Source organism: uncultured Methanobrevibacter sp., from assembly GCF_900314615.1.
Classification (GTDB): Archaea; Methanobacteriota; Methanobacteria; order Methanobacteriales; family Methanobacteriaceae; genus Methanocatella.
On record NZ_OMWA01000028.1, the window covers coordinates 1 to 56995 of the forward strand.

Here is a 56995-nt window from a genome sequence, read left to right on the forward strand (position 1 = left end):
ATGGCACAAGGACAACCAATTTTTATTTTACCTGAAGGTACTAACAGGTCTGTCGGTAGAGATGCACAAAGAAATAACATTTTAGCTGGTAAAGTATTAGCTGAAACTGTAAGAACTACTTTAGGTCCAAAAGGAATGGACAAAATGTTAGTTGACGGACTTGGTGACATTGTAGTAACCAACGACGGTGTTACAATCTTAAAAGAAATGGATATTGAACATCCTGCAGCAAAAATGCTCGTAGAAGTAGCAAAAACCCAAGAAGACGAAGTTGGAGATGGAACTACTACTGCAGTAATCATTGCTGGAGAATTATTAAAAAAATCCGAAGCTTTACTTGACTCTGACATTCACCCAACTATCATAGCTATGGGATACAGAAAAGCAGCAGAAAAAGCACAAGAAATCTTAGATGACATCGCAATCGACGATGTAGATTCTGAAACTTTATTAAAAGTAGCTATGACTGCTATGACTGGTAAAGGAACTGAAGCAGCACGTGAACCATTAGCAAAATTAATCGTAAATGCTGTTGAAGCTGTAGCAGACGAAGACGGTGTTGACATTGACAACATTAAAATCGAGAAAAAAGATGGAGCTGTTGTTGAAGAATCCAACTTAGTTGAAGGTGTAATTGTAGACAAAGAAAGAGTACACCCAGGCATGCCTTCTGAAATCAAAGGCGCAAAAATTGCATTAGTCAATGCACCATTAGAAGTTAAAGAAACTGAAATGGACGCTGAAATCACAATCACTGACCCTGCTCAAATGCAAGCATTCATCGAACAAGAAGAAAAAATGGTCAAAGACATGGTTGACAAAGTTGTTGAAGCAGGCGCAAACGTATTATTCGCACAAAAAGGTATCGATGACTTAGCACAACACTACTTATCCAAAGCAGGCGTTTTAGCTGTAAGAAGAGTTAAAAAATCTGACATTGAAAAATTATCCAGAGCTACTGGTGCAAATGTCATTACCAACTTAGATGACTTAACTCCTGAAGACTTAGGTGATGCAGGAATCGTTGAAGAAAGAAAAATCTCCGGCGAAGACATGATCTTTGTAGAAGAATGCAGTGGTGCAAAATCCGTAACATTATTCGTAAGAGGAAGTACCAAACACATCGTTGATGAAATCGTAAGAGCAATCGAAGATGCAATTGGTGTAGTAGCAGCTACCGTAGAAGATGACAAAGTTGTTGCTGGTGGAGGAGCTCCTGAAATCGCAATGGCTAAAAAACTCAAAGACTACGCAGAATCCATTTCTGGAAGAGAACAATTAGCTGTAAACGCATTCGCAGAAGCTTTAGAAATCGTACCAAAAACCTTAGCTGAAAACGCAGGTTTAGACAGCATTGACTCATTAGTAGATTTAAGAGCTGCACAAGAAGACTCCTACTACATGGGATTAGATGTATTTACTGGTGAAGTAGCAGACATGAAAGAAGCTGGCGTAATTGAACCAAAACGTGTCAAAAAACAAGCAATTCAATCTGCATCTGAAGCAGCTGAAATGATTTTAAGAATCGATGACGTAATCGCATCCACCAAAGGCCCTGAAGACATGGGTATGGACCCATCCATGGCTGGCGGAATGCCACCAATGATGTAAATTCAAAGAAATTTTTATAATTTCTTTCTCTTTTTATTTTTTTTATGAAACACAGACTTATTTTTCAATCATCAGTTAATGATGAAGTATTTTATCTAAAAGATATTGTTTTTGTAAAGTTCAATGTCAGACGTAACGGAATTTCCACATCAAAACTCAACGGAGGATATTCCAATAATTTTGAAAGTGTTTTCAATCACCATTTGTCTCAGCAAAACATTGATTATCTTGAAGGCCATGACGTTGAGGATTATCTCATACAGCAGTGCTGGACTTTAAATATTGATTCCAGCCGTACAACAGCTTTAATAACATTGGCCAGAATGAAAAGTACAAGCATTGTGTATAAAACATTTAAAAATATTGAAGTCATAGCGATTACTACTGCCGGAGTTCGAACAAACGCCTCCAGAGCAGGGGATCCCTCATCATACTATGAGGAAAACGGCAAGTTCGGAACTATCAATACTATTATTTTAATTAATGTCCGTTTGGATGAACCGACACTTCTTGAAGCATTTATGACTGCAACTGAAGCTAAAACAGTAGCTATGAATGATTTAAAAATACCTTCCCAGTATTCAAATCATTATGCAACAGGAACCGGAACCGATGGTCTTGCAATATTTTCCAATACTGAATCTGATATTGAAGTGACCAATGCCGGAAAACACTCCAAATTGGGTGAAATGATTGGACAATGCGTCATAGAATCCGTCAAAAAGGCAGTTAAAAAGCAGGTATGGATTTCTCCAAAATCACAGTCAAACGTACTGGTCAGACTAAACAGATATCAGCTGGACATTAATGAGTTCTATGATTCTCTTGACTGTGATAAAAAAGAATTCATTCGCCATCTTCAAAAGGAAATGAAAAAACAGGATAATGTAGCTGTCACTACATCTGTATTAAATTTAATAGATGAGGCTAATTTGGGGCTTGTTAAAAAAGAGGATGCCTTTAATCTGGCAGTTGAAATAAAAGAAAAATGTAATAGTTATCCAATAAAAACATTACTGGAGTATTGGATAAACTATTTTATTCGCTGATTTTGAAATCTTCTATTTGTCCGTTGTCCTGGACTATTTTAGCAATTGACTCTTCTGCAGCAGAGAGTTTATTTTCACAGATTTTAACTAACTGCATTGCATTGTTAAATTCATCAATAGCATCATCGAGAGGCACCTCTCCGTTTTCCAGTTTGTTTACAATTTCTTCCAGTTTCTTTAGACTTTCTTCAAAACTTAAATTTTCCATTATATCACTCTTGTATTTATTGTTCCATCATCAAATTCAACATCAAGCTTATCTCCTGATTTAACATCTTTTGCAGAAGATATGACTTTGCCGTCCACTTTTGTCAGGGTGTATCCTCTTTTCAATGTTAAAAGAGGATTTAGTATAGTTAGCTTATCAACATTTCTCAAATAAGGTTCTCTTTTCATTCTGATTATTTCATCAGGATTTTTCAAAACATTTTTGTTTTCAAGTTCGTTTAGTTTGTTTCTGTTTTTTGTTATGATGCTTTTGGATGTGAGTTCCAGCCGGGTAACCAAATTGTCCAGTGTCATTGCCTTAATTTCATAGATTGATTCGGGATTTTTCAGAATCTGCTTTTGTGAAAGATTATTCAGGAGGGTTCTGTTGTGATGTATCATGTCATTCATGCTCTTGTTCAATCTTCCTGACAGCTGACTGATTTTGTATTTGACTTCATTAATGTCTGGAACTGCAATCATTGCCGCTCCTGTCGGTGTCGGTGCCCTTTCATCTGCAACAAAATCGGAAATGGTAAAGTCGACTTCGTGACCTACCGCACTTATAACCGGAATTTCACATCCATATATGGCTCTTGCAACAATTTCCTCATTAAAAGGCCATAAGTCTTCAATGCTTCCTCCTCCACGTCCGACAATCAATGTATCAATGTCAAAGTTCTGTGCATTTTTTATCTGGCGTACTATTTGAGGGCCGGCCTGGTCTCCCTGAACTAAAGTTGAAAAGACCAGTATTTCACAATAAGGGTATCTTTTTTTAATTGTAGTGATAATGTCTCTTATTGCCGCACCGGTTTGCGCTGTAACGACTCCTATTCTTTTAGGATATTTCGGTATCTCTTTTTTATGATCATCATCAAACAGACCTTCAGCTTCAAGTTTCTTTTTAAGCTGCTCAAAAGCTACATGCAGATTTCCAACGCCGTCTTCAGTCATGGTTGTGGCATACAGCTGATATTTGCCGTCTCTTTCATAGACTTCAATTTTACCTTTAATTATTACTTTCATACCGTTTTCCGGTGTGAATTTGAGAGAACTTTTCCTGCCTTTAAACATTACTGCAGGAATTTGTGATTTTTCATCTTTTAAGGTAAAATAACTGTGTCCACTTCTGTGAGCATTGTAATTGGATATTTCTCCTCTGATGTAAATGTTTTTCAGCTTGCGGTCGAATTTCAGCTTTTTGTTGATGTATGCATTAATCTGAGATACTGTATAACAATCTTCTTCCATACATTCACCTTAAATTCAATGTTGTTATTATGATGTATCAAATAAATACAATTTGCTATTTTCAGACCAATTTTTCTTTAAATTTAGGCAATCTATTTAAAATTGATTGTACAATATAATCGTAGGTGACATTTATGAGAATTAAAGATGAATTAATTGGTAAAGAAGTTTTGGATTCCGAAATTCAAATAGCCGGTAAAGTTTTTGATGTTGTGATGGATAAGGATACTTATGAAGTTACTGATTTGGTAGTTAAAAAAACAGGATTTTCCGAACAGCTTAAATCAAGTGAAGATGTTGTTCCTATTGAGCTTGTTAAAGTAATCGGGGATAAAATAATACTTAAAGGCGTAGATGATTTATAATGGTTTCTAAAGAACAATTAATTGATTTATTAAAAGAAAATGAGGTTTTTCTTGAAGGAGATTTTACTTTATCTTCCGGAAAGAAAAGCAATTATTACATTAACATGAAAAAGGCAATCACAGAGCCTAAAATCCTTTCAACTATTTCTAAATTAATCACTGAAAAAATTAATGATGATGAAATCGATAAAGTTGCAGGTCCTGCTTTAGGTGCTGTTCCGATTGCAACAGCTGTTTCACTCGAATCAGAATTGCCTTTATTAATGATTAGAAAAGAAAAAAAGGGATACGGCACTTCAAAACTCATTGAAGGTGAGTTGAATGAAGGTGACAGTGTTATTGTTGTTGAAGATGTTTCCACTACTGGAGGATCTTTGTTAAAAGCAATCAAAGCTATTCAGGAAAATGGAGGAAATGTAAAAAGAGCTTTTGTAGTTGTTGACAGACAGGAAGGTGCTATTGAAGAATTTGAAAAAGCAGGAATAACATTAGAACCTTTAATAACTGTTAATGAATTTTTTGATTAAAAAAAGAAAAATTGAGAGTTTTTACTCTCAAAAATATAATTTTATTTTTTTACATGATGAACGAAATGTGGAAGTTCGTCGATGATAATTCCCAAAGCTGTTTTCACAGCGTTTGGGGAACCGGGCATTGAAAAAATGAGAGTCTGTTTATAAACCCCGGCTGTTGCTCTTGAAAGCAGTGCAGCTGACCCTATTTCTTCATACGATACGGCTCTAAAAATTTCACCGAAGCCATCCAATTTTTTTTCGAAAAGTGATTCAACTGTTTCAACTGTAATATCTCTGGAGTCTAGTCCGGTTCCTCCATTTGTTATAATAACATCAATGCCATCAATAATCATAGTTTCAATCGATTTAATTAGTTCATCTTTTTCATCAGGAATTAAACTCCTTGATTTTAAAGTATATCTGGATTCTAATTCTTCAGCCAGATATTTACCTGACAAATCTAATTTTTCGGATTTTCTACTATCGCTAAGAGTAATTATTCCGCAGGTAATGTCTGCGGAAGCTTCTTTTTGATGTTGTTTTGATGTTTCACTTTTCATAGTATAACCAACTTACTGATTTTTTTGTTCTTTGATATAGTTATATTCATCTAGCAATTTAATTAATTTATCGCTAGGGTAGTAATAGGTGTATTTCTCGAATTTTTCCTTTACCGCAAATTGATGATTACAAAGTATTCTCATATGATATCTAATAGTTTTGTAATCGAGATGTAACTGTTTTGCAAGCTGGTGTGCATTTTGTGGTCTTATTAGTATTTCATCAAGTATTCTTATTGTAGTTTGTCCTCCTGGTCTTCCGATAAGTAAACTGGACAATTCTTTGTTATGAATGTTATGGCCGGTTGTCATTATTTCTTTCACCTGAGTAGAATTCCCATAAAGATATGGCCCATTTTTTAGCATTTTCATCGTGTGCAATCAAAATCTGTGAATCGTCGTAGTGTCCATCTTTGAAAAACAGTGTCAAAGACATAAATTCTTTGGACTGAGTTAAAAAGATAGTTACGGGTTTGTTGATAATTATTACATTGACTTTTTTGCTATTGAGTAATTCTTTTCTGAATGTCTCATTAGTTTCTATGGACCTATAAATTTCAGTAGTAATAATTATTTCAATTTTTTTTAATTTATCTTCGTTTAATAAAGAAATAATGTGTTTAAAGTGATTTTCAGAGTATATTGGCAGTATCATCTGTAATTCTGTAGAGTTTGAAATCAGGTTAATGTATTTGTTGAATGCAATTGAAAGATCGCTTGTTGTTGAGTTAATGTATTCCGCATCTTTTAGAAGATAAATATTTTTTATGATCTCTTCCGGGATATCAGACAAATCGTGATTGTCCCAAAAGATCTCATTTTTGCTCAAAGCGTACCAGTTCTCGATTAATTTTACCATGTTGGTAGTTAATAAATACCCATTTGATGTTAGTTCATAACATTTTTGGGCTTTTTTAACTAGGTTTATCGTCTCCAGCTCTTTGAGCCCATGTAATATTGTTGCGGAAGGTTTTGTTAATTCTTTTCTTAATTCATCCAGATTTTTCGGAATTTCGTATAATGCCAGGAGTAGTTTAGCACGCATGTTTGATGTTAATATGTATTTAATGTCCCTGTATTCCCTGGTCAGTTCCTGTTTTGTTTCAAGATTAGTCATTTTATCACCCTGTGTTTCACATGTTCAAATAGTTCTTCAGCCCATTTGCAAGATTTGTTGTCATCTGAAATCAGTATTCTATTCTGGTCAAAACTGTCGTCATTTTTAAATAGGCCAAGACTCATCTTATCATCGCAAATGGTTAAATACAAATACAGATCACTTTTAACAGAATGTATTTGCAGTTTTCCATTTCTTATTGATTCGTTTTTTAGATTCTCATTTATAGGAGTAATTAATGCTTGAACTATACTTTTCGGTACAATGAGTTCTATTGATCCACCTTTTACTAAAATTTTCTCAATCAGCTCCGGATATTCTGGATGAAGATATGGGAAAATTGCTTTAACGTTTTTAGATTCAATTAACTGTTCTTTTATGGTATTGTGAGTTTTATAAATGTCTAATGGTGTAGTTTCAATTAATTCACAATCCTTTAAAGCAGTAAGGTTTCTCATTGAATCAATGCTTAACTGGTTCAGGTTATGCTTGTACCAGATTGAGTTGAAGTCATTAATTATATCGACACTATTTTTAAACTCCATCAGTGTTTTGAAATAGATTTTAGCCATAGGATTGATGTAATATTTATTCCTGACTTTTCTGATGAAGTTATTTTCTTCTAACTTATTTACGTTGCTTGAAACAGAACTGTAGGTAATTGCTGTTCTTTTGACAAGTCCTCGAACATTATCTGGACAATCATATAATTCACTGAGAATTTTTAGTCTGATTTCGGATTTTGCAAGAAATCTTATATCACTATTTATTTCATTGTGACTGTACATTTTTTTATATCCTCCATTTTTTCAATCATAAAAATTCTTGAAATCTGCCGAGAATTTTTCGGTAATAAGTCATTTTGTTATTGGAATTTAAATAAATTATTCCAAACTTGTCCAAAGCTTATTCCAAAGTTTTTCCAAGCTTTTTCCAAACTTATCCCAAACTTTTCCCAAACTTATTCCAAACTTGTCCCAACCTTTTTTCAAAGTAGGTTGCATAGATAATTCAACTTGTCTTATAAAAATAACAATTATATTTATATTTTGTGTATATTAATTTTTTTTCCATTTGATTTTACAATAGCTAAAATTTATAACTTCATAAAATTAAAATATCACCATGAAAATATGTTATGTTTTAGATGCATCTGCTTTTATAAATGGTTTTCAAATGTCATCTAATAATAATTTCACAGTTCCGGAGATTACTGCTGAAATAAAAGATTTTGAGTCACGTTTAAAGTTTGATTCTACCATAAATGAAGGATTGGTAACAATAGAAGATGTGGAAACTGATTACCTCAATAAAATCAATGAAATCATTTCTCAAAGCGGTGATGTTTTAAGACTTTCAGGACCTGATAAAAAATTAATCGCTTTAGCTTACAAGTTATCTGATATGGGAGAAAACGTGAAGGTCATAACTGATGATTACACTATCCAGAACACTTTAAAAATAATTGGCATTTCCTATTCAGGCATTATAACTGAAGGTATCAAGGAAGTTTATAACTGGAAGAAAGTGTGTGAAGGATGCAAAAAGGAATTTGATGAGGATTATCCTTTTGATGACTGTGAAATATGTGGATCAAAAATATTTAAAAAGAGAATTAAGGTGAATAAATGAGGATTGGAGTAGTAGTTCACGGTCCGAATATTATAGATTCAGGTTATGCATTAAAATTGATGGAATTCCTAAAGCAGTATGGGGATGTTTCAGCAAGGCTGGGAGGAACTATGGGCAGAACTGCAGTTATTGACGCAAGTCTTGAGAATATGATTGACATTTCCCGAAAACTTGTTCCCAGCGATTCTTTAAAATTATTTTATGAAGATAATGTGGATGTGATTTTTTTATTGAACTACGGAAAATCCGATGTGACTGGCCAGGTATTCGGATATAAGGTTTATAATCATTTTGCCGGAAAAATCAGTGAAAATAATATTCCTGTTATTCAAATTGAAAGGCCTGGTGAAGATGATGGAAGCATCATACCCTGGAACAATAATCTGGATTTGGTGGATGAACTTTCAGAGAAATTAAATCTGAGTGTTGTTCTTCCTCGGGAAGTCTATGAAAATCATATTAAACAGGATAATGCAGGTTTTAATCAGAGAATTGTGCATGGGGTGAGTTCAGGTGAAAATATTATGGTTAACAGTGTCATCATAGGAAAGACTACTTCCGATAGTCTCACACTGATTGCACGCGATAATCACATTGTTGATATAATAGGCGGTGAGCTGAAAAGCCACGGTGTTGAAAAACTCGGAGAAGTGGATTTGGACAGCGCCATAATAAAAACCGGTCTTTTAAGACATGCAAAGGTTACTCCCAGGGTCATATCTCATGACAAACCTGATAAATTTAAAGTAACTTTTTTGGACCATGCGGGTGAAGACGTATATAAATTCAGAGATTCTTCTCTGGTTATCACTGTCGGTGATGATACAACTTTGATATCTTCTGACATTTTGTACCGATTTGATATACCTATAATTGGAATAACTGATGGGGATTTGGACAAGGTTGTAGAAGATGGATTCAAGGTTAAAGATTCTGTCATCTTTGAACTTCAAAGTGGTTTTGATGACATCTGCGGTCAAGATATTAAAACGAAAATGTTCGGCGGTAAACAGGTCACTTATGATTTCTCAAGCATTGAAGAAGTAAAGGACAGAATAGTTGAAATAATAAATAATATTAATTGCGAATATAAAATTAATTATATCAGTTAAAAGGAAGTGTAATCATTGGATTTTAAAAATCTTGTTAAGGAAATTCAGGAGTTTAAGGGAGTCTCACGTAAAAGCTCCATTGATAATGTTATTTCTCTTTTAAATGAAGCTTACAACGTTTCCGGTGATGTTGTTATAGACATAGGAGATGACGCTTCAGCTATTGACATTGGAAATAATCAGGTAATGCTTATTGCTGCAGACGGAATCTGGGGAGATATAATGAATGTAAATCCATACTGGGCCGGATACTGTTCTGTTCTAGTAAACGTCAACGATATTGCTGCTATGGGCGGAAAACCTTTGGCAATGGTAAACATAATGTCAATAAGCAATGATGATATTTATGAAGATTTGCTTAACGGAATCAAGGACGGATGTCTGAAATTCGGAGTTCCTATGGTTGGAGGACACCTCCATCCTGACGGGGAAGTTGATTCATTGGGCGTTGCAATAGTTGGAATAGCTCAAAAAGACAAAATCATAACAAGTTTCGGCGCTGAAGCCGGAGACAAGGTCATTGTTGCAATCGATCTGGACGGCAAACCTCATGAAATGTTTAGCCTTAACTGGGATACAACATACGATAAGGATGCAAAGCTCGTTCAGGACCAGATTACAGCTGTTCAGTACCTAGCTGAAAATGATTACATAAAATCCGGAAAGGACATTTCAAATCCTGGAATTTTAGGAACTCTGGAAATGCTTCTGGAAACTTCCGGCAAGGGTGCTGTCGTCAATCTTGAAGACATTCCAAGAAATGAAAGTGTGGAATGGGTTGACTGGCTCAGGTCATATCCGGGCTCAGGCTTTGTATTTACTGCAAGTGAAGATAAATGCGACTATATCAAGCAGTATCTTGCAAAATATTCTATTGAAGCGGAAGTTGTCGGTGATGTAACAGACACAAATTCCCTTTATCTGAACTACGGTGATGAACAGGCAGAAGTCTTCAATCAGGATAAAAACCCGGTATTTATTTTTAAATGATGTGATAATATGGAAATAGGCAAAATAGTGACAAATTCATTAAAGTATCCTTTTAGAAATATCAAGAAATTACCTATTCTGTTTATTCTGTTTATTTTAGTTGCCTTTGTTCCGATTGGCATAATATCTGATAACCGTTATGTTTTAATTTTAGGGTTCATTGCATTTTTTGCATTTATTCTGATTGTGCCGGGCTATCTCTTTTCAATGGTTAGGATAGGATTAAACGAATCCGCCATGTTTCCCTCAATGGATTTTGGAAATACAATAATGGATTCCATTCGTATGATTGCTCTTAGAATGGTATATATGATTGTTCCGGCTATAGTATTTTTCATTGCTTTTTCTGCAGTGGGCATGTCTGCTGTTGATATGATAAGGGACTTTAAACTGCCTTCTTTAATATTTTCCGTGATTGTAATTATCCTTTTTGTCCTGTTTGTCTACATTGTATTTGAAGTGCTTCTCTTTTTTGCTAAAGCAAGACTGGCTTACCTGAATAGCCTAAGTGAAGCCGTAAAAGTTCATAAGGTAATGAGTGATATTAAAAATTTAGGGATTATCAATATACTCAAATGGCTGATACTAATGGCTGTAGTGATGATTGCAGCTTCTTTTATATCATCATGGGTTATGTCAATTCCGTATGTCGGACTTTTAATTTATATTGGAATTGTAATTCCGATACTGGAAAGTATAGGCAATTATTCCCTGGGACTTCTGTATTCAAATATTGCTTTAAACAGTAATGATATGTCCAGAGTTGCATTGGATTATAAAAAATATTAAAAAAAGAAAATATTAAGGATTGCACAACTTGCAGGGTACATATCCTTGATCTACAGCTTGATTTCTTGATGAGAAAAATACTTTGTTTCCTTCTGACATTTTACTGACACTGCTGCAGCTTGCCTTATGGAATTTTCCGGTATTTGCATTTCCCACATAACTTCCTGATCCTGATGATGCGGAAGATGATGAATCGCCGGAATCATATGAGGAGCTTGAAGATGAAGATGTGCTGTGAGTATCAGCTACATGGGTGTCTGCGTTTGCCCAGTTGTAAGGATAAAATTCACTTGGGGGCATGTACATTATCTCAGCAAGTCCTTCTTTTAAAAGCATTTCATTGACATTTTTACCGTCAACAATAACGACTCCCAATGTTCTGCCGTATTTGTCTGAGTGCTTTGAATCGTCAATATCGATACCTACTGTTTTTCCGAGACATAATTTCTGCACGAAGTTTTTGGATGTAATGTATCCTTCAACACCTCTTTCGGGAGTATTGACTCCTACGAAACGTATCTTATCTCCATTGTCCAGATAGATTGTATCTCCGTCAACAACCTGTGTGCACACTGCACTTTCTTCAACATGGCATTCTGTATCGCTGTATTTGCTCAGTATGTCTGATGCTGACATGTCTGAATATTTGGTACTTGGAATGTTATGTGAAAATCCGGTACCTGTGTATGCGCTAGCAATGGAAAGCGCTGATATAGCTATCAGTAAAATCACAAGTAGTGAAACGATGTGTTTTTTGTTAAATGACATCATTTTTCCTCCTTGAATATATTTGTTATCACTTTGTGTAAATATAGTTTTTGCAATTATGATAAGTAATTTTAATATATAAAAAGATTATAAATATATAATATTAAAAATTCTTATTAGGAGATTGTATGTTAATTAAAATTAATGGAGAAGAAATAGATGTGGCAGAAGCTTCAACAATTCAGGATGTAATTGCTGAAACTAATGCTCCATATACTCCTGGTAGTATTGTTTGTTTGATTAAAGGAAAAAAGGAACTTGAGAAGAACATAAGCAAATATAAAATTAAAACAAATCAAGGTTCCATAATCATTCAATTGGACGAATCCGAAGAAGCAAAACCTTTAGTTGATGTATGGAAAAATCAATATGAGGAATTTGTTGATTTGGATATAAGATGGTCCACTCCGACAGAAGTGGCAATCGGTCCTATTGTAACTGATCTGGAACCGACTTCAGATGAATACAAATATTATGAAGGGGATGTTGTTTTAAGTTTATCTAGTTTTAGTAATGAATCTACTCATTTAATTATGCTTAAAGAGAATACAACCAACGTTTATAGTGTACCTCCGTACAACAAGGGAATATTTGCCCGTGTCATAGGTGGTAAAAAAACTTTGGAAAATCTCACAGATGATGACAGGGTAACCGGTATCGAACCTATCATAGAGAGAAGTACAAGCACTGACATGATTTCAGTAACTGATTTAAGCACACAACTGGAAGAAGGAAATGAGCTGTATACTTATATCTCTTTTGATATTGATGAAGAGTCTCCTGTCAGTGTTGAGCATCTGTTCTCATTAATTAAGGACGGTAGAATCAAGGTTTCTTATGACAGTGAATCTTTCATAGGTTTTTATGAACTTCAAGGTATCGAAAAACCGAAAGAACATACTACTCAAAGAGTCAGAGGAACAATCACCGTCAGAAATGATGGTGTAGGTGTTGGAAAACTATTCGTTTATCGTGAAAACAGAGTATTAACTCCAAATCATACTACTGTTGGAAAAATCATTAACGGTATGGAAATTATCGATATTGCTAAGGAAAATGATTTCATTACTGTAAAATCTGAAAGACAAAGATTGATGTTGCTGAATAAAACTCAAAAAGAGGCTACAGAGCTGTTGTCTGCTGCAGGAGTTGAACATCTAATCGATGGACTTGTTGACGAGAATGCAGTTATTGTTGAGCAAAATCCTAAACATACAATTGATATCTTAAAAGAAGGCCAAGTGATTACTAAATCCGTTAATAAAGAGGATTTATGCAAAATCAAATTTACAGATAATGCGCCAAGGTCTGTCAGATACTTCAAACGTCTGTCCGGTCTTTTAGAAAACCCTATCGGTAAAATAAAAGTCCACTTTTCTGTACCTGGAATGCACATTGTTATTTTTGAAGGAGATAAAAAAGCTGCGAAAGGTTTGGTTCCTGAAAATAACCCTGTAGATAAAGTTATAAGAGGTCAAATCGGTATTACAAATATGGCTTCAAAAAGTGCAGGTCTGATCGGTATCAGATTTGAAGACAATTCTGAATTCGGACCGACTGCTGAAAGCTTTGAAGCGACTAACATTATTGGTGATATTGTTTCAGATTATGATGCTCTTGAAGAATTAAAAGAAGGAGTTGTAGTATATGTCACAGAATCTAACAATGAGTCCTGATTTAGGTAAAGAAGATTGGGACCCTGATGTAATTACCCGTATGATTTTTATTGGACCGGGAGCTCATGTAAGCGAACAAGAAATTGTAAGCGAATTTCATATGCTTGGTTTACCTCTTACAATAAAAAATACCTGTTATGGGTCTATGATTAGTGGAAAAAGTGAAGATGTTTACAAAGCTATTGAAGAGATAAGAAAACTTGATCCAAACCACATTTTCACAAAGGAAAGAGGTTTCGCTCCAGGTGATCCTAGAAGATGCAGAGGTCACAGATTTGGACCTAGGGAAGGATTCCACCAAATGGAAAAAGAATATAGAATACTTGGTTTTGTCTCCAAAGCTTTAGAAAATCCGAAAGAAGTTGAACTGGAAGAGAAAAAACCAGTTGAAGTTGACGAATTTAAAAAGATTATGGACGAATGTCTTGAAAACAAATAATGTGGTGAAAACATGGTTAAAATTGCGGTTTATCCTCCAAACTCATTAATTTTGGCAGATTTACTTGAAAGGAAAGGTCATACTCCTTTAGTTTTACAAAAACAAATTAGACAAAAAATTAAAGATCCGGAGATTGATTCTCCACCAATGAATATTACTGAAGAAGATCCGATTAAAGGACTTAAATATGCGGCTATTGAAGTTCCGTCTGGTGTTCGTGGAAGAATGGCTATTATAGGACCTCTTATAGATGAGGCTGAAGCGGCAATTGTTGTCGACGGCGCTCCTTACGGATTCGGTTGTATTGGATGTGCAAGAACCAATGAATTGTCCATTTTCTTACTCAGAAACAAGGGCATTCCTGTATTGGAACTCACATATCCTACTAATCAGGATGAAACTTATGTTATGGTAAATAAAATTAATGAATTTGTAGATTCACTAGAAGAAACTGTCGGGGAGGAATAAGAATGGTTAAAATTGCTTTAGTTTCATGTGGAACAGAATACAGTGGAATTCAAAAGGAAATTGAAAAAGCGGCAAACAAGTTCGGTGCTGAAATTATCCTTCCTGAAATCGATTTAGATTATATTGACGAATCCTATGAAAAATTCGGATTTTCAGCTCAAAGTTCAAGTTTAAAATTAATGATTGCAAGAGCTATGGCTATTGTTGAAGGCAGATGCAAACCTGATGCAGTATTTATCGCAACCTGTTTCAGATGTGCAGAAGCGGCTCTGGTCAGAAATGAAGTCAGACGTTTCATACAAAACAATACTCGTATTCCAGTAGTTACCTATTCATTTACTGAAAGGACAAAAGCTGACGAATTGTTTATCCGTATGGAGGCATTGGCTACAACTGTAACTCGTAGAAGTATCCTTGCTCGTGAAAAACAAGAAGGACTCACTCTTGGACTTGATTCAGGTTCAACAACTACAAAAGCAGTGCTCATGGAAAACAACAAGGTTATCGGAACCGGATGGACATCCACCAAAGACATTATTGAATCTGCTAAAACTGCAGCTGCAGAAGCATTCGAACAGACTGATTACGGATGGGATGATTTAGACGGTATCGGAACTACCGGTTACGGTAGGTTTACCATGGGTCAGGAATTTGGAGCAGAACTCATTCAGGAAGAACTGTCCGTTAACGCAAAAGGTGCAGTATATCTTGCAGACTGTCAGAAAGGAGAAGCTACTGTACTGGACATCGGTGGTATGGACAACAAGGTAATTACCGTAAACAACGGTATTCCGGACAACTTTACCATGGGTGGTATCTGTGCAGGTGCATCAGGAAGATTCCTTGATATGACTTCCAGAAGACTGGACGTTGATATTACCGAATTAGGTCCTCTCGCAGTTCAGGGTGACTGGAGAAAAGCAATGCTTAACTCTTACTGTATTGTATTCGGTATTCAGGACCTTGTTACTACACTTGCTGCAGGAGGTTCCAAAGCGGATGTTGCAGCAGCTGCCTGTCACTCCGTATCAGAACAGGTATACGAACAGCAACTTCAGGAAATTGATATTCGTGAACCTTTAATTCAAGTAGGCGGAACAAGTTTGATTTCAGGTCTTGTTGAAGCGGTAAGTGAAACTTTAGGTGGAATTGAAGTTATTGTTCCTGAATATTCTCAGCACATCGGTGCTGTAGGATCAGCTCTTTTAGTATCCGGAATGGGACACAGACAAGATAACAAATAAATTTAAGGACTGGTTTACATGTTAGTAGAATGCTACGATGAAAGAGGTGCAGAAGTTTATGAAATCATCATTAAGCAGATTTTCCAGGATCTGGTTCTTGGAGCTGCTGTAGATGATTTAAGAGCTTATGTAAATCCGGATGATCCTGTATTTATCTTAGCTATCAAAATGAAAAAAACTTCAAGTGTAGTTAAATTTGAGGATGTTGCTAACCTCACTTACGTTAAAGATGATGACGTTACCCGTATACTTGTAGATAATGAAAATTATCTTCCTAATATTCTCAAACAGTTATGGAAAAGGTTTTCCAGAGAGGAAATCTATCAGCCTAACAGATATCAGCTTGAAATTGCAGGCGACAACACAGATTTGAAAACTTTGGTTATAGATGACCCTCATTCCAATCTCCAAAGGAGAATCTATGATGCAATATTCAGGATATTGCCTGAAGGTTTTAAAATCATCAAGGACATGTCCACTGATAATATCGTTACTGTGGTAGCTACAGATGAGTTAATTGCTGATGCATGGATTGAAAAAGCTAATGAATATATATCTGAGTTGGAAAATTAAATAGAAAAATTTATATATTTGTTCGTAACAATACAAAATAACAGGAGTTATATAATCGGAGAAGTGATAATATGGCTGAACACAAAGGTTCAAGATTTGCACATATAACAAAAGCACATCCATGTTTCAATGAAAAAATGCATGATAAAGTCGGTAGAGCACATGTACCTGTTGCACCAAAATGTAATATCTTTTGTAACTTCTGTACAAGAGATATCAACAATGAGGAAGACAGACCTGGTGTTGCAAGCTGTGTCATGGATGCTGATGCTGCAATAAATCATGTTAATGAAGTAACTGCAGAAGGTCCAATTTCTGTTGTTGGAGTAGCAGGACCTGGAGATTCACTTGCTAATGAGGAAACTTTCAAGTTCTTTGAAAAATTAGCATCTGAACAGCCGGATTTAATAAAATGTATGAGTACAAACGGTCTTTTACTTCCTAAATATGCAGACAGACTTGCAGAACTTGGAGTAAATTCCGTTACTGTAACAATCAATGCAATTGATCCTGACATTGCAGTTGATATCTATTCATTTATCAAATATGAAGGAAAAGTCTATAAAGGATACGATGCTGTTAAAATTTTAATCAAAAACCAGTTGGATGGTGTTGAAAAGGCGGCTGCCAATGGTATGGTTGTTAAAGTCAATTCAGTATTGATTCCTGGATTAAATGATGAACATATTGTTGAAATAGCTAAAGAAGTTAAAAAAAGAGGAGCTTCTCTTATGAATATCCTGCCTTTGATTCCTTTAGCAAAAATGAAACATTATTCACGTCCTGACTGTTCCATGATGGAAAGCGTAAGGGAACAGGTTGAAGAAATCATACCTGTATTCAGAGCATGTACTCAATGCAGAGCCGATGCATACGGAATACCTGGTAAGAAAAGTGAAGACCATCATTTGGGAATGACTCCGCAAAGTCATTATTAGATGCTCATCTGAGTATCTTTTACTTTTATTTTTAATTATATTTTTTTCTAATTGAAAACTCTATTTTTTAATATTAATCATCATATTTAAATTGCGCATGTCTTCAATAGCAATATTAATTATTGATGAAATAGATAATTATTATCTGATATTTACATCAATTTTATATTATTATAATAAAGGAAAAAGATAATATGGCAGAAACTTATGTTTTCGGACACAAAAGTCCAGATAGTGATACAATAACATCTAGTATTGTAATGGCAAACTTGGAAAATGAATTAGGAAACAAGGATGCTAAAGCTTACAGATTAGGAAATATAAACAAAGAAACTGAATTCATTTTAAACTATTTAGATATGGAAGCACCTGAACTTTTAGAGAGCATTGACGACGGTGCAGATGTAATTTTGGTCGACCACAACTCTCCTGCTGAGTCAGTAGACAATCTCGAAAATGCAAACATTTTAAAAGTAGTTGACCACCACAAGTTAGCATTGGAAACTTCATATCCTTTATTTTTAAGATTTGAACCTGTTGGTTGTACTGAAACTATCTTATGCAAATTATATGAAGAAAATGGCATTGAAATCACAAAAGAAATAGCTACATTAATGCTTTCAGCTATTATTTCAGATACTTTGCTTTTAAAATCCCCTACAACCACAGACGACGATAAGGCAGCTGTAGAAAAACTTGCCAAAATCGCTGATATAGATGCTGAAGAATACGGTTTGGAAATGCTTAAGGCAGGTACAGACCTAAGCAGTTTCACTATTGAAGAGATTTTGTCTTTGGATGCAAAACAGATTGACTTTAAAGATGTCAAATCAATAGTTAATCAGGTTAATACTGCTGATATTTCTGATGTTATGGCTATGAAAGATGATTTGGAAGTAGGAATCAATAAAATAATCGAAGATGAAGGTTTAGATTTATTTATGCTTTTAATAACTGATATTGTCAACAGCAATTCTCAGGTAATTGTTTTAGGTAAAGATGCAGCTCTTGTTGAAAAGGCATACGGTGTAAAACTGGAAGATAACACTGCCCTTTTGGAAGGTGTTGTATCCCGTAAAAAACAGGTTGTACCTATCATGACTGATAATGCTTAGTTTAACTATTGTCAAAAAGGTTAGATTTATAAAGTATTAATAGATAAGTTATTAATAGATGTATTTTAAATACGTCTCTAATCAATCCGTGAGGATATTTATAAAAAAAGCATGATTATAAATAAATGCTCATGCATTAAAAAAATTAGAAACTAACACTTAATTATGCTTTTTTTTCTTATTTTATTTTTTTTATAAGGTGTTAACATGAAAACACTTGAATGGGAAGATAACAAATTAAAACTTATTGATCAAAGAAAACTTCCTGATGAGTTGACTTACGTTTACTGTGATAACTATCAGGATGCTATCGTAGCAATTAAAAATATGACTGTACGTGGCGCTCCGGCAATTGGGGTATCAGCAGGTTTTGCAATGGCTTTAGCAGAACTTGAAGGTGCCGATTTGCAAAAAGCAGCAGAAGAAATTAAAGCTGCAAGACCAACAGCCGTAAACCTTTTCTGGGCAGTAGACAGGGTATTGAACAGCAGTGATGATGCACTGACAGAAGCCCTGAAGATGTATGAAGAGGATATGGCAACAAACAGAGCTATCGGTAAATACGGCTCACAAATCATTGATGATGGGGATACTGTTTTAACACATTGCAATGCAGGAGCTCTTGCATGTGTCGATTATGGAACTGCACTTGGAGTATTCCGGGCAGCCCGTGATGCAGGCAAAAACATCAATGTAATCTGTGATGAAACCCGTCCTAGAGGACAGGGGGCAAGTCTGAGCGTATGGGAAATGCAACAGGAAAACATTCCGGTCAAGCTGATTCCTGATGTGGCTTCAGGATATCTAATGTCACAGGGCAAAATTGATAAGGTTGTAATCGGTGCTGACAGAATTGCAAAAGGAGGTGTTGTAAATAAGGTCGGATCATTTATGGTAGCTCTTGCAGCCAGTTATCATGACATACCGTTTTATGTAGCAGCTCCATATTCCACATTTGACAATGAAATCTCCATCTTTGATACGGTTATTGAAGAAAGGGATGGTGATGAAGTAAGATATTATGGTGGAGCAAGAATATGTCCTGAAGGAACAGATGTCATAAATCCTGCATTTGATATCACTCCAAAAGAGCTGATTACTGGAATCATTACTGAAAAGGGAATAATTGACCCGATTTAAGGATACTTTACCATATTTGATTTTAAATTTAATTTTCATGACAAGTCAGGATAAATAGGGTAATATATTTTGCCAAAAAACTGACTTGTATTATATTTCAATGTTATTGTAAACTATTTATGCAATAAGATTTAAATTAAAATATAACATTCCCACTAAAATGTCCATCAGATTTTATTTTGATGAAAATACGCAATCGCAGAAATTTTTTTGAGAATTATTGTATTATTTGAGGAGATAATATGGAGATAAAAAGTAGAAAAGGTGCAGATTACCCTCTTTTGATAAAAGATTTAGTAAAAGAACTGTTAAAAGATGATTTTGTACATTTTAAAGTATTATGTGGAAACGAAGTTCATCACTTTAACAAAGAAGATGACTCCATCATTGAGTTTGAAGAAACCTATATAAAAGAAACTAGTGAAAACGGGGACATGTTATACATACCTTACCCTGATATCTTCAGAGTTAAACTATATAGGGATATGGAACAATATCTTGAAGATGAAAAGAAATTCAATGCTTTCAATGATGATGATGACTGGACCGGAAACAGAATCCAGTTCTAAGTGAAAGAATTATTTCTTTCCTTTTTTTATTTTTACTTTAACATTTGACTTTTTCAATACTGATTTTACATTTTTCTAGCATCCGATATATATCCCTGCTTATTTTTACTTTCGGATTTTTAAATGCTTGATGTTAATGTAAATTCCTATTAAAAATTTTGACAGTTTCGCTTTTCAAACTATTTTTTCATGTGGACTTTTCCATCTATTGCAACATGCCATTCGCCGGGAGATGTTGATTTGACTTTGCGTGTATTTATGATTTCAACTTCCATTCCTCTACTTTCCACTGCATCGGTCAGTCTTTTTATTCCCTGTTCATATGAATCAGAAAATTCATAGTAGTTGATTGTTCCTCCGTCTTCAATTAAATCAGCTGCAACATCTAGGAAAGTATATGCAAGTCCCGGAAGGTTCATAATAATCCTGTCGAACTTGTGGTTAAATGATTTTGAAACTTCTCTGACATCACCGCAGTATGCCTTGACGTTACCTTTCAGTTTGTTGATGCGTATATTTTCATTCAGATATTTGATTGCATCCTCGTTAATGTCAACCGCAGCAATATCCACATCATGGTTTTTTGCTATCAGAACTGGGAACGGCCCTATTCCGCAGAACATATCAAGAATTCTTTCGCCGTCACATACACTGTCATTAACCCTCAACCTTTCGGTAGCAAGCCGTGGTGAGAAATATACCTGGCGCACATCAAGCTTTAGGCGAACTCCGTGTTCCTTGTGGATTGTAACGGAATCGTCTGTCCCTGCCAGAAATTCCAAATCACGAATGCGTATTGTTCCTTTAATTGCACTCTTTTTCATATATATTGCCTGTTTTTTGGTAAATTTAAGAGCAGCATCACCGATAATTTGTTTTTTTGAGACTAAATCGTCAGGAATTTCAAGGATTACTATGTCTCCGATGGTGTCAAATGATGTTCTCAGATTTTCTATTTCATCTTCTGTTAGCTCATCTTTAAGTATTTCAGAAAAGTTATGGGGAACCTTTTTCATGGCTTCCAGATGCATGCACACTATTTCATAGCCTTCGACATTCTCATTGACAGGAATGTATCCGAATTCATCTTCAGCCTTGATTCGATAGTCCATATTCATCAGCCCATCTTCCATCAGTTTCAGGCGAGTGTCGTTTAATTGTTTCAATGGAACTTTTACGCATTTCATAAAATTTATTATGTTTAAATTATTATATAATTTATATGTTTTATTTAGTCGGTTTAGGATTATTTGATGAGAAGGACATATCTCTTAAAGGATTGGAATGTTTAAAAAATGTAGATAAGATTTATGCTGAATTTTTCACCTCAAGGCTTTTCGGGTCCAGCTTTGAAGCTATTGAAGGGCTGATAGGCAAAAAAATTGAAGTTCTTGTGAGAGACGAAGTTGAAGAGGAACACAAATTCATAGAAGAGGCTAAAACATCTGATGTTGCATTAATAACAGGTGGAGATCCTCTGATTGCAACAACACACAGTGATTTTCTTGTGCAGTGCTCCAAAAAAGGAATTGATTTTGAAGTGATTCATGGATCTTCAATTTTATCCTCAGCACCTGCAATCTCAGGACTTCAGGGATACAAATTCGGTAAAGTAACAACAATTCCGTTTCCGGATTATAACTTCTATCCGAAATCCCCATATGAAGCCATTGAAGAAAATCTTAAAATGGACTTGCACACATTGGTTCTGCTTGATATTCAGGCTCACAAGGACCGTTACATGACTGTAAATCAGGGTTTGGAATATCTTTTAAATATCAAAAATGACCTTGACCGTGAGGGTTTGATAGATGAAGAAACCCTTGCAATGGGTATTGCTCGTGTTGGGTCTAAAAATGTCTGTGTAAAGGCTGGAAAAATTAGTGAACTGATTGATTTTGATTTTGGAGGCCCTCTGCACTGTATCATCATACCTTCAAAACTTCACATTGTGGAAGCTGAATATCTGGTAGAAATTGCTGGAGCGGATAAAAGTATTTTAGATGATGTTTAGTGTAAAAGGGGGAGTTTAGGAAGTAGTGTTTTTCTACTTCCCTTGTTTTAATCTGTTTTTAACATTTTGGAGATTAAAAAATGAATGACTGATTAGTTTTTTAGATATGTAATTTACTTCATATCGTTTATTAGTTATAGTTTAATATTATATAAATATTTTGATTTTAACTATAAAATTTGGAGTTTTATTTTCTGTTTAGCAAATACTTAATTAAAAATCGTTGGAATTTTTAAAATAATGATTAATATTTTTTGATTCTATAATAAAAAGAGGGGGGGGAGTTAAGGAAGTAGTTGTGAGTTCCTACTTCCTGAATGAAACATATTCTAATCATTTTGGAGATTATAAAATGGTTGAATGTGTCATGAATAAATATGAAATTAAATTCATATCGTATAATACTTATATTTTACTATTATATAAATGTTTTTATTTGATTTTTTTTTAAGTCATTGGTTTTCGGGAGAACTGGTGGGTTAGGCAATATCTTGGGAAATTTTGTTTAATTGAATTTTCAGGACTTCATTTTTGAAATGATTATATTTGTTTTGCATTGATTGAAATTTTGTGATTATATTGAATTAAAATTAGTAAATTATATGAGAATATAATGAAAGATTAAACATATGGAAACTTTAATTAAATTTAAAGATTTGACGGTGGAAAGTTTAAAGAATCACAAAAAATTGATAATCGGATTATATGTGTTATTTATAATCTGTTTTATTGGAGGCTGGATTTTATCTGCTGATGTGGTGAATTCTGCTTTAAACAGTACTGTACCATCAAACGGAACACAGTTGAATTCTGAAATTAATGCATTGGATCTGTTCATTCACAATGAAGCCGGAGGAATCTTAACATATGTAGCTTCACTATTCTTTGCAATTCCTGCCGTTGTAATGATAATATTCAATGGGGCTAATCTGGGGGCTGCTGGAGCATTATTCAATTCATTAATGCCACATGGCGGTCTTAGATATGTAATTTATTTAATACCTCATGGCATATTTGAGATTACAGCAACTGTTATTCAATCTGCTGCAGGAATATTGCTGTTCCTCTTTATTTTGGGATTTGTTCGATCAGCGATAAGCAAGGATACTGACGGGGTTTCACAAGCATTTGACAAAAACAAAAAAGTTTTGATTCATAGCATAATTCTGATGATTTTTTCAACAATTCTTCTGCTTATTGCAGCGCCTATTGAAGCATATTTTTCAGTTCCTTTTTCAGATTTCATAATGAATCTTCTCTAAGATGGAGTAATATGTTTGAAAATTCTTAGTAACTTAAATGGTGTTAAATATGGACAAAAAATGGTTTATTCTCATTATTATACTTCTGGTTGCATTGTCTGTGATGATATATCTAAATAATAACAGTTCACAGGTAATTGACAAGTCAGGTGAAAAATTGTCATTCAATGTTTCATCAGGTTCTTCCGTGTTAAGTCGATTTGTTAATGATACAAAGACCAAACCGGATTATGTTGGCTATGACAGGGATACTGTAAAATGGATGGAATCTCTAGGTGATAAAAGAGTTTTCTTTGGAAATGAAAGCGTTATTATAATGGATATTGGCAATGCCGAAAAAATTCCGGACGATCATGACATAACTGATGTTTTTGTTTTTGACCATTTCAAGGCAGATGTGGTTGAAAATCACAGGTTGTGCGATAAAATTCCGGAAGTATATTATGTGGAAAATGTTACTTTCCTAAATCAGGAGATAGTAGATGCTGGACTGGCATGATTTGAAAAGAAAGGATTAAATCCTTTCTAATCATAAGTATAAAATCCTTTTCCTGCATTGATACCGGTTTCACCAGCATCAATTTTTTCTTTAAGCATTTTAGCTATTTTTCCAGGGATGCTTTCAGGGGCCTGTGCTTCAGGATTCATAATAACGATATTGTATGCGGTTTCCAAACCAACAATATCTAATATGTGGAATGGTCCGGCAGGTGCGCCTGTAGCTAAAATCCATGTTTTGTCAATTGTTTCATGGTCTGATACATCATTTGCAAGCAATGCTTCTGCAGCGCTTAAAAATGGAACAAGCAATGAATTCAATATGTAACCAGGTTGTTCTTTTTTAAGTTTCAACGGAATCATATTGATGGCTTCAGCAAACTCGACTACCTGATCATAATATTCCTGTTCGGTTCCAGGATGTCCCATTACTTCTGCAGTATTATTTTTCCAGATTGTGTTTGCAAAGTGAAGTGAGAGATACTTTTCAGGTCTTCCTGTATATTCTGCAAACATTGACGGAAGCAGTGTAGATGAGTTTGTAACAAGAATTGTTTTTTCATCCATATATTTGGCAAGCTCCTGGTAGAATGCAATTTTCTGTTCCGGATTTTCAGCAATTGCTTCGATAATCAGGTCTGCATCTGCAGCAGCTTCTTCATAACTGTTTGTCAGTGTCAAACTGTCAAAGGCATTTTGTGCCTGTTTTTTCAGTTCATCTAGTTCTTCAGCGCTCAGGTCTGTTTTTTTACTGAGGCCTCTGCAGTATGCGCTTGGGTCTGTTTTCATCTGTTCAAGTGTGTCTATGTAGATGTTTTTGAATCTTTCAAGTTTTGGTTTTGCTCTTTCAATTGATCCTTCACTTCTTAGCCATATTGTCACATCAAATCCGCAATATGCTGATTGAAGAGCAATTTGACTTCCAAGGACGCCTCCTCCTGCTACGACAACTTTTTTAATACTCATTTCAATTCACCTCTGATAAACTAAAATAGTAGTTTATGTGATTAATGATATGTATTTTGATTATTTAAATATTTTTAAATAATTTTAAAATTTCTTAAATGAATTAATTAATATATTCATGATACCCGAATATTTTTGAATAAGTGTAACTTTTATTAAACATTTGTAATATTGTCTTTAAGGTGGGGATTAATTTTAAATTTGCTTGGTATTTTGGATGGTTATTTTTAAAATTGCATAAATTTTTAAATTATCAATTCGCACTAATATTCATTTTCATATCTTAAAATGCTCTGAAAAAACACTAACGCATTTATTAACTAGTATGCTCAATCTATATGTATGACTAAGAACAAGCGTGTAACAATTAGCATCAATAATGACATTGACTTGAATTTTCGCAAAATAGCCTCAAATAAAATGTTATTTAAAACGGGGTGGTATTCAAAAGCGATTGAAGAGGCAATGTTGTTATGGATTGAAAGAGAGAATAAATAATTTTTTTCTCTTTTTTTCTTTTTTTTTAACATTAACTATTTAAATAAAACTCTACTTATTAATAAATATAGAGTGGTGTTAAAATGGAAAGTGATGAAGAATTTAGAACTGTTCGGGTTTATACTAAAAAATATAACAGTAAGGACAAAGACGGCAATCCTGTCGAAAAGGAATCTAAGCAAAAACAGGTAAGTCTTAAAAAAGAAGACCCTTTTGAAGATAATGAACTGGTAAAGGTTTTGGCGCAAAAGGATTATGAAGCATTGGTGAATAATCAGATTTCAGATGAAAAGCTTGATGAGTTCAATCAGACCATTCAGGAAAAGGATGAGTTGATTGAAACATTGCAGCAGCAGATTCAAACTCTGAAAGGTTCATTTTTTGATGATGTCGATTCTCTTAAAGAACAGTTGACCGATAAGGAAGAGCTTCTAAAGGCTAAGGATGAGATTCATCAGTTAAATAAAAAAATTACCCAAATTGATGATGAAAGGGTAGCTATTTTTAAAGAGCTTGACTATAAAAACAGGATGATTCTTGCATATAATGTTGAGCTTAACAAATCAATTCTCAATGCTATAAACGTTGTTATTGATGAAGCCAGAGATAACATTAACCGCAGAAATGCTTTGCTTATTAAAGATTTGGAAAGATCCATTGAAAAATCCAAACATGATGTAAATGAGAAGAATAAAGCTATAGCATATGATATAAAAGCAACCGTTGAGGATATGAATGAACAAATCAGAAATACAAGTACTATTAAAATGATTCTCAATAAGAAAAACATTAATTTAAGAGTACCTACTGATGATTTGCTTAAACCTTTTGAATTTGACTTTGATGTTGAACAATTGCTTTCAGGTCAGGCCCTTGAACTTGATGCAGCTGAAATCCTAAAAGAAGTAATGCCAAAACTTCCGGAACCATTTTCCAAATATATTGACACTTTAGAAGAGGCTCCCGAAACAATAGATGTTTTATCAAAAAAAGAGGAATAGCAGATGAGAACATTCAACAACGGTAAAATCACTTTTCAATATCCTGATTCATGGGAAGTGGAAAAAGCGGATATTCTCTCAAATCCGGACTGCATTGCCACATTGTCCAAAGGCCAGGAAAATCTAATCAATGCTGTGATGTTTCCGACAGCTACAAATCTTGATGATTATAAGGTATTCATGGAAGATGCAATATCAGATGACGGCGGAGTAATATTCTCTTCAGATTTTATTAAAATTGCCGATAAGGATGCAATAAAGCTTCATGCAAATATGGATACTCCTGAACTTAATTTTGATATTCATACCTATGTTTTCATTGAAAATAAAGATATTTACATCTTTGAGCTTAGAACTCTTGACATTTCAGGAGAATCTGAAAGAGAATTCAAAAATATGATTGAATCCTTTAAAATAACTGTGTAAATTCAAGCAGATAATCCATATGGGTTCTATCAAGTATTTTCAATGTTGAGATGTTCTGAGGTGTTGTGCCTGAGCGTTCCTCTACAAGATTTCTAAGGGATTTGTTTTTCATGTGTGCATGGATTTCCTTTATCACAAATTCCATATTTTCAATATTTTTTTCTTCAAGCTCTTCTTGTGTGATGTTTTCATAAATAGGATAGGAATTTAAATCATATGCTTTGGTTGGAGTTTGAAGCACGTTAATGTGACTGTAATAATTTGCTGAATCTGTTAAAAATCCATCAATTCCCATATAAGTTAAGATTGGCATGAATGACAGTTCCGCAAATGAAAAAATAAAGTAACTTGATTTTTTAGCTTCTTTTTTAAGATTGACTATAATTTCAACAAGTTCTCTGGGATTGGTTAATAGAGCATCTCCGTTTGCTATAATGAATCCGTTGTAGCCCATTTCTTCCAGTTCTTTTAAGCATTTGATTCTTAAATCCAGATATTTGGACCCTTGGATAACTGCAATATCTGAAGTGTCTACATTTTCTTTAGAAAGTCTTAATGTTTCTTTTACATTGAATTCAGCTATTTCTCTATCGATATTATGTGCAGATCCTTCACTTGGTGCAATTTTTAAATCTTTTTTGTAAAAGAGTTTTGGAGTAAGTTCTCCGTCTATTTTTCCGACTCTTCCCGGTCCGTCATGTGATTTAATTTCAAATTTTTTTATCATTTATTTCATCCTATGTTATTGTTATTAATATTTTAATTTTTTAGGTTAATAAAAATGTTTCATTTGGTGTAATCTTTATGATTACACTTGCAAAAAATTTAGTAACCTTTATATATCATACTTTTAAGATTATTATTATGGATTTGAGGATTTAATCCTTCGAATCCAAGGTGTGTTTTCAATGTCTATTATAAATCGTTTAAAATCTCTATTCGGAGATAATGATAAGGAAGAAAAAGACATCAGTAATGATGTATCAAACACATCTGATGATGTCCAAGTTACATCTTCACAAAATCTAAATGATCCTATCGTTTCTGGAACTAAAAAAACTGTTTCAATTGATGTTTCAGTTAAAAAAAGTCCAGAAGAGAAAGGTGTTAATTTAACTTTCAAAAAAGACATCGAACCTCTCAGTGAGGAAATAACTGAAGATTCTTCTCAAGAAATTGTGGAAGAAGTTGAAGTTGCTGAAGAAACTGAGGCTCCTGTTGAAGTTGAAGAAGTTGCTGAGGAATCTGAAACTCCTGTAGAAGCTGAAGAAGTTGCTGAAGAAACTGAAGCTGTTGAAGAAGATGAAGCTGTTGAAGAAGATGTCGAGGAAGTTGATGAAAAAACAAATGATAAAGAGAGAGATAAAATGACTTTATTGACTGATAAAGAATTATTAAATGATAGTAACCGTGATCCAGATTTCACTGCTGAATTTATTGACGCAGGTATTGAAACTGTAAAACACTGTTTCCAATGTGGTACCTGCAGTGGTAGTTGCCCATCTGGAAGAAGAACTCCATACAAAGTAAGACAAATTGTCAGAAAATGTTTATTAGGATTAAAAGAAGAAGTTATCACTGACGATGCTTTATGGATGTGTACTACTTGTTACACTTGCCAAGAAAGATGTCTTAGAAGTGTAAAAATTGTTGAAATTATCAAAAAAGCTCGTAACATTGCTGCTCATGCAGGTTACATGGCAAAACCTCACAAAATGACTGGTGTATTTGTAATGAACACCGGACACGGTGTACCAATCAACGATGCTACCAAAGCATTAAGAGCAAAAATTGGTCTTTCTGAAATTCCACCAACAACTCATGCTTTCCCAGAAGCATTAGCTGAAGTACAAAAAATATGTAAAATCACTGGTTTTGACGAATTAATTGGTTATGATGAAGCAACCGGTGGATTAAAAGAATAAATTTATTAGGAGAGTTATAATATGGAAATTGCATACTTCTTAGGTTGTATTATGAACAACCGTTATCCTGGTGTAGAAAAAGCTACCAGAAAATTATTTGAAGCTTTAGATATTGAATTAAAAGATATGGAAGGAGCATCTTGTTGTCCTGCTCCTGGTGTATTTGGTTCTTTTGATGAAGAAACCTGGGCTACTATCGCAGCTCGTAACTTAACTCTTGCTGAAGACATGGGTGCAGACATCATGACCGAATGTAACGGATGTTTCGGATCCTTATTCGAATGTAACCACATGTTAAAAGAAGACGCAGAGAAAAAAGCTGAAATTAACAAAAACTTAGCTGAAATTGGCAGAGAATACAAAGGTACTATTAATGTAAAACACTTCGCTCAAATTTTAAGAGACGATGTTGGTTTTGAAAAATTAGCTTCATTAATCGAAAAACCTTTAGACTTAAATGTTGCTGTTCACTACGGTTGCCACTTCTTAAAACCTACTGAAACTATCGGTATTGAAGATCAAGCTGAAAACCCATCCATCTTAGATGACCTTGTAGAAATCACTGGTGCTAAATCAGTTGACTACAAAGACAAAATGATGTGCTGTGGTGCTGGTGGAGGTTTAAGATCCAGAGATTTAGATGTAACTACACGTATGTCCTTTCTGTCACTTACAATTCGACCAAGGTCAAGTCGAAGTTAACGAAAAATACGGAACTGATTTTGCATTACCTGTATTCCACTTAGCTCAATTATACGGATTAGCTATGGGATTATCAGCTGAAGAATTAACCTTCGATGCTCAAAGAATTGATGCAACTCCTGCTATCAAAAAAGCATTAGGTGAATAAATTTAAGGATTTTTTATCCTTTTATTTTTTATTTTTTTAGACATTGAAAAGACATTTTGGAACAGTTATCATTTTCATGATAACTTTTTTTTACCCAAAATTTTTTTGTTTGTAAATATGCGAATTATTCGTAATTACTTTTATATAGGATTAGTAAGAAAAAGTAAACTAATAAAACTAATGAGGTGTAATTATGTTTGTAGCAACATTAGATGGTATATTTAAATATTCTGACCTTCCTGAAGAATATGAACCATATGTACAATTTAAAGCAACTATTGATAAAAGAGAACTTAAACCAAGTGATGAACTTGCAATTTTAAACATTGCAGGAACTTCTACTCATCATGTATTATTTTTAGATTCTTATACCAGCACTAGTGAAATTGAAAAAGAATTAAAAGATGCTGATGCAAAAATCAATCATACTACTTTAAAAATTATAGGTGGACATTTATGAGCTTACCATCAGAACAGAATTGGTTAGTTCTGAATAATCTCATTAAAGACTTGAGTCAAAAAGGTTATGAGATTCCTAATGGAATTAACCCTGAGATGGGTTTGATTAGATCTTCTATCAGCTCTTATAAAAGAGATCCATCTCACCCTGATTTGATAAATGGTTTAGCTAATGCAGAGATGTCTTTAAATAATATTCAAGCAACTCTTATTACTATTGCAGAAGAAGAGGGAGATGAATATGTTGACCACTGGCTTGATTTATTAAAACAGGTCATGCAGGGAAAAGAAGTATTTGAATTTGCAGATTCACGTTCAAAGTTTTTAGTCAACGCGCCTCCGGGATTAACTACCGGAAGAATTCATCTTAAAGTCCCTTTAGCTGAAGAAAGAGTTCAAGAAATTGCAGAATGGAATGGTCTCATAATTGAATTTGATGATGATGTCACTGTTGAATTGCATGGTGATAAACCTGATTTACAGGCAGGTTTAAAGGAAATGGGATCTTTCTTTTTAGAACAATAAGGTGATTAAATGACTAAAATTTTAGCAATAAGTGATGTTCACGGTGAAGAAAACGAAAATTTATACACCTATCTAAACAATCACGAAGAAATTGAGTTAGTTATAATTCTTGGAGATATTACAGATTTTGGACCTTTGGACTTTGTAGGTACTTTCATTGAAAAAGTAGCAGACTGTGGTGTAGATGTAATAGCTATTCCAGGTAACTGTGATCCTAAAGGAATTTGCAATGCTATTAATGAGGTCTCTTTCTGTCTTCACAATAATATTATCGCATATGGGGATGCTATATTATTCGGATACGGCGGATCCAATGAAACTCCATTCAACACTCCTGGAGAAATCCAAGACAATAAGATTTATGGAGATGTTTACGAATTATTAGCTAATTATGATTATGTCTACAATGATAAGGTTCCTAAAGTAAAAATATTGGTTACTCATGCTCCGCCATATAATACTGAAGCAGATAAACTTGAAAGTGGGGACCATGTTGGTAGTGCAGGTATTTTAAAATCAATCCATGAATTTGAACCTCAAATAAATATTTGTGGACATATTCATGAAGCTAAATCACTTAGTAAAATTGGAATAACTACTGATGTAGCAAACCCAGGTATGCTTAAGGATAATGGTGCAGTCTTGATTGATATTAAAGACGGCTCTGATTATGATATAAGCTTAATATCTTTAGATGAATAATTTTCATCTTTCTTTTTTTTATTATTTTTCTCAAATCAAATAACAAATTTTATTTAAGATTAAACTATATATTTTATATGATATACTGGGTGTTATTATGATTTGGATTACTGGTGACGTCGACGGTAAGTTATACAAAGAACCTTTCTCTAAAGGTATTTTGTCTCGTTCTCTAAATGTTGCGGATATTGGATTTGAAAGAGCTTATGAAATGGCCAGTGAAATTGAAGCAGATTTGATAAAAGATGACATTAATGAAATTTCCAGCGTTGATTTGGCTCAGGTTGTCTTCAATTATTTGAAAAATGTTGATCCAAGTATTGCAAAAAAATATAAAAACTGGAGGTCACTTAGATCATCTAAAAAGCCTTTAATCATATTGATTGGTGGTGCTTCAGGTGTTGGAACTTCATCAATGGCTTTTGAACTTGCAAATAGACTCAGATTAAAAAATCTTATTAGTACAGACATGATTCGTGAAGTAATGCGTAAAATTGTATCAAAAGAATTAAGTCCTGTAATTCACAAATCAAGTTTCGATGCTTATGAAAGCATAAGGACTCCGTCCATACGTATAGATTCGGTCATTGAAGGATTCATCAGTCATGTGGATGTTGTCAATGTAGGTATTGAAGCAATTATTGAAAGGTCTGCTAAAGAAGGTATTAGTACAATTATTGAAGGGGTTCATATTGTTCCAGGGTTTATCCGCAAGGATTTGATGGAAAATAACAATATAATTATTTTTACATTGACTGTTGATGATGAGGAATCTCATAAGCAAAGGTTCTATTCTAGATGCAGGCAGCCTTGGGTAAAACGTTCTCTTGAAAAGTATATGGAGAACTTTGGTACAATTAGAAAAACCCAGAAGTTTTTAGTTGAGCAGGCTAAAATTCATGATTCTCGGATAATTAACAATGTAGATATTAATGAAACAATCGATATTATGGTTAATGATATCCTTGAAGAATTCGGAGGTGAAGACAATGTTGAACAAGAAAGTTAAAGAAATTATGACTACAGATGTTATTACAACAACTAGTGATATAGATGTTGTATATGCATTTGAAAAGTTAATGAAACATAAAATCAGTTCTCTTCCTGTTGTTGAAGATGATAAACTGATTGGAATTATAACTGCTACTGATGTAGGCCATAATTTAATTTTGGATAAGTATGAATTAGGAACAAGTGTGGAAGAGATAATGATTAAATCTGTTATTACCATTTCTCCTGAAGATACACTTGAAAACGCTATTCAAATTATGAAAGAAGGTGTTTCATCTTCTGGAATATTAAATCAACTTCCTGTTGTTGATGGCGATAAGTTAGTGGGTATAATTTCAGATGGAGATATTATTCAAGAAATTTTCTAATTTTATCTCTTTTTATTTATTATTTTTAATTTTAACTATTTTTTAAGGATTTACTATAAATTTATTTTTTTCTAGAAAGAGAATTTTTATTAATTTTTTTCATTTCCAATAATTATTTTTTATTCTAGTAATGACTTTTTTGATAAACTTTATATAATATTAGGGTTATATATTATTATGGCTAGACTGGAGGGTTAGGGGTCCTCTGTAAGCACACACCCCCTTTGGTGCAGTCGAAGTTCAAAAGGCGGCTTTTCAAGGAAATGTAAGCCTAGGAAAACAACATAGAAACCTCGTCCTACAGGATTGGTGGTGGTGAAGTTTTTACTGGAGGGTAGAAATTAGTCACCTTTGGTATAGGAATGGGTCAGGCCCGGAAGGGAGCAGCTTTACTATTAACATTTCAATGCTTGTAGAATCCCGGGGTGGAGTTGGATTTTTAGATCACTTATATTTTTGAGATTTGTCCACTTTTGAACATGCCATTTACTAAAAATAAATAAGTTTATAAATAAGTTTTTACATATAATTTATTATACTGTTTTTTCATATGTCGGGATGGCCCAGCCTGGTACGGCGTTGGACTGCTAATCCAATGGTCAATCGACCTCCGGGGTTCAAATCCCCGTCCCGGCGCTTATTATTTATCTATTTCTTGTTCATGTTCATATTCGAGTCCTATAGGACAGGTATGAACCAGCACATATTTTACTTCCGGAATTTCATTTAAAATATTGTTCTCTACTTTATGTGCAAGTTTATGGGATTCATTTAAAATCAGATTTCCATCCATTTCTACATGTAAAATAACTGCGGCATAAGATCCTAAATAATCAACTCTAATGTTATGTGCATTTTCAACATTAGGTGTGCTTTCTGCAACTTCTTTAATATGTTCTATAAACTCTTCAGATGGAATTTTTCCCATAATGTTATTGATATTTTCTATTAAAATTTCACCGGCGGTTTTTAAAATCAGAAGACCTATAATAAATCCTACAATCGGATCCAGTATCGGAAATCCTACATTTGAAACAATTACTCCAACTAAAATTGCTATTGATGAAAAGATGTCTGTTCTTTGATGTTTCCCGTCAGCAACTATTGCAGGACTTTTGATTTCCTTACCTATTTTTATTATTCTGTCACTAACTGATAAATTTATGATTATTCCAACCACTGCCATTATTGCTGCAAAAGTGTTTGGAACAGTGATTTGTCCTGGATTTAAAATATTAATCCAGGCTCCTTCAATAACTTCCCATGATATCACTACAAGGAATATTACTATAATTAATCCGCTTATTGCTTCTGCACGCCCATGTCCAAATGGGTGGTCTTTATCTGCAGGTTTCTGGCCGGTGTAAAATCCTACATATGCAATTATAGATGTTGCAATGTCTGAGAAGGTATGTGCACCTTCAGAGACTAATGCATAACTTCCTGATGCATATCCCACTATAATATTTGCTACTGTTAAAAAACAATTTGCTACTAATGCAATTATTAAAGCTTTTTTACCACCTTTCAGGCGAAGTTCATCCATTAACAACACGCTCTTCTAAAATATCCATTGCTTTTTCTATATTTTCATATGAATTTGCATAAGACATACGTACGTGGCCTTCACCGTTTGATCCAAATGCTGCACCAGGTACGGTTATCACTCCTGCTTTTGCAGCTTTAGCAACAAAGTCTTTGTCTTCTATTTTTGGGAATACATAAAATGCACCTTCAGCATTCACTGTTTCGTATCCCATGCCGTTAAGACGTGAAACAATCAGATCTCTTCTTTTTTCAAATTCATTTACCATTTTTACAGCTTCATCCTGAGGTCCGGTCAATGCTGCATAAGCTCCTCTTTGTGAGGTTGTACTTGCACATGCGATATTGTACTGGTGTATTTTAAGCAGTTCTTCAGTATAGGCTTCATTTGCGGTAAGATAACCTATTCTAAGACCTGTCATTGCATAAGTTTTTGAAAATCCATTTAATGTAATGACATTATCACTGTATTTTGCAGGTGAGTAATGTTTTTTGTTGTAAATTATCTTTTCATAGATTTCATCAGAGATTATTAGGAAATTGTGATCCATTGATAAATCAGCGATTGCTTTGATGTCTTCTTTTTCCATCACTGCACCTGTAGGGTTTGAAGGAGAATTTAACATGATGGCTTTTGTGTTTTTAGTTAGTTTTTCAGCAACATCATCTGCTTTTAGTTTGAATTCGTTTTCCATTTTACAGTCTACAGGTATGATATTTCCTCCTGCCATATTGATGCATGCTTCATAAGATAAGAAACTAGGATCTGGAAGTATTACGTCATCGCCTTTTTCAATAAATGCCTGAGCACACATGAATAATGCTTCACTTGCACCAACTGTAACTATAACATTTTCAGGGTTGGTGTTAATTCCATTTTCGTTTTTAAATTTTTTCACGATTTCTTCTCTCAGTTCAATATATCCTTTATTTGGAGTGTAATGAGTGTCATTTTCATCAATTGAGTCTTTCATTGCATCCTTGATATGCTGAGGGACATTAAAATCAGGTTCACCAATACCAAGGTTAATGGCATCGGGATTGGTTACTTCAAACATTTTTCTAATCTGTGACAATTCAATTGTTTTTGTTCTTTTTGCTGGATTTATCATAAATTTACCTCTTTATTATATTATATATTATTATAGTAAAAATTATTTTTTCTAGTAATTATTTGCAGGAACCGCAATTATAGCATGATGATGTTTCACACCAGGGGGTTTGTTTTAATGTTTTAAGCCTTCTATGTTCTATTTTTAAGAAATTTTCACTAACTCCTGTGTCTATATTTTTCCAAGGCAGTTCATCATCAATACTGTAATTTGGAGCCAGTTCCTTCCATTCTTTCATAGTCGGTTTTTTTGCAAGAGACTTTTCAATAATTGCACCGACATCACTATTTCCGCAGGATAATATATATTGTATTAATCCATTTTTAGGACTTTCACATTTTATGTTATATCTCTTCATTTCTTTTTTAATCATTCGGGTTTTATTTTTTATATCCTTGTAGTCATACTTTTCCCACTGCAGGGGTGTTTGTGGTTTTGGTATTAATGGATTGATGCTGAATTTCACATTTCGGATGCTTGTGTGCATATTGGCAATTTTTTGCATATATTCTATTAATTCATTAATGTCTTCTGTAGTTTCATTAGGTATGCCTATCAGGAAATACAATTTAATTTTGAAACCCAAATCAACTGCATCTTCAATTACTGAAAATATTTTTTCATCGGGAATATCCTTATTGATTACTTTTCTCAGTTTTTCAATTGACTCGGGCGCTAGTGTGATAGTTTGAAGCCCGCTTCTTTTCAGCGATTCCAGTGTTTTTCTGGTTATGGATTCAATTCTAAGTGAAGGTGTTGAAATCTGGAATCCTTTATTTTCAAGTTCTGAGGTAAGCTCCTCCAGTTGAGCATAATCTGAAACGGCGGCCCCTATTAATGTAATCTTATTTAACCCAGTTTTATTTCTATTTTCAATGGCTATATCAACCAATTTTTTGTAGTCGGTCTGTCTCATTGGTCGGTATATGTAGCCGGCCATACAGAATCTGCACCCTCTTGTACATCCTCTTGAAACGTTTAGCATAATTGTGTTGTTGAAAACTGTCTGATAGTTCTCTTCATCACTTCTGCTCACTACCGGCTGTGTGATGTGGTAAGCTTCATTCATATCATCTATGATGTCTATTTTAGTTTTGTTGTTATATTCTGGAATATATATTCCAGGAATGTCAAGATAATCTTTAAGTTCTTTTTTTGAAGTTAAAAATCTGTCCAATAGGCAATTCAGAGTATTTTCCCCTTCCCCTATGATGAACAAATCAATATAATCTGATAATGGCATAGGATTTGCAGTTGGACATGGGCCTCCAGCAATGATTAACGGATCTTCGGAGGTTCTCTCTTCTCTTTTAAGTGGAATGTCTGATTTTTGAAGAATGTCCAATACATTTACGTAATCTTCTTCAAATTGCAGAGTGAAACTTAATATATCAAAGTATTTTGAAGGAGTGTTTGATTCCAGGGATTTACTGTTTGGATATATAATCCGTTCACACCAGGTGTCTTCACGTTCATTTATCTGATTGTAGAGAATATTGTAACCTAATGAAGACATTGCAGTTTGATACACGTTCGGATATGCTAATCCAAAGCGAATATCCACTTGTTTATGATTTTTTATAAAGGTGTTTTTTTCGTAAATCATGCAATCACTATTTTTTAGTATTACTCTTCATTTGCATAGAAATTATATTAATTAAATCTAATTTTTTTAAGTTATACAATTTTTTCTTAATTTTTTCTTTAAAACGTGTAAAATGGATTATTTCTTTTAAAAAAATGTCTAATTTTAAAAATGATTGTTTTATTGGTCAACAAAAATTTTAATTTAGATTTAAGTTATTTAATCTTATCATAGTTTATTTCACTATAAATGTTCTTTTATTTCAATTTTATATATGATTTCTATCTTTTTTTGTTAATTTAATCTCTTTTAAGTTGTTTTTCAATTTTTTAAGTTTTAAAAACATTTAAATAAGATTAAAATATATCTTTATCCACTCATTATGAAATACTATATTTTAGTATAATCATATTTTACTATAAAATTTTCGTAATGAGAACCAAGAGGTGGAAAAATTTCGATAAAAAATAAAGCATTTATAATTTCTTTGGCGCTCATGTTTTTTGTTGCTTTATCAGCATCATGTGCAGCTGAAATTGTGGATGTTTCAAATACAGAAGATTCAAATTTAACTAATGACGATGCGATTGCATTGTCTCAAGAAAAATTAGAAGTTTCTAACGAGGATTCTATCTCAGAAACTAATTTAGTTAATTCTCATGATGATAATTTGAAAGATTATCCCGAAGATGAGGTTCTATTGAGTAGCGCCGAATCTTATTATGAGGATAATGGGGAACAAATATTAAGTCTTGCATCTGATGATGAGGATGAAAGATTGTCTGCTTCAGAATATGATTCTGTAGTGTCTGTTTCATCAAATAATTATCTAAAAGCTACTTCAAATGTATCAACTACTTTATCTGTGGCAAATACCCATTATGATAAATCAGCTACATACTTTAAAGTAACTTTGCAAGACAGTACAGGTAAATCTTTAAGCAATCAAAAAGTTTCTTTGAAAGTTAACGGCAAAACTTATTCAGCTACTACCAACAGCAAAGGTATCGCTACTGTTAAAACAGCTGCATTGGCTGTAGGAACTTATACTGTAACTGCCAGTTTTGCAGGTAATGGAAATTACAGTGCAAAATCTCTTTCAAAAAGCGTAAAAGTTTTATCTTCAGTAAGTGGAAATGATTTAACTAAGTATTATGGTTCATCTACTTATTTCAAAGCAACTTTATGGAAAGACAATGATAAATTGGCCAATACTAAAGTAACATTTAGCATTGGAGGTAAATCATACACTTTCACTACCAATAGTAAAGGGGTTGCAACTGCAAAAGTAGAACTCAAACCAGGTAAATATACCGTAACCGTAACCAATCCTGTTTCAAAAGAAAAGTTAAGCAAAACTTTAGTTGTTAAAAAAGATTCAACTAAAATATCAGGTAAATCAAAAGTATATATTCTGCCGTATAACTATTATACTTATCAGGTTAATTTAACCACAGCTCATGGCAGTCCGGTTAAAAACGCTAAAGTAACCTTCACATACAACGGTACTTCTGTTACTGCAAAAACAAACTCAAAAGGGAAAGCATCAACTGTTATTCCTCTTCTTGATAAAGGTACTTACAAAATAACATATAAGTTTAGTGGAAACAGCGGATTATCCGCTTCATCTTCATCAGGAACATTTATTATTAAATCTGCAGATAATAAATTGTCTGCTTCAGATTTAAAAATGGACTATAAAGATGGATCTAAATTTACTGTAAAATTTACTGATAATAACAATAAAGCTTTGTCTGGAGAAACAATCAGGTTCATATTAAATGACAAGGAGTACACTGCTAAAACAGATTCCAAAGGTGTTGCCAAATTAGCAATCGGCAATTTAAAACCAGGTACATATAAAATTAAATATCTGTACTCAACATTGGGGGAAAGTGATTATAATTACGGTTATAAAAATGTAGTGATTAATAAATTAACTGTTAAACTAAATGCAGGTAATTTAGTTATGAACTATAAAGACGGTTCAGTTTATAAAGCTAGTGTAAAGGATTCATCTGGTAACCCACTTAAAAATATCAAAGTTAAGTTCAATATAAGTGGAACTGTTTATACTCAAAAGACAGATTCCAAAGGTGTTGCCAAATTAAAAATAACTAAAGCCGTAGGTACATACACTGTAAAATCTACTGTTTCAAGTTCATATTATAAATCCAATACATTAACTAAAAAGATCACTGTTAACGGAACCAAAATTACTGCTAAGGACTTATATGTTGCAAATGGTAAAAGAGTTACTTATGCAGTTAAATTAACTGATGCAAATAATAAACCTTTAAAATCAGCATCCGTTAAATTTACTGTCGATGGTAAATCTTACACTAAAAAAACCGACTCAACAGGTTCTGCTTCAGTTAGTTTGGGAAAATTATCCAGTGGAAATCATAAAATTTCAGCGGTTCATGACGGTTCTTCAAAAACAAGAGTTATTCATGTAATCAGTAAAGTTACATTAAAACAGGTAATTTCAGCATCTATATCTGTTAGAAATTATGTTTTAAGTAATAACAAATTGCCATCAACTGTAACTGTTGGAAATGTTAAAATTACCACTGCTGATTATTTATATTTAGCTTCTAAAGCTATTGTAAATTTAAAATCAAATAATAAAGCAGATATTGCTCTAAAATCTATTAAATCTCCATCTAAAGCAGGTGCTGCTGCAGATTTAGGCGATTTATCAAATTATCTTGCTGTTGCAAAAAGTGTTATAAAAACTGCAGATTCTAAAGGACAAATGCCAAACTCCGTAAGTTCAGCTGTAGGAGATATTGGTTATAAAGGTTTGGTCTTTGCATTTGCACGTGTTGTTGCATTTTATGGCGATAATAACATTATGCCTGCATATGTGACTATTTCAACATTAAGTGATACTAGTTCAACTACCAGTAAACTTAATTCCAAAAACACAATAAGTAATTTGGCTGCTTATTTGGCTGCTACAACCAATTGTCAAGTGAACAATTCACAAATCAAACAGCTGGTAAATAAGCTGACTAAAGGACTTACTTCAGAAAAAGCAAAAGCTACAGCAATTTATAATTATGTACGTGATACAATATCTTATAGTTTCTACTATGACACCAAGTATGGTGCTGTAGGTACATTAAATGCTAAGAAAGGAAACTGTGTAGATCATTCACACTTGCTTGTTGCAATGTTTAGAACAGCAGGTCTAGCTGCCAGATATGCTCATGGTACATGTACTTTTACAAGCGGTACTTATGGCCATGTATGGACTCAAGTATTGATTGGCAATACTTGGACTGTCTGTGATGCTACAAGCGCAAGGAACTCGTTTGGAAACGTAGTAAATTGGAATGCTAATTCATACAGCCTTAAAGGTTATTATGCAAGTATTGCATTTTAATTTACTATTTTTATTTTTTTTATAATTTTTCTTCTTTTTTTATAGCTAATGTTTTATAATAGTTTCAATATAATTTAACTCAGAAACTAATTTAGGACAATATTATGAATTCTAAGAAATATAATAAGGTGGCTGTTGGCGGAACTTTTGATAAATTTCATGACGGTCATAAAAAATTATTATCTACTGCTTTCGAAATTGCTGATACGATTGAGATTGGAGTAACTTCTGACGCTTTTGGTGGATTAAAAGGAGATATAGATTCTTGTGAGGAGAGAATGAGAAATCTGAAGTCTTTTTTTAAAGATAAATCTAATTTTATAATTGTTCCATTGGATGATGCGTATGGAACTACAATTCATGACGAAGATTTTGACGCCATCGTTGTAAGTGAAGAAACTGAGCCTACTGCAGTCAAGATAAACGAAATCAGAGTTTCTAAAGATATGGATCCTATAGATATTGTTGTAGTTAGTTTTGTTTTGGCTTATGATGGTACTCCTATTTCTTCCACTCGAATTAGAAGTGGTGAAATTAATCAGAAAGGAGATATTATCAACTAGAATCAGAAAAATATCGATATGTTTATAAGTTCAGTTCGATATAATAATTAATAATGTATAATAAATAAATGTCATGTTATATTTTTTTATACATTATGAGGTGGTTATATGGCAGTAAAAATAGATTCTAATTTATGCGGACACATTGATAACTGTCCAGTACAGGGTTTATGTATTAAACTTTGTGAGCAGGGCGCTATCATTGAAGAAAATGGAGACGTCGCTATTGTCCCTGAAAATTGTGATGACTGTGACTTATGTATCCAAAATTGTCCAAATCAAGCCATCTCTAAAGCATGAGGTGGTTACATGTTTAGTATTGAGAGAACTGGTGAAGAACATCGTAAATTGTCCTATAAAGATGTAAATTGTGTTGGTTGCGGGATTTGTGTTGATGTTTGTCCTACAACTTCTTTAAGATTAGGTCCTATTGTACCTATTGCAAGAGGATTAATTGAAATGGATTTGATTTCAGTTAATTCAGATTCCTGTGTATTCTGTGGATTATGTTCTGTTGCTTGTCCGTTTGATGCATTGTCTCTAGAAATTGATGATTCTAAAATTAGGGAGATGGATAATTATCCATTTTGGGAAACTGAATCAAAAGTTGATGATGAAGATTGTATCTATTGCGGCCGTTGTTATTCAGTATGTCCGAGGGATTCCATTATTTTTGAAAGGAATCTTCCAGATGCAGTATCTTTAATTAGGGGAGAAATTGAAATAGATAAACAAAAATGTATTTATTGCGGTTTCTGTGCAGACTTATGTCCTGCTGAAGCAATACTTATTGAAAATAAACCTACATCAAGTGTGGATTTATTGAATAATTCTATTGAAGTTGATTTTTCCAAATGTGTACAATGCGGAGTATGTAAAAGAATCTGTCCTCAATCAGCAATTAAACAGATCTGTTCTACTTGTATGTTGAGAGATGAAATTGAAGTTCCTGAAATAACTGGTAATACTTTTATTTCTGAGGAATCTTGTGTATATTGTTCATGGTGTTCTGAAATCTGTCCGGTAGATGCAATCGCAATTACTAAACCATTCAAAGGCAAACTTGAGTTAGTTGAAATTCAAGAAGAAGAAAAAATATGTAAAGGCGATTCATGTCATGCTTGCCAAGATGTATGTCCATGTAATGCAGTTGAAATTGTTGACGGAAAATCTATCACCAATTTAGACTTCTGTAATTTATGTGGTGCTTGTGTAACTGCATGTCCGCAGAATCTCCGTGTATTAACTCGAGATACCATGAATTTAACTAATATTAATTCTGATTCATGGAACGAAATTTTAAATACTATTTTAAGTGGAAAATAGAGAGGATATCTCTATTTTCAAATTTTATTTATAATATAATCTCTTTCTGTTTTTAAAAAGCTATGAGTGTTGGTTTGTATTTCTTGACTTATTTTTGATATATAACTTCCGACAAAAAGAACGATAACAATTAATCCTCCAATTATCAGGATTAATTCCGCACTTCCTTGTCCTTTGTTATCTATTTTTTTACACATGGGTTCTATTGTCAAGAATTGTGTTCCTGACGTCCATGATGTCGTCTTTTGCTTTTAAACTGGTGTCACTTGTTTCCATATAAGTTCTGTATATGGTAAGTGCCAGTAAGGCAATTACAATTACTCCTCCGAAAAGAAGTATATATTCTGCGGCACCTTGGCCTGAATTTTCATTGATGAATGGTTTTATTTTTCTCATAGTGTTTCACCAATATGATATTGATTTTTTTCATATATTAATATTACTATTATTTAAAAAAGTATTATCCAAATTATATTTTTCTCGTTTTTCTAGTGTTTTTTTCCATTAAATTTATTAATGGTGTTGTAGATATTCTATAATAGTTAAAATAATAGAGTGATTAATAAATAATAAGGGTGACATTATGGGAAATACTATAAAATTAGTTTCAGGTTTTATTTTATTTGTAATTGGTATTCTCATAGCATATGAGACAAGTGTTTATAACTTATTGGATATTTTATTGATAGTTGGTCTTATCATTTCAATAGTTGGTATAATACTTATTATCAGTTATTTCATCGAGTATAATTCTGAAAGAACTACAAATATGATTAAAGACTTTTTAAGCTCTGAAGAGGGTGAATCAAGGTTAGGTAAGTTTGATAGATCCTCATCAAAAGACAATAACCGTCCGTTAAGGCTTAATAATAATTATAATGATTATAATGATGGGGACTATAACGATTTGGTTCTGGATGACTCTGAGGAGTTTGACACCAGCCAGTACATCAGACCTGAATATGAAGACAATCCGAAAGCTGTTTTGAATGTAGTTCCTCAGGAAGAGCCAAAGGTTAATTTTGATAAACAATTGGATTTTACTCCACATTATGGAAAGCCATTAAAAGTAACCAGAGCTCCTAAAAAACGTGAAGGAAATTATTTTGTTGAAGAAATTCCTAAGTTTAAGCCTGAAAATGATAAGTCTGATGAGATTATAAAAGTATTGGCAGAAGAGCCTAAAGTGCCAGAACCTCAAACTGTAGACACTCAGACTCAAGTTGCTCCGGAAGTTGCTGAAAATAGAGATATTAAAATTGATATTAACAATCCTGAAAGTCTTCCTGTTCCAAAATTACTTAAAAGTTATGTAATTACTGATACTGGTTTGCTGTCTTCTCAAGAAGCTTTTGATCAATTAGCTATTAATGTTAACAAAGAAATAATGTTGGAAATCCCTTCATTGAATGATTTATCTGACAGATTCCTATCTCATGTTCCAACAATATATTCAAGAGTAATCATCGATGAATTTGATGTTTCCGACATGTCTTACATGTTTTTAATTTCATCCCTTTTAAAACAGGGAGTTCATATTAGAACTGTTCCTAAAGTTCACACTGTCAATTTGATAACTGATGATTCTCATGCAATGATTATTTCAGAAAGTCAAAATGACTTTGAATATGGTGCAATTTATGAAGACAGAAAATCTATATCCGATATTAGAGCTGATTTCGAAAAAACTTGGGATATTGCATCTAATTTAGATGAAAGTGTAATTATTAATGCTATAGGAGGAGCAGCATAATGGAAATCAGATGGTTAGGACATTCAGCTTTTGAAATCATTAGTGATGATGATGTTAAAATTCTAATTGACCCTTTTATCAGTAACAACCCTGCATGTCAAGTCCCTGTTGAAGAATTAAATCCTGATATAATTCTATTAACTCATGGTCATTCAGATCATTTTGGTGATGCTTTGGAAATTTCCAACAGTACTAATGCACCAATTGCATGCATTCATGAAATCTCACTCTTTTTAGCTAAACAGGGTATTAGAAACATCAGTGTTAATATTGGAGGATCATTCGTATTCAGAAACATTAAGTTTACAATGCTTGATGCAAAACATTCTTCTGATATAGATATTGTTGAAGAAACTGTTCCCGGAGGAAGTGCTGCCAGTTTTCTGATAACCTTTGAAGACGGTACAAAAATATTCCATGCAGGAGATACAGGCCTTTTCGGTGATATGAAAGATATCATAGGTAATATCTATAAACCTGACGTTGTATTGATTCCAATCGGCGATAAGTTTACAATGGGTCCATTTGAAGCGGCACTGGCTACAATGTGGTTAAATCCAAAAGTGGTTGTACCAATGCATTACAATACGTTTCCACCTATTGAACAGGACCCTGCAATATTTGCGAATTTTGTAAGTCAGTTTAACCCTAACATTGACGTTGTGGTTATGAATCCTGACGAATACTTTAAATATAATCCTGAAGATTATCAGGATTAACTTTTTTCATATTTTTTGCGTTCGTGATATTCTTCATCAATGTCACATTTTCCTGATGGTAACACCCTTATGATGTCATCAAGTGTGAGAATATCATCTTCATTTATTTTATGAATTATTTTTTTAGCTATTGCTTCTTTTTTTGTAAATCCTGGTTTTATTACAACATAATTTTCACAGTGTGCTTCAAGTGCATCTATCGGACCTGCCATAATACGTTTTCCTTCATAATCTACAATTCCGATAGCAAGCTTAACTCTTGCACCTCTGATATAATTTCTATGTCCTCTGATAACAAATGATCCTTTTGCTAAAAACTCCCCTGCTTCAGGTGTTTTTGATACCTGGTCCGGGCGGACCCAAAATACGTCCTGAGATGAGAAACCTTTTGACCAAGCAGATGAAAATGAAGCTGCAAACTCTCCGGATTCTTTAAGGATATTATCATTTAATTCATTGCCATTTAATTTTATTGCAAGTGATGATGCACCATGTATATCTGCATGTAAATAAATGTCATTTGGTTCCAGATATTTCTTCACAACACTTTCATTGCTGTTGGCGTCACGTCCTCCAACGACCAGAATGCCTTCGGAGCTGACAAACCATCTCATTTTCTCATACCACTTGAGATTTTTCTTTACTCTCTTTTTAGGTGTTGAGATATTCTCCATTGCGATTTCTTTTTTGGATTTTATATCTTCAAGTTGTTTTTTGGTATTTTCAATAGCTATTAAAGCTCCTTTTGTTTTACGTTTTGCTTTTTTAGCTTTTTCATAATAGATTTCAGCATTTTCTGCTATTGTCAATTTGGGATCAATGATTATTGAAGTATCGTCTATTTTTAATGTTAAAACGCCCAGCTTGTCAATTGATTCATAAATCTGTGCTTCTTTCATGCCGTCTTTTTTAGCATTTTTCAACGTTTTTCCAATTTCTTTAAAAGAGTAGTCCTTACTCCTTGCTGAGTTGACAACATTAATGATGTTTTCAATGGTTGGGTAATTAGAATAGATTACCTCTCCTTTATGTTGACTTTCTTCGATGGTGGTGTTAAAATTATCAAGTGTTTCTTGTTGTAAACGTAACCTTTTTTCAAACTTGTTTACTTTTTTTGTCCATGCTGATTCTTTTATGTCTTTGATTGTGGTGTTTACCTTTTTTGAGTAGAACTCATCACATGCTTCATTAAATGTTGAATATGTTGTTTTTTCAAAATCTTCATATTTGACTAAATCTAAAGGCACTACATCTTCTTTTTTGTCTTTTTTAACAATTTGTGGTTTAATTGAACCTTCTTTCAAATTATCAAATAAATTTACAAGTCCTGTGTACAGTGCATTTATTTGTGTATCTGTAATGTCGCTGTTTGAGGTGTTTTTATCAATTTCAGTAATTTCATTTGCTCTTTCGATGATTTCTTCAGCATATAAACTGCCTAATCCGTTTCTAGCCAAGGTTCTAACAACATCGCTGTCTTCCTCGAATAATTTTTTGAAATCATCTTCACTGACTGTTATAGGATTTATTCCCCTTTCTTCAGGAAATGCATATTCTCTTTTGGAGCTTATGTCTCTGTCACTCATCAGTTTTCTTTTAAGAGGTTGTATGATATTATTTTCATCATCTAAAAGAATTATATTTCCTTTATCGAAAAGTTCCACGATGATTGTATAATATTTATCTTTTTTAACTCTAATCTCCACTACACGGTCAAAATTATGCTGCTTTATGCTTTCCACATGTGCTCCTTTCACTCGTTTTCTTAAAAGCATAGGAAAACTTGGTGGTGTAGTCGGATTTTCAAGCGGGTACTGGCTGGTATGTATTCTGGAACCGCATTGCATAACTAAATCCACTCTTCCTGTTCCGGGAACATGGAATCTCATAACAACAATATCTTTTGTTGGCTGGAATGATTTATCGACTCTAGCGCCGCTTAATAATTTATTTAATTCATCACTTATAGTAAAAATGTCTACGTTAGACATGGATTTCATAATAAACACCTTTTAATTTAATCAATACTTTAATATATAATAATCACTAAAATTATATTAATATATTTAATTATGGAGGATATCAATGGACACAACTATTAAAGTTACAAGTATTCATATTGTTTTTGCTTTGATTTCAGCTGTTATTTCCACAGTTCTTTCCAAAGGATGGATTGGATTTAAAAATGATATTGCAGCTGCTTTTGTTGCATTAATTATATTGTATTTTGTTGGACAATTATGTCAAAAAATGGCCGGGGATGAGATTTCCGGATTTACCCAATGGTTATGGGATGGAATTTCACCGTTTTTCTTTACATGGGTAATTTCATATACCTTATTAATGATGTACTTATAATCCCCCGAAGAAGATCCATATAAAAACAATAAATAATGAAGTAATCAGTAAAACTGGAGCTATTATTTTACTTACCGCAACAACTGAACTGATTGTTGATATTAGTTCAGTTGAATTTTTCGGGCCGAAAGTATTAAGATTTTCTATTTTTTCAGTTCCAGTTCCAACTTCAACTTTTTCCAAATCATCTATCGCATTTTGAATACTAATTTTAACAAATTCTATTATTTCTGCTCTTTTTGCAATTCCAATTGGATTGTATCCTCTTGAAAGAGTGTTGACTGTATGTGTATCAGTTGTCATCACTTCAATTTCATCTATTTCCATATCACTTACAGCATCAATGATTTCCTGTCTGAATCCGATTTCCATATTGTTGGCATCAAACAGGACATATGCAGTTCTTTGACCTTCGACTTCAATAACCATAGTTTTAATACCGCTTTCACCGACTCCTTCCTGTTTGTCCAGTGTGCTCATATTGTCCTGTGAGCAACCTACTTTAACATCGTATTTTTCCTGTTCAGAGTCAATTTTATCAATAACTTCAATCAGATGGAACACTTCGGAGTTTCCGGGAAGAACTTCTCCGCTTTCAGGAGTAAATGAGTTATGGCAATCAACAATCACAGAATTTTCAACACTGCATTTGCTTCTGCTTTTAGCCATCATTGTCAGTCCAACACCAAATTCAATATCGTCAACAGCTTCAGGAGCGAATGTGGATAGGATTATCATTCCGTCATTGAAAAACTGCACTCCAATATTTGCTTTTTTATGTTTGTATCTGGTGAACTTGCTGGCATGCTCACTATATTCAACTTTTTCAAGGCCTCTTTTAACAGAAGCTTCAATTTTATCGATTTCTGAAACAGCAATAGGGTTGAAATCATGAGTTGAAGGTCCATGAGCCACCATAGTGAAGTGATCAAATTTATTTGCAAGAATTGTAGGCATGTTGGATCCTCCCAAATCTCCAAGAGGTCCCGGATGGACTGACGGTGAAATAAATAATGCTTTAATGCCGTTATCTGTTTTAAAACTAACAAAAGTAACTAATGTGTCAATTGCTTCGCCCATGTTTTCAAACAGTCCTTCAAGAGAGTTTGATCCTTCATTCAGGTGTGCAATAAATAAACTTAATAAATCCAGAACGCCTATTCCCAGATTTTTCTGGAACGGGGATGCTATAATCATGATAAATGCATAAATGGCTAATACAAAGATTATGCCTGCAATAAGAGCTTTTATAATGATTTGTATAATTGCTGGGCCTAAAAAGCTTGTATCAATAGTGAAAAATGATATTAAAATTAGCATGGCCAATATAAGTGTAGGCTGAATTAACCCTACTCCTGCAGCAACTGTAAATCTGACATTTGATGTTGCCCAAAATACAAGGGTATTAAATCCATAAATCAATACGCATCCGAATAATAATGAGTTTAAAAACATGTCAATGCCAGTTATTCTGGAAACGACTCCTCCACTAACCAATACAATTCCTAAGATAAACATTGAAAGTCCTGATAAGAACATGGAATGCCTAATTCTTAGGTTGATTCCGTGAAATCCTATTATAACCTGCTGATTTAGAGCACCGCTCATAATTGAGGTTACTCCAATACAGACCAGTCCAAAAAGACCTCCAAATAATATATCTTCTATAATATTAATATTTGTGACTGAATCAATTATAAAATATAAGCTTCCTATTAAAAAACTCAGAATTAACATTCCCAAAATACTGTATTCAGTTTTAGGCAATGTTTTGATATATTTTGAAAGTCCCGCAACACTACTCATACTCGACATGTTATTTTTCCTTGCTTTTTTATATATACATATAAAATTTAGTCATAACAAATATATTAAAGTTATCAATAAGTTTTGATTTGGATGTGTTATTTTAATTTCAATCTATTTTTTAAATTATATTTGCCATTAAATTTATTAAAATTAAAAATTTTATATATAATCTAGTTATATTTTTTTGCAAAAAGAAATTATCAAGTAAGGTGAATAGATGGAAAGAAAATTGAATGTTCCGATTAAAGATGAAGATTTATCACAGTTAAAAGCTGGAGATGTAGTGTATCTGACTGGAAATATTTTAACTGCACGTGACCAGGCACATAAAAGACTGCTTGAACAGGGTGCTCCATTGGATATTGAAGGTGCAGTCTTATTCCATGCCGGACCTATTATTTCTGAAAAAGAAGACGGATATGAAATGGTAGCCATCGGACCTACAACTTCAATGAGAATGAATCCGTATCAGAGTGATGTTCTGGATATGGGTCCAAAAATTGTCATTGGTAAAGGTGGAATGGATGATACTGTGCGTGAAGCATTAAAAAGAAATGAAGCCCTTTATGTTGTAGCTACTGGTGGATGCGCTGCTTTATATGTTGATGCAGTTGAAGAAATTGAAAGTGTGGATTGGCTTGACTTGGGAATGCCTGAAGCTATGTGGAATTTAAAAGTTAAAGATTTTGGTCCGCTTATAGTTGCAATGGACAGTCATGGAAACAGTTTATATGACTGATTTTTGACTTTATAAGTAATACTTATATATAATTTCATTTAAAGTATATTTTAATTTATAAAAATTTTAAAAAATTTTTATCGGAAGTGTAATTATGGCAGATATTAATGAATCAGCAGAAAAAAAATTGAAATCTAGAATGACTAAAATTAGAAAATGTAACAGAGAACCTGAAGAAAAGGAAAAGTTCTCAGAAAAATTCGGTGTTTCAGTAGAAATGGAATTCCAAAACAAAAATCCTGACAAACTTTCTGATGGTATTACTCTCATAACCAGTCCTGAAGGTAAAGTGTTATTTGCTGAATATTTCTACGGCATACCTGAAGAAGAAGAGTACACCACAGTTCCAGTTACAGAAAAACAATTAAAATCCATTTTAGAATTTTTTGAAGATTACAAATTACAGTTAGATGATTCTGATTAAATGATTATTAATAATTCTTTGGATGAAGTTAAAAAAAGAGAGCACGCTCTTTCAATTATTAAGGACATTGTCAATCTTGAAGGAAGAGACTCTTTATTTGACTTAACAGGATTGTCCGGAGGGTTTATTGCATCACCCTCTGAAATAAGTCTTTTAGAAACTTATGTGGGACCAGCTATTTTTGAAGAAGAACTCCAGAAAGTAGGAAAACAGCATTTGGGAGGGGAAAAGATACTCCCATTGAACAGGACTTCTTCAGGTATTTTGGCTACAATTCTCGCATTGGTTGATAAGGATTCATATGTAGTACATTATTTAGCGAAATTGCCTGCCCATCCATCAATTCCAAGAAGCTGTAATCTAGTTGGTGCAAAGTATTTTGAAACTGATGTGCTTGATGAGTTTTCAATTCCTGAAAATACTTCATTGGTTGTCATTACAGGTTCTACTATGGACCACCAGGTAATTGATGAAGATGAATTCAAAAAAGTCATTCAGATGGCTCATGAAAAAGACATACCTGTCATGGTTGATGATGCATCAGGTGCAAGACTTAGAACTGTTGTATTCAATCAGCCTAAAGCATGTGACTTGGGTGCAGATCTTGCAATAACAAGCACTGATAAATTAATGCCGGGCCCTAGAGGAGGACTTATGGCAGGCCGTGAAGAGCTTATCGATAAGATTAAAATCAAGGTAAATCAGTTTGGTCTTGAAGCTCAGCCACCTCTGGTTCTTGCAATGGTGAACGGTATAAAAAATTTCAATGAAGATAATCTGATTAACAGTTTTTCGAGAAAAGACGAACTGATAAATTTACTGAATAAAAAATTTGATAATTTTGAAACTACACCTACAGGGGTTATGATTTCTCCTGAAGGTTTGGCTAATGAGATATCATCACAGCACAACCTGTCCGATGATGATTTGGCTTTTGTATTATCATTTATCCTGCTTAAGGAACATGGCATTATAACAATTCCTGCAGTATCAATGCCGGGTGCATCCCCAACAATACGTTTTGATTTGTCTACAAATGATGCATTCAATCTGGATTTAAATGATTTATATAAAAAAATAGAATCTTCAATTAATAAACTACAAAAAGTAGCTATTAATGAAGATGAATGTAGGGAGATTGTATTTTAGTTTTTGATAATACATTCTCCGGAAATTACTTTTTCTAAGGTTCCATCAATTTTTTCAACTACAAGAGCTCCTTCTTTGCTGATACCTAAAACATATGCATCGTAGTATGTGTTGAAAGGCTCTCTTACTTCTACAATTTTTCCAATGGAGTATGAACGTTTTCTCCATTCTTTTAATATGGCCTCATATTCTTTTGAATTGAAAAGTTCATTGATTTTTTCAAATTCTTCAAAGAATATTTTTATTAAAAGATTTTCGTTTCCTTCCTTGTGAAGTTCTTCTTTAAGTGTTGTAGTTCCGGACTGTAATTCTTCAGGGAAATCAGTCACGTTTAAATTAGCATCGATACCAACACCAATGATTACACTTTCAATTCTGTTGAATTTAGTAACGGCTTCAGTTAGAATTCCACAAACTTTTTTGCCATTAATCATTATGTCATTTGGCCATTTGATTTCTGGATTTTCAACACCAACTCTTTCTAAGGTTTTTGCAACCGCTACTCCAGTAGCTAATGTAATCAAAGGTAATTTTGAATAATCGACAATAGGGTTTACTATAATGGATAACCATACTCCGCCTAATGGAGATTCCCATGATTTTCCTGATCTGCCTTTTGCTCCGGTTTGTTTTTCAGAGATAACTACTGTTCCGTTTTCAGCATTGTTTTTTGATAAGAATTTTGCAACGGTGTTTGTTGAACTTACTTCTTTGTAGATGTATAAATTTTTACCAACATATTCGGTATCTAAATCTGTTTGGATTTCTTCACTGTTTAGATACTCTGTTTTTTCTTTACCGATTTCTTTAACGATATGTGCAAAGTCTGTGATTTCTAAATTTTTCAATTCATCAGCTGTTTTATCTGAAAGCTTATTTTCTTTTTTTAACAAGTTAACAATTTCAGTACGCATAAGTTAATCTCCAAAATATTATTTTTGCATATGTTGGCTTTTTACAGCATTTTGATATGATCCAACTGCTGCTGAAATTGCAGCAATTTTTTTACTAGGCATGAATGTGGATTTTAATTTGTTTACATATTCCGCATCCTCTTCAATGATGTTAACCATTTCAGCATCGATACCTTTTTTGTGCTGATCGATGAAATGGGTATTTAAGTCTCCGGAAATGAAATTAGGATTTCTTAAAATTGCTTTATGGAAAGGAATTGTAGTTTTTACACCTAAAATAATATACTCACTTAATGCTCTTTTCATTCTATTAATAGCATCGTTTCTGTTTCTGCCGTAGGTAATCAATTTGGAAATCATTGAGTCATAGAATGTTGGGATTGTATAATTCATATAAACTCCACTGTCTAAACGTACACCAGGTCCACCAGGTGATCTGTAACCTGTAATTTTTCCAGGATTTGGAGCAAAGTCGTTAAGCGGATCTTCTGCATTGATACGGCACTCGATAGCATGACCGTTTACCTGTATGTCATTTTGTGATAAGCTTAACTCTTCACCTGCAGCAATTCTAATCTGCTCTTTAATCAGGTCAGTGTTGGTGACAAGCTCGGTAATTGGGTGTTCTACTTGAATACGTGTATTCATTTCAAGGAAATAGTAGTTGCCGTTGTCATATAAGAATTCAACAGTACCTGCACTTGTATAACCAATATATTCTGCAGCTTTAACGGCACTTCCTCCCATCTGTTCTCTTAACTCTTCAGTCATAATTGGGGAAGGTGCTTCTTCCAAAAGCTTCTGGTGTCTTCTCTGGATTGAACATTCCCTGTCTGCAACATGAATAACATTACCATGTTCATCAGCTAAAAGCTGGAATTCAATGTGACGGGGCTGTTCTAAGTACTTTTCGATAAATACGGTTGAATCTCCGAAGTTTGTTGATGCAACAGATTGGGTAGATTCGATAGCGCGTACAAGTTCATCTTCTTCATAAACCGCACGCATACCTATTCCTCCACCACCTGCGGATGCTTTAACAATAACAGGATATCCGATTTGTCTTGCAATGTCTTTTGCTTCTTCGATATCTGTTACACCTTCAGGTGTACCTTCAATAACAGGAACTCCCGCTTTTTTCATGAGAGCTTTTGAAGTAATTTTGTCTCCCATTTGATGGATTACGTCTCCGGAAGGTCCGATAAGTTTAATTCCATTTTTTTCACATTCTTCTCCGAATTTTTGGTTTTCAGCTAAAAATCCATAACCTGGGTGAATAGCATCTGCACCGGAATCAAGTGCGATACCTATAATTTTCTCTATATTCAAATAAGATTTTGCCGGTGACGGATTTCCTAAAGGAAAACTTTCATCAGCATATTTTGTGTATAGAGAAGTATTATCAGCATCAGAATAAATAGCTACAGTGTCAATGTCAAGTTCACGACATGCACGCATAACTCTTATTGCGATTTCTCCTCTATTTGCAATTAATACTTTTTCAAACATATGAAACCTCTAAGTAATTTTTTTGAAATATATTATAATTATATATTAGATAATTATTAAATATGTTGATTATATGAAAAAAATTACACGTAAAAAGCATCTGGAAATGAAACTTCAATCTGTTCCGCCACATCCAAATCCTAAAGTAGGTCTTGAACAGTACTCAACACCTTCAGTTATAGCTTCCGATTTGATTTGGAATGCAAGTTCTCTAGGGGATATTGAAGGTAAAAATGTTGTTGATCTGGGCTGCGGCAGTGGCATATTGACTTTAGGCTGTGCTCTGATGGGTGCAAATAGGGCATTTGGTGTAGATATTGATAATGATTCTATAACTCTTGCACGTGAGAGCTTAGAAAAGCTTAAAGTTGAAAATGCGGAATTTATTTTAAGCGATATTAACGATTATGATAAGGATGATGCTGTTGATACTGTAATTCAGAATCCTCCGTTTGGATCTCAAAGAAAAGCCGAACACGGTCAGGATTTAAAATTTGTTGAGAAGGCATGTCAGTTAAAGCCCGATGTTCTGTATTCGTTTCACATGGCATCTACTGAAGAATTTTTAATAAGCTACTATGAAAAAAACAATCTTGAAATTACACATATATTCAGATATAATTTTCCAATCCCAAAGATTTATGAGTTTCACACTAAAGAAAAACAAAATGTTGATGTTATTGTAATTAGGGCATTTTCAGATTTTTAAATTTTGCAGAAATCTGATTTATATATTTTTTTTATATATTAAAACAATACCTTTATATAGGGGTTATTACATATCTTATATTAATATATTCTCTGAGTATAAAAAAGTTGGTAGCATAAAAAGAAGCTACGGATATTATAAGTGATATAATATTTTGTAAATGTGTAAGTCTATTTAGTGATAGCTATATAAATGTAGGGTAATCTTTATATACTTTAGTCTATATAAATTAAAGTAATGTATAAAGATGAGCTATCTATATTTATTCCAAATTCATTTCTTTCTGAGTCTAAAGATCTCAAAATTCGTACTTATAAAGTGGGAATTTTAGGAAGAGCTTTGGCTATTTTTCAAGCAGATAATGTGGTTATTTATAATGATGACCATGTAAAAAATGAAGATGGAGCACATGATGGAGATTTTATTGCTGAAATTCTAAGTTATATGAATACTCCTCAATATTTGAGGAAAAAAGCGTTTCCTATAATGCCTGAATTGAAGCATGTTGGAATTCTTCCACCGTTAAGGACTCCTCATCATCCTGTAAATAATCAACCAGACGTGGGCGATTATAGACAAGGTTTCACTGTTAAAAGAAATAAGAAAGGAACTTATGTTGATATAGGTATGGATAAACTTGCATTCTGTAAAGAGCAACTTACTGTTAAAAAAATTTTTGACTTTAAGATAACTAAGATTGCTAAGAAAGAAGTAATAGTCACACCTGATAAACCAGATGACGTTTACTGGGGATATAATGTTATGTCCTCTAATAAGAGTCTTAAAAATAGCTTAAAATTAATTAAACCTGATCTTGTGGTTGAAACTACAAGATATGGAGATTATATTGATTCTATTTTTGATGAATTAAAACATAAAGTAGATGAATGTAAAAGTATTGCTATTTTATTTGGTGGCCCTTATTCTTCAATCGAGGATGATGTTTCCAATCCGAACTGGGATTTATTTAAAGTAAATACCATTCCCGATCAAGGAACTGAAACCGTCAGAACTGAAGAGGCAGTTGTCGCTACACTTTCTTTATTTAACTTTATGAGATTTTAATTCTCTTTGATTTATTAGTCGTATCACGCTAATAGATAACTTGCTCAACTTTTTATACATTAATGTTTTTAGGGCTCTCCTAAAAATTTACTTAGCGCAGAATGATTTATACATTGTATATATTCTTTATTGTGCTTCAATTGAAGTAAACTCAATAGAATATATTGAAATTTAATATTTATCTAGTTGTAATCCTTTTTACAGCTATTTATTATTTCGATGAGGTTATACTTAGTATGATTCTTATCAACTTGTCTAATAACTATTAATTTAGTTATTGAACTTTAAAAAATTAAAATAATTAAAAAATAAGGAAAAATATTAATAAGGAGGTTAAATTAAATGGTTAGACACCACCAGCCAAGAAAAGGGTCAGTTGCTTTTAGTCCAAGAAAAAGAGCAGCAAAAGAAACCCCTAGAGTAAAATCTTGGCCGCAAATGGACGAACCAAAATTACTAGGCCTCGCAGGTTATAAAGTCGGTATGACTCACGCTTTAGTCACTGATACTGATAAAAACTCTCCAACCAATGGTATGGAAGTTTTCACTCCAGTAACCGTATTGGAAGTACCTCCGGTCGTAGTAATGGGAATTAGAGCTTATGAAAAAACTTCTCGTGGTTTGAAAGTAATCACCGAAGTACTTGCAGACAATTTAGATCAAGAACTTTCAAGGAAAATTTCTCTTCCTAAAGAATACAATAAATCTGAAGCTATTGCAAAAATACAAGGTGAATTAGAAAACACAGAAGATATTAGGGTATTAATACACACAAATCCAAAAGTAACTAGCGTACCTAAGAAAAAACCAGATATATTTGAATGTGGTATTGGAGGAGCAAATCCTGAAGAAAAATTAAACACTGCATTAGAATTATTAGGTAATGAAGTAAAAGCTAGCGAAATCTTCAATGAAGGTGAATTTGTTGATGCTATTGCAACTACAAAAGGAAAAGGATTCCAAGGTGTAGTAAAAAGATGGGGAATTAGAATTCAATATGGTAAAGCTGTTAGAGCAGGTAAAGGAAGACACGTTGGTTCTATTGGTCCTTGGACACCTAGAAGAACTATGTGGACTGTTGCACAAGCAGGTCAAATGGGATACCATAAAAGAACTGAATTCAATAAAAGAATTTTAAAAATCGCATCAGCTGATGAAGTTGACCAAATCAACCCAGATGGTGGATTTGTTAAATACGGACTTGTCAAAAACGATTATGTTTTAGTAAAAGGTTCCTTACCAGGTCCTTCTAAAAGATTAGTAATCTTAAGACAACCTATTAGACCTAATAATAAAGCTGAGGATATACCTCAAATTAATTACATCAGTACAAAATCTAAACAAGGGGTATAATCATGAAAGTTAACGTTTATTCTATTGAAGGGGAAGTAAAAGAACAAATCGAACTTCCAGCTATTTTTGATGAAGTATACAGACCAGATTTAATCAAAAGAGCTGTACTTTCTGCACAATCTGCTAGAGTACAACCATGGGGTAATGACCCAATGGCAGGTAAAAGAACTTCCGCTAAAGGATGGGGTTCAGGTAGAGGTACCGCAAGAGTACCAAGGATTAAAAATGGTTCTAAAGCAGCTTTCGTACCAATGGCTATTGGTGGTAGACAAGCACATCCTACTAGAGCTGAAAAAAATCATCACGAAAAAATCAACATTAAAGAAAGAAGATTTG

Annotated in this window: 62 protein-coding genes, 1 tRNA gene, 1 other RNA gene and 1 pseudogene (1 of these 65 cut by a window edge); 46 read left to right on the top strand and 19 right to left on the bottom strand. The window is 33.5% G+C overall.

Annotation, left to right across the window (positions count from 1 at the left end):
* Window positions 1-1611, top strand: a 1611-nt coding sequence (gene thsA, locus QZN33_RS09530) for a thermosome subunit alpha (protein WP_296791604.1), incomplete at its 5' end; no start/stop codon positions are given.
* Window positions 1612-1655: 44 nt separating this feature from the next.
* Window positions 1656-2660, top strand: coding sequence for an adenosylcobinamide amidohydrolase (locus QZN33_RS09535; RefSeq protein ID WP_296791606.1), 1005 nt, complete (start codon window positions 1656-1658; stop codon window positions 2658-2660).
* On the opposite strand, the gene QZN33_RS09540 is transcribed toward QZN33_RS09535, so the two are convergent.
* Together QZN33_RS09540 and xseA are read right to left on the bottom strand one after the other, a co-directional pair.
* Window positions 2650-2868, bottom strand: a complete 219-nt coding sequence (locus tag QZN33_RS09540; RefSeq protein ID WP_296791608.1) for an exodeoxyribonuclease VII small subunit — start codon at window positions 2866-2868, stop codon at window positions 2650-2652. The genes QZN33_RS09535 and QZN33_RS09540 overlap by 11 nt on opposite strands.
* Window positions 2868-4121 (bottom strand): exodeoxyribonuclease VII large subunit, encoded by a 1254-nt coding sequence (gene xseA / locus QZN33_RS09545; RefSeq protein WP_296791611.1) that lies wholly within the window; start codon window positions 4119-4121, stop codon window positions 2868-2870. The genes QZN33_RS09540 and xseA overlap by 1 nt, the downstream gene beginning before the upstream one ends.
* A 134-nt stretch (window positions 4122-4255) precedes the next feature.
* Here xseA and QZN33_RS09550 point away from each other — a divergent pair, with 134 nt between their 5' ends.
* Window positions 4256-4486 carry a PRC-barrel domain-containing protein gene (locus tag QZN33_RS09550; protein WP_296791614.1) on the top strand — a complete coding sequence of 77 codons (231 nt, stop codon included), beginning with the start codon at window positions 4256-4258 and terminating at the stop codon, window positions 4484-4486.
* On the top strand, window positions 4486-5013 hold the full coding sequence (gene pyrE / locus QZN33_RS09555; RefSeq protein ID WP_296791617.1) for an orotate phosphoribosyltransferase: 528 nt from the start codon (window positions 4486-4488) through the stop codon (window positions 5011-5013). The genes QZN33_RS09550 and pyrE overlap by 1 nt, the downstream gene beginning before the upstream one ends.
* A 41-nt stretch (window positions 5014-5054) precedes the next feature.
* Here the strand turns inward: pyrE and QZN33_RS09560 are convergent, their stop codons facing one another.
* Genes QZN33_RS09560 through QZN33_RS09575 form a run of 4 tightly spaced genes read right to left on the bottom strand, consistent with a single transcriptional unit; the run spans window position 5055 to window position 7466 of the window.
* Window positions 5055-5561 carry a molybdenum cofactor biosynthesis protein B gene (locus QZN33_RS09560; protein ID WP_296791619.1) on the bottom strand — a complete coding sequence of 169 codons (507 nt, stop codon included), beginning with the start codon at window positions 5559-5561 and terminating at the stop codon, window positions 5055-5057.
* A 12-nt stretch (window positions 5562-5573) separates the two neighbouring features.
* Window positions 5574-5873: a winged helix-turn-helix domain-containing protein gene (locus QZN33_RS09565; protein WP_296791622.1), complete on the bottom strand. Its 300-nt coding sequence runs from the start codon at window positions 5871-5873 to the stop codon at window positions 5574-5576.
* Window positions 5857-6678, bottom strand: coding sequence for a winged helix-turn-helix domain-containing protein (locus QZN33_RS09570; protein WP_296791625.1), 822 nt, complete (start codon window positions 6676-6678; stop codon window positions 5857-5859). The genes QZN33_RS09565 and QZN33_RS09570 overlap by 17 nt, the downstream gene beginning before the upstream one ends.
* A complete protein-coding gene (locus tag QZN33_RS09575) occupies window positions 6675-7466 on the bottom strand; it encodes a winged helix-turn-helix domain-containing protein (RefSeq protein WP_296791626.1) in 792 nt (263 codons plus the stop codon). The genes QZN33_RS09570 and QZN33_RS09575 overlap by 4 nt, the downstream gene beginning before the upstream one ends.
* A gap of 337 nt (window positions 7467-7803) precedes the next feature.
* Here QZN33_RS09575 and QZN33_RS09580 point away from each other — a divergent pair, with 337 nt between their 5' ends.
* From QZN33_RS09580 to QZN33_RS09595, 4 genes are read left to right on the top strand one after another with little or no spacing between them, the layout of a single operon-like run.
* Complete coding sequence (locus QZN33_RS09580; protein WP_296791629.1) at window positions 7804-8310, top strand: ribonuclease VapC; 507 nt, start codon at window positions 7804-7806, stop codon at window positions 8308-8310.
* Window positions 8307-9422 (top strand): DUF2117 domain-containing protein, encoded by a 1116-nt coding sequence (locus tag QZN33_RS09585; protein WP_296791633.1) that lies wholly within the window; start codon window positions 8307-8309, stop codon window positions 9420-9422. The genes QZN33_RS09580 and QZN33_RS09585 overlap by 4 nt, the downstream gene beginning before the upstream one ends.
* A gap of 15 nt (window positions 9423-9437) precedes the next feature.
* Window positions 9438-10412 (top strand): methanogenesis marker 2 protein, encoded by a 975-nt coding sequence (locus tag QZN33_RS09590; protein ID WP_296791643.1) that lies wholly within the window; start codon window positions 9438-9440, stop codon window positions 10410-10412.
* A 9-nt stretch (window positions 10413-10421) separates the two neighbouring features.
* A complete protein-coding gene (locus QZN33_RS09595; RefSeq protein ID WP_296791645.1) occupies window positions 10422-11201 on the top strand; it encodes a DUF4013 domain-containing protein in 780 nt (259 codons plus the stop codon).
* 12 nt (window positions 11202-11213) lie between these two features.
* On the opposite strand, the gene QZN33_RS09600 is transcribed toward QZN33_RS09595, so the two are convergent.
* Window positions 11214-11969, bottom strand: a complete 756-nt coding sequence (locus QZN33_RS09600) for a thermonuclease family protein (protein ID WP_296791648.1) — start codon at window positions 11967-11969, stop codon at window positions 11214-11216.
* Window positions 11970-12097: 128 nt separating this feature from the next.
* Here QZN33_RS09600 and QZN33_RS09605 point away from each other — a divergent pair, with 128 nt between their 5' ends.
* From QZN33_RS09605 to QZN33_RS09645, 9 genes are all read left to right on the top strand, one after another.
* A complete protein-coding gene (locus QZN33_RS09605) occupies window positions 12098-13645 on the top strand; it encodes a methanogenesis marker 3 protein (RefSeq protein WP_296791651.1) in 1548 nt (515 codons plus the stop codon).
* Window positions 13617-14084 carry a methanogenesis marker 6 protein gene (locus tag QZN33_RS09610; RefSeq protein WP_296791655.1) on the top strand — a complete coding sequence of 156 codons (468 nt, stop codon included), beginning with the start codon at window positions 13617-13619 and terminating at the stop codon, window positions 14082-14084. The genes QZN33_RS09605 and QZN33_RS09610 overlap by 29 nt, the downstream gene beginning before the upstream one ends.
* 12 nt (window positions 14085-14096) lie before the next feature.
* Window positions 14097-14552, top strand: coding sequence for a methanogenesis marker 5 protein (locus QZN33_RS09615; RefSeq protein WP_296791658.1), 456 nt, complete (start codon window positions 14097-14099; stop codon window positions 14550-14552).
* A 2-nt stretch (window positions 14553-14554) separates the two neighbouring features.
* Window positions 14555-15796: a methanogenesis marker 15 protein gene (locus QZN33_RS09620; protein ID WP_296791661.1), complete on the top strand. Its 1242-nt coding sequence runs from the start codon at window positions 14555-14557 to the stop codon at window positions 15794-15796.
* An 18-nt stretch (window positions 15797-15814) separates the two neighbouring features.
* Window positions 15815-16369: a methanogenesis marker 17 protein gene (locus QZN33_RS09625; protein ID WP_296791664.1), complete on the top strand. Its 555-nt coding sequence runs from the start codon at window positions 15815-15817 to the stop codon at window positions 16367-16369.
* A gap of 71 nt (window positions 16370-16440) precedes the next feature.
* The gene (locus QZN33_RS09630; protein ID WP_296791667.1) at window positions 16441-17307 is read left to right on the top strand and encodes a radical SAM protein; all 867 of its coding nucleotides are present in this window, start codon (window positions 16441-16443) and stop codon (window positions 17305-17307) included.
* Window positions 17308-17501: 194 nt separating this feature from the next.
* Window positions 17502-18422 (top strand): manganese-dependent inorganic pyrophosphatase, encoded by a 921-nt coding sequence (locus tag QZN33_RS09635; RefSeq protein ID WP_296791670.1) that lies wholly within the window; start codon window positions 17502-17504, stop codon window positions 18420-18422.
* Between the two features lie 207 nt (window positions 18423-18629).
* On the top strand, window positions 18630-19562 hold the full coding sequence (gene mtnA / locus QZN33_RS09640) for an S-methyl-5-thioribose-1-phosphate isomerase (protein WP_296791674.1): 933 nt from the start codon (window positions 18630-18632) through the stop codon (window positions 19560-19562).
* Window positions 19563-19804: 242 nt separating this feature from the next.
* Window positions 19805-20131 (top strand): hypothetical protein, encoded by a 327-nt coding sequence (locus QZN33_RS09645; protein ID WP_296791678.1) that lies wholly within the window; start codon window positions 19805-19807, stop codon window positions 20129-20131.
* A gap of 179 nt (window positions 20132-20310) precedes the next feature.
* Here the strand turns inward: QZN33_RS09645 and QZN33_RS09650 are convergent, their stop codons facing one another.
* Window positions 20311-21318: a class I SAM-dependent methyltransferase family protein gene (locus QZN33_RS09650; protein WP_296791681.1), complete on the bottom strand. Its 1008-nt coding sequence runs from the start codon at window positions 21316-21318 to the stop codon at window positions 20311-20313.
* Between the two features lie 35 nt (window positions 21319-21353).
* Between QZN33_RS09650 and dph5 the strand changes: the two genes are divergently transcribed.
* The 3 genes from dph5 to QZN33_RS09665 all read left to right on the top strand — a co-directional run bounded on the left by dph5 (window position 21354) and on the right by QZN33_RS09665 (window position 23906).
* Entirely contained in the window at window positions 21354-22145 is a 792-nt protein-coding gene (gene dph5 / locus QZN33_RS09655; protein WP_296791684.1) for a diphthine synthase, read from the top strand.
* A gap of 629 nt (window positions 22146-22774) precedes the next feature.
* On the top strand, window positions 22775-23407 hold the full coding sequence (locus tag QZN33_RS09660; protein ID WP_296791687.1) for a stage II sporulation protein M: 633 nt from the start codon (window positions 22775-22777) through the stop codon (window positions 23405-23407).
* A gap of 49 nt (window positions 23408-23456) precedes the next feature.
* Entirely contained in the window at window positions 23457-23906 is a 450-nt protein-coding gene (locus tag QZN33_RS09665) for a hypothetical protein (RefSeq protein ID WP_296791690.1), read from the top strand.
* Between the two features lie 26 nt (window positions 23907-23932).
* Here the strand turns inward: QZN33_RS09665 and QZN33_RS09670 are convergent, their stop codons facing one another.
* Complete coding sequence (locus tag QZN33_RS09670) at window positions 23933-24871, bottom strand: 3-hydroxyacyl-CoA dehydrogenase (protein WP_296791693.1); 939 nt, start codon at window positions 24869-24871, stop codon at window positions 23933-23935.
* A gap of 342 nt (window positions 24872-25213) precedes the next feature.
* On the opposite strand from QZN33_RS09670, the gene QZN33_RS09675 reads away from it, so the two are divergent.
* The 3 genes from QZN33_RS09675 (at window position 25214) to QZN33_RS09685 (ending at window position 26796) form a co-directional block, all read left to right on the top strand.
* Entirely contained in the window at window positions 25214-25369 is a 156-nt protein-coding gene (locus QZN33_RS09675; RefSeq protein ID WP_296791696.1) for a hypothetical protein, read from the top strand.
* Window positions 25370-25452: 83 nt separating this feature from the next.
* The gene (locus QZN33_RS09680) at window positions 25453-26370 is read left to right on the top strand and encodes a hypothetical protein (protein ID WP_296791704.1); all 918 of its coding nucleotides are present in this window, start codon (window positions 25453-25455) and stop codon (window positions 26368-26370) included.
* 3 nt (window positions 26371-26373) lie between these two features.
* Window positions 26374-26796 carry a PsbP-related protein gene (locus QZN33_RS09685; RefSeq protein ID WP_296791707.1) on the top strand — a complete coding sequence of 141 codons (423 nt, stop codon included), beginning with the start codon at window positions 26374-26376 and terminating at the stop codon, window positions 26794-26796.
* Here the strand turns inward: QZN33_RS09685 and QZN33_RS09690 are convergent.
* Window positions 26780-27523: an archaeosine tRNA-ribosyltransferase gene (locus QZN33_RS09690; RefSeq protein ID WP_296791710.1), complete on the bottom strand. Its 744-nt coding sequence runs from the start codon at window positions 27521-27523 to the stop codon at window positions 26780-26782. The genes QZN33_RS09685 and QZN33_RS09690 overlap by 17 nt on opposite strands.
* 181 nt (window positions 27524-27704) lie before the next feature.
* On the opposite strand from QZN33_RS09690, the gene hdrC reads away from it, so the two are divergent.
* From hdrC to QZN33_RS09735, 9 genes and pseudogenes are all read left to right on the top strand, one after another.
* Window positions 27705-28721 (top strand): CoB--CoM heterodisulfide reductase subunit C, encoded by a 1017-nt coding sequence (hdrC, locus tag QZN33_RS09695; protein WP_296791714.1) that lies wholly within the window; start codon window positions 27705-27707, stop codon window positions 28719-28721.
* 21 nt (window positions 28722-28742) lie between these two features.
* A pseudogene (hdrB, locus tag QZN33_RS09700) lies at window positions 28743-29571 on the top strand (CoB--CoM heterodisulfide reductase subunit B).
* Between the two features lie 193 nt (window positions 29572-29764).
* Window positions 29765-30031: a DUF749 domain-containing protein gene (locus tag QZN33_RS09705; RefSeq protein ID WP_296791718.1), complete on the top strand. Its 267-nt coding sequence runs from the start codon at window positions 29765-29767 to the stop codon at window positions 30029-30031.
* Entirely contained in the window at window positions 30028-30555 is a 528-nt protein-coding gene (locus tag QZN33_RS09710) for a DUF2096 domain-containing protein (protein ID WP_296791721.1), read from the top strand. The genes QZN33_RS09705 and QZN33_RS09710 overlap by 4 nt, the downstream gene beginning before the upstream one ends.
* Window positions 30556-30564: 9 nt before the next feature.
* Window positions 30565-31257 carry a metallophosphoesterase gene (locus tag QZN33_RS09715; RefSeq protein ID WP_296791725.1) on the top strand — a complete coding sequence of 231 codons (693 nt, stop codon included), beginning with the start codon at window positions 30565-30567 and terminating at the stop codon, window positions 31255-31257.
* A 97-nt stretch (window positions 31258-31354) separates the two neighbouring features.
* On the top strand, window positions 31355-32266 hold the full coding sequence (locus QZN33_RS09720) for a 2-phosphoglycerate kinase (RefSeq protein ID WP_296791728.1): 912 nt from the start codon (window positions 31355-31357) through the stop codon (window positions 32264-32266).
* The gene (locus QZN33_RS09725) at window positions 32247-32636 is read left to right on the top strand and encodes a CBS domain-containing protein (RefSeq protein ID WP_296791732.1); all 390 of its coding nucleotides are present in this window, start codon (window positions 32247-32249) and stop codon (window positions 32634-32636) included. The genes QZN33_RS09720 and QZN33_RS09725 overlap by 20 nt, the downstream gene beginning before the upstream one ends.
* A 174-nt stretch (window positions 32637-32810) precedes the next feature.
* An RNA gene (gene ffs, locus QZN33_RS09730) (signal recognition particle sRNA) lies at window positions 32811-33125 on the top strand.
* A 63-nt stretch (window positions 33126-33188) separates the two neighbouring features.
* Window positions 33189-33272 (top strand) — tRNA-Ser (locus QZN33_RS09735).
* A gap of 4 nt (window positions 33273-33276) precedes the next feature.
* Here the strand turns inward: QZN33_RS09735 and QZN33_RS09740 are convergent.
* Genes QZN33_RS09740 through QZN33_RS09750 form a run of 3 tightly spaced genes read right to left on the bottom strand, consistent with a single transcriptional unit; the run spans window position 33277 to window position 36899 of the window.
* Window positions 33277-34182 (bottom strand): cation diffusion facilitator family transporter, encoded by a 906-nt coding sequence (locus QZN33_RS09740; RefSeq protein ID WP_296791735.1) that lies wholly within the window; start codon window positions 34180-34182, stop codon window positions 33277-33279.
* The gene (locus tag QZN33_RS09745) at window positions 34175-35293 is read right to left on the bottom strand and encodes a pyridoxal phosphate-dependent aminotransferase (protein ID WP_296791738.1); all 1119 of its coding nucleotides are present in this window, start codon (window positions 35291-35293) and stop codon (window positions 34175-34177) included. Before QZN33_RS09745 ends, QZN33_RS09740 begins: the two co-directional genes overlap by 8 nt.
* Before the next feature lie 58 nt (window positions 35294-35351).
* Entirely contained in the window at window positions 35352-36899 is a 1548-nt protein-coding gene (locus tag QZN33_RS09750) for a radical SAM protein (protein WP_296791741.1), read from the bottom strand.
* 475 nt (window positions 36900-37374) lie between these two features.
* Between QZN33_RS09750 and QZN33_RS09755 the strand changes: the two genes are divergently transcribed.
* The 4 genes from QZN33_RS09755 (at window position 37375) to fwdF (ending at window position 42158) form a co-directional block, all read left to right on the top strand.
* Window positions 37375-40269: an Ig-like domain-containing protein gene (locus QZN33_RS09755; protein WP_296791744.1), complete on the top strand. Its 2895-nt coding sequence runs from the start codon at window positions 37375-37377 to the stop codon at window positions 40267-40269.
* 104 nt (window positions 40270-40373) lie between these two features.
* Complete coding sequence (locus QZN33_RS09760; protein ID WP_296791747.1) at window positions 40374-40832, top strand: phosphopantetheine adenylyltransferase; 459 nt, start codon at window positions 40374-40376, stop codon at window positions 40830-40832.
* Window positions 40833-40940: 108 nt separating this feature from the next.
* A complete protein-coding gene (locus tag QZN33_RS09765; RefSeq protein ID WP_296791750.1) occupies window positions 40941-41132 on the top strand; it encodes a 4Fe-4S binding protein in 192 nt (63 codons plus the stop codon).
* Between the two features lie 9 nt (window positions 41133-41141).
* Complete coding sequence (fwdF, locus tag QZN33_RS09770; RefSeq protein ID WP_296791753.1) at window positions 41142-42158, top strand: tungsten-dependent formylmethanofuran dehydrogenase subunit FwdF; 1017 nt, start codon at window positions 41142-41144, stop codon at window positions 42156-42158.
* Between the two features lie 17 nt (window positions 42159-42175).
* Here the strand turns inward: fwdF and QZN33_RS09775 are convergent, their stop codons facing one another.
* Together QZN33_RS09775 and QZN33_RS09780 are read right to left on the bottom strand one after the other, a co-directional pair.
* Window positions 42176-42355, bottom strand: a complete 180-nt coding sequence (locus QZN33_RS09775) for a class III signal peptide-containing protein (RefSeq protein WP_296791756.1) — start codon at window positions 42353-42355, stop codon at window positions 42176-42178.
* Complete coding sequence (locus tag QZN33_RS09780) at window positions 42348-42554, bottom strand: class III signal peptide-containing protein (RefSeq protein ID WP_296791759.1); 207 nt, start codon at window positions 42552-42554, stop codon at window positions 42348-42350. The genes QZN33_RS09775 and QZN33_RS09780 overlap by 8 nt, the downstream gene beginning before the upstream one ends.
* A 187-nt stretch (window positions 42555-42741) precedes the next feature.
* On the opposite strand from QZN33_RS09780, the gene QZN33_RS09785 reads away from it, so the two are divergent.
* Both QZN33_RS09785 and QZN33_RS09790 read left to right on the top strand, forming a co-directional pair.
* Window positions 42742-43911 (top strand): hypothetical protein, encoded by a 1170-nt coding sequence (locus tag QZN33_RS09785; RefSeq protein ID WP_296791760.1) that lies wholly within the window; start codon window positions 42742-42744, stop codon window positions 43909-43911.
* The gene (locus tag QZN33_RS09790) at window positions 43911-44630 is read left to right on the top strand and encodes a metal-dependent hydrolase (protein WP_296791762.1); all 720 of its coding nucleotides are present in this window, start codon (window positions 43911-43913) and stop codon (window positions 44628-44630) included. Before QZN33_RS09785 ends, QZN33_RS09790 begins: the two co-directional genes overlap by 1 nt.
* Here QZN33_RS09790 and rqcH read toward each other — a convergent pair.
* Window positions 44627-46630: a ribosome rescue protein RqcH gene (gene rqcH / locus QZN33_RS09795; RefSeq protein ID WP_296791764.1), complete on the bottom strand. Its 2004-nt coding sequence runs from the start codon at window positions 46628-46630 to the stop codon at window positions 44627-44629. The genes QZN33_RS09790 and rqcH overlap by 4 nt on opposite strands.
* A gap of 85 nt (window positions 46631-46715) precedes the next feature.
* Between rqcH and QZN33_RS09800 the strand changes: the two genes are divergently transcribed.
* Entirely contained in the window at window positions 46716-46988 is a 273-nt protein-coding gene (locus QZN33_RS09800; protein ID WP_296791767.1) for a hypothetical protein, read from the top strand.
* Here the strand turns inward: QZN33_RS09800 and QZN33_RS09805 are convergent.
* On the bottom strand, window positions 46983-48803 hold the full coding sequence (locus QZN33_RS09805; protein ID WP_296791770.1) for a DUF2070 family protein: 1821 nt from the start codon (window positions 48801-48803) through the stop codon (window positions 46983-46985). The genes QZN33_RS09800 and QZN33_RS09805 overlap by 6 nt on opposite strands.
* A 211-nt stretch (window positions 48804-49014) precedes the next feature.
* Here QZN33_RS09805 and QZN33_RS09810 point away from each other — a divergent pair, with 211 nt between their 5' ends.
* The 3 genes from QZN33_RS09810 (at window position 49015) to QZN33_RS09820 (ending at window position 51109) form a co-directional block, all read left to right on the top strand.
* Window positions 49015-49536: a FumA C-terminus/TtdB family hydratase beta subunit gene (locus tag QZN33_RS09810; protein WP_296791777.1), complete on the top strand. Its 522-nt coding sequence runs from the start codon at window positions 49015-49017 to the stop codon at window positions 49534-49536.
* Between the two features lie 94 nt (window positions 49537-49630).
* Entirely contained in the window at window positions 49631-49960 is a 330-nt protein-coding gene (locus QZN33_RS09815) for a hypothetical protein (protein ID WP_296791780.1), read from the top strand.
* The gene (locus QZN33_RS09820; protein ID WP_296791783.1) at window positions 49961-51109 is read left to right on the top strand and encodes a TIGR03576 family pyridoxal phosphate-dependent enzyme; all 1149 of its coding nucleotides are present in this window, start codon (window positions 49961-49963) and stop codon (window positions 51107-51109) included.
* Here QZN33_RS09820 and QZN33_RS09825 read toward each other — a convergent pair.
* The gene (locus QZN33_RS09825; RefSeq protein WP_296791786.1) at window positions 51106-52023 is read right to left on the bottom strand and encodes a biotin--[acetyl-CoA-carboxylase] ligase; all 918 of its coding nucleotides are present in this window, start codon (window positions 52021-52023) and stop codon (window positions 51106-51108) included. The two genes, QZN33_RS09820 and QZN33_RS09825, sit on opposite strands and share 4 nt — an antisense overlap.
* An 18-nt stretch (window positions 52024-52041) precedes the next feature.
* Window positions 52042-53532: an acetyl-CoA carboxylase biotin carboxylase subunit gene (locus QZN33_RS09830; protein ID WP_296791795.1), complete on the bottom strand. Its 1491-nt coding sequence runs from the start codon at window positions 53530-53532 to the stop codon at window positions 52042-52044.
* Window positions 53533-53605: 73 nt separating this feature from the next.
* Here QZN33_RS09830 and QZN33_RS09835 point away from each other — a divergent pair, with 73 nt between their 5' ends.
* The 4 genes from QZN33_RS09835 to rpl4p form a co-directional block, all read left to right on the top strand.
* The gene (locus QZN33_RS09835; RefSeq protein WP_296791803.1) at window positions 53606-54241 is read left to right on the top strand and encodes an METTL5 family protein; all 636 of its coding nucleotides are present in this window, start codon (window positions 53606-53608) and stop codon (window positions 54239-54241) included.
* A gap of 237 nt (window positions 54242-54478) precedes the next feature.
* Window positions 54479-55306 carry a putative RNA uridine N3 methyltransferase gene (locus tag QZN33_RS09840; RefSeq protein WP_296791806.1) on the top strand — a complete coding sequence of 276 codons (828 nt, stop codon included), beginning with the start codon at window positions 54479-54481 and terminating at the stop codon, window positions 55304-55306.
* Between the two features lie 342 nt (window positions 55307-55648).
* A complete protein-coding gene (rpl3p, locus tag QZN33_RS09845; protein WP_296791811.1) occupies window positions 55649-56659 on the top strand; it encodes a 50S ribosomal protein L3 in 1011 nt (336 codons plus the stop codon).
* 2 nt (window positions 56660-56661) lie between these two features.
* A protein-coding gene (rpl4p, locus tag QZN33_RS09850) for a 50S ribosomal protein L4 (protein WP_296791816.1) crosses the window boundary here: on the top strand, window positions 56662-56995 show its 5' portion. Its footprint extends 431 nt past the window's final position; 334 of the gene's 765 nt are visible here — the first part of the coding sequence; it begins with the start codon at window positions 56662-56664; the stop codon falls past the right edge of the window.

Coding starts and splice junctions, on each gene's coding strand:
- QZN33_RS09535 (WP_296791606.1), top strand. CDS start 1,656: ATGAAACACAGACTTATTTTTCAATCATCAGTTAATGATGAAGTATTT.
- QZN33_RS09540 (WP_296791608.1), bottom strand. CDS start 2,868: ATGGAAAATTTAAGTTTTGAAGAAAGTCTAAAGAAACTGGAAGAAATT.
- xseA (WP_296791611.1), bottom strand. CDS start 4,121: ATGGAAGAAGATTGTTATACAGTATCTCAGATTAATGCATACATCAAC.
- QZN33_RS09550 (WP_296791614.1), top strand. CDS start 4,256: ATGAGAATTAAAGATGAATTAATTGGTAAAGAAGTTTTGGATTCCGAA.
- pyrE (WP_296791617.1), top strand. CDS start 4,486: ATGGTTTCTAAAGAACAATTAATTGATTTATTAAAAGAAAATGAGGTT.
- QZN33_RS09560 (WP_296791619.1), bottom strand. CDS start 5,561: ATGAAAAGTGAAACATCAAAACAACATCAAAAAGAAGCTTCCGCAGAC.
- QZN33_RS09565 (WP_296791622.1), bottom strand. CDS start 5,873: ATGACAACCGGCCATAACATTCATAACAAAGAATTGTCCAGTTTACTT.
- QZN33_RS09570 (WP_296791625.1), bottom strand. CDS start 6,678: ATGACTAATCTTGAAACAAAACAGGAACTGACCAGGGAATACAGGGAC.
- QZN33_RS09575 (WP_296791626.1), bottom strand. CDS start 7,466: ATGTACAGTCACAATGAAATAAATAGTGATATAAGATTTCTTGCAAAA.
- QZN33_RS09580 (WP_296791629.1), top strand. CDS start 7,804: ATGAAAATATGTTATGTTTTAGATGCATCTGCTTTTATAAATGGTTTT.
- QZN33_RS09585 (WP_296791633.1), top strand. CDS start 8,307: ATGAGGATTGGAGTAGTAGTTCACGGTCCGAATATTATAGATTCAGGT.
- QZN33_RS09595 (WP_296791645.1), top strand. CDS start 10,422: ATGGAAATAGGCAAAATAGTGACAAATTCATTAAAGTATCCTTTTAGA.
- QZN33_RS09600 (WP_296791648.1), bottom strand. CDS start 11,969: ATGTCATTTAACAAAAAACACATCGTTTCACTACTTGTGATTTTACTG.
- QZN33_RS09605 (WP_296791651.1), top strand. CDS start 12,098: ATGTTAATTAAAATTAATGGAGAAGAAATAGATGTGGCAGAAGCTTCA.
- QZN33_RS09610 (WP_296791655.1), top strand. CDS start 13,617: ATGTCACAGAATCTAACAATGAGTCCTGATTTAGGTAAAGAAGATTGG.
- QZN33_RS09615 (WP_296791658.1), top strand. CDS start 14,097: ATGGTTAAAATTGCGGTTTATCCTCCAAACTCATTAATTTTGGCAGAT.
- QZN33_RS09620 (WP_296791661.1), top strand. CDS start 14,555: ATGGTTAAAATTGCTTTAGTTTCATGTGGAACAGAATACAGTGGAATT.
- QZN33_RS09625 (WP_296791664.1), top strand. CDS start 15,815: ATGTTAGTAGAATGCTACGATGAAAGAGGTGCAGAAGTTTATGAAATC.
- QZN33_RS09630 (WP_296791667.1), top strand. CDS start 16,441: ATGGCTGAACACAAAGGTTCAAGATTTGCACATATAACAAAAGCACAT.
- QZN33_RS09635 (WP_296791670.1), top strand. CDS start 17,502: ATGGCAGAAACTTATGTTTTCGGACACAAAAGTCCAGATAGTGATACA.
- mtnA (WP_296791674.1), top strand. CDS start 18,630: ATGAAAACACTTGAATGGGAAGATAACAAATTAAAACTTATTGATCAA.
- QZN33_RS09645 (WP_296791678.1), top strand. CDS start 19,805: ATGGAGATAAAAAGTAGAAAAGGTGCAGATTACCCTCTTTTGATAAAA.
- QZN33_RS09650 (WP_296791681.1), bottom strand. CDS start 21,318: ATGAAATGCGTAAAAGTTCCATTGAAACAATTAAACGACACTCGCCTG.
- dph5 (WP_296791684.1), top strand. CDS start 21,354: ATGTTTTATTTAGTCGGTTTAGGATTATTTGATGAGAAGGACATATCT.
- QZN33_RS09660 (WP_296791687.1), top strand. CDS start 22,775: ATGGAAACTTTAATTAAATTTAAAGATTTGACGGTGGAAAGTTTAAAG.
- QZN33_RS09665 (WP_296791690.1), top strand. CDS start 23,457: ATGGACAAAAAATGGTTTATTCTCATTATTATACTTCTGGTTGCATTG.
- QZN33_RS09670 (WP_296791693.1), bottom strand. CDS start 24,871: ATGAGTATTAAAAAAGTTGTCGTAGCAGGAGGAGGCGTCCTTGGAAGT.
- QZN33_RS09675 (WP_296791696.1), top strand. CDS start 25,214: ATGACTAAGAACAAGCGTGTAACAATTAGCATCAATAATGACATTGAC.
- QZN33_RS09680 (WP_296791704.1), top strand. CDS start 25,453: ATGGAAAGTGATGAAGAATTTAGAACTGTTCGGGTTTATACTAAAAAA.
- QZN33_RS09685 (WP_296791707.1), top strand. CDS start 26,374: ATGAGAACATTCAACAACGGTAAAATCACTTTTCAATATCCTGATTCA.
- QZN33_RS09690 (WP_296791710.1), bottom strand. CDS start 27,523: ATGATAAAAAAATTTGAAATTAAATCACATGACGGACCGGGAAGAGTC.
- hdrC (WP_296791714.1), top strand. CDS start 27,705: ATGTCTATTATAAATCGTTTAAAATCTCTATTCGGAGATAATGATAAG.
- QZN33_RS09705 (WP_296791718.1), top strand. CDS start 29,765: ATGTTTGTAGCAACATTAGATGGTATATTTAAATATTCTGACCTTCCT.
- QZN33_RS09710 (WP_296791721.1), top strand. CDS start 30,028: ATGAGCTTACCATCAGAACAGAATTGGTTAGTTCTGAATAATCTCATT.
- QZN33_RS09715 (WP_296791725.1), top strand. CDS start 30,565: ATGACTAAAATTTTAGCAATAAGTGATGTTCACGGTGAAGAAAACGAA.
- QZN33_RS09720 (WP_296791728.1), top strand. CDS start 31,355: ATGATTTGGATTACTGGTGACGTCGACGGTAAGTTATACAAAGAACCT.
- QZN33_RS09725 (WP_296791732.1), top strand. CDS start 32,247: ATGTTGAACAAGAAAGTTAAAGAAATTATGACTACAGATGTTATTACA.
- QZN33_RS09740 (WP_296791735.1), bottom strand. CDS start 34,182: ATGGATGAACTTCGCCTGAAAGGTGGTAAAAAAGCTTTAATAATTGCA.
- QZN33_RS09745 (WP_296791738.1), bottom strand. CDS start 35,293: ATGATAAATCCAGCAAAAAGAACAAAAACAATTGAATTGTCACAGATT.
- QZN33_RS09750 (WP_296791741.1), bottom strand. CDS start 36,899: ATGATTTACGAAAAAAACACCTTTATAAAAAATCATAAACAAGTGGAT.
- QZN33_RS09755 (WP_296791744.1), top strand. CDS start 37,375: ATGTTTTTTGTTGCTTTATCAGCATCATGTGCAGCTGAAATTGTGGAT.
- QZN33_RS09760 (WP_296791747.1), top strand. CDS start 40,374: ATGAATTCTAAGAAATATAATAAGGTGGCTGTTGGCGGAACTTTTGAT.
- QZN33_RS09765 (WP_296791750.1), top strand. CDS start 40,941: ATGGCAGTAAAAATAGATTCTAATTTATGCGGACACATTGATAACTGT.
- fwdF (WP_296791753.1), top strand. CDS start 41,142: ATGTTTAGTATTGAGAGAACTGGTGAAGAACATCGTAAATTGTCCTAT.
- QZN33_RS09775 (WP_296791756.1), bottom strand. CDS start 42,355: ATGTGTAAAAAAATAGATAACAAAGGACAAGGAAGTGCGGAATTAATC.
- QZN33_RS09780 (WP_296791759.1), bottom strand. CDS start 42,554: ATGAGAAAAATAAAACCATTCATCAATGAAAATTCAGGCCAAGGTGCC.
- QZN33_RS09785 (WP_296791760.1), top strand. CDS start 42,742: ATGGGAAATACTATAAAATTAGTTTCAGGTTTTATTTTATTTGTAATT.
- QZN33_RS09790 (WP_296791762.1), top strand. CDS start 43,911: ATGGAAATCAGATGGTTAGGACATTCAGCTTTTGAAATCATTAGTGAT.
- rqcH (WP_296791764.1), bottom strand. CDS start 46,630: ATGAAATCCATGTCTAACGTAGACATTTTTACTATAAGTGATGAATTA.
- QZN33_RS09800 (WP_296791767.1), top strand. CDS start 46,716: ATGGACACAACTATTAAAGTTACAAGTATTCATATTGTTTTTGCTTTG.
- QZN33_RS09805 (WP_296791770.1), bottom strand. CDS start 48,803: ATGTCGAGTATGAGTAGTGTTGCGGGACTTTCAAAATATATCAAAACA.
- QZN33_RS09810 (WP_296791777.1), top strand. CDS start 49,015: ATGGAAAGAAAATTGAATGTTCCGATTAAAGATGAAGATTTATCACAG.
- QZN33_RS09815 (WP_296791780.1), top strand. CDS start 49,631: ATGGCAGATATTAATGAATCAGCAGAAAAAAAATTGAAATCTAGAATG.
- QZN33_RS09820 (WP_296791783.1), top strand. CDS start 49,961: ATGATTATTAATAATTCTTTGGATGAAGTTAAAAAAAGAGAGCACGCT.
- QZN33_RS09825 (WP_296791786.1), bottom strand. CDS start 52,023: ATGCGTACTGAAATTGTTAACTTGTTAAAAAAAGAAAATAAGCTTTCA.
- QZN33_RS09830 (WP_296791795.1), bottom strand. CDS start 53,532: ATGTTTGAAAAAGTATTAATTGCAAATAGAGGAGAAATCGCAATAAGA.
- QZN33_RS09835 (WP_296791803.1), top strand. CDS start 53,606: ATGAAAAAAATTACACGTAAAAAGCATCTGGAAATGAAACTTCAATCT.
- QZN33_RS09840 (WP_296791806.1), top strand. CDS start 54,479: ATGTATAAAGATGAGCTATCTATATTTATTCCAAATTCATTTCTTTCT.
- rpl3p (WP_296791811.1), top strand. CDS start 55,649: ATGGTTAGACACCACCAGCCAAGAAAAGGGTCAGTTGCTTTTAGTCCA.